This window comes from Streptomyces sp. NPDC033180 (assembly GCF_055577645.1).
Genome location: NZ_JBVIPU010000024.1, coordinates 1 through 57671, shown reverse-complemented (window position 1 = coordinate 57671; position 57671 = coordinate 1). Strand labels below are relative to the sequence as shown.

Annotated in this window: 44 protein-coding genes and 1 pseudogene (1 of these 45 running past the window's edge); 20 read left to right on the top strand and 25 right to left on the bottom strand. The window is 68.4% G+C overall.

Features of this window, described 5'->3' with window-relative positions; all coding sequences use genetic code 11:
* The 7 genes from ACZ5WE_RS37100 to ACZ5WE_RS37070 all read left to right on the top strand — a co-directional run.
* Positions 1-584 carry the 3' portion of a hypothetical protein gene (locus tag ACZ5WE_RS37100; protein WP_467696217.1) on the top strand. The gene continues 199 nt to the left of window position 1, outside the view, so 584 of the gene's 783 nt are visible here — the last part of the coding sequence; the start codon falls outside the window, past its left edge; it ends in the stop codon at positions 582-584.
* 106 nt (positions 585-690) lie between these two features.
* Positions 691-1284, top strand: coding sequence for a histidine phosphatase family protein (locus ACZ5WE_RS37095; protein ID WP_467696215.1), 594 nt, complete (start codon positions 691-693; stop codon positions 1282-1284).
* A gap of 53 nt (positions 1285-1337) precedes the next feature.
* Positions 1338-1922: a TerD family protein gene (locus tag ACZ5WE_RS37090; protein WP_467696214.1), complete on the top strand. Its 585-nt coding sequence runs from the start codon at positions 1338-1340 to the stop codon at positions 1920-1922.
* Positions 1923-2000: 78 nt separating this feature from the next.
* Positions 2001-2906: a TIGR03619 family F420-dependent LLM class oxidoreductase gene (locus ACZ5WE_RS37085; protein WP_467696213.1), complete on the top strand. Its 906-nt coding sequence runs from the start codon at positions 2001-2003 to the stop codon at positions 2904-2906.
* Positions 2907-3018: 112 nt separating this feature from the next.
* On the top strand, positions 3019-3711 hold the full coding sequence (locus ACZ5WE_RS37080) for a hypothetical protein (protein WP_467696211.1): 693 nt from the start codon (positions 3019-3021) through the stop codon (positions 3709-3711).
* Positions 3712-3721: 10 nt separating this feature from the next.
* On the top strand, positions 3722-4144 hold the full coding sequence (locus ACZ5WE_RS37075; RefSeq protein ID WP_467696210.1) for an acyl-CoA thioesterase: 423 nt from the start codon (positions 3722-3724) through the stop codon (positions 4142-4144).
* 92 nt (positions 4145-4236) lie between these two features.
* A complete protein-coding gene (locus tag ACZ5WE_RS37070) occupies positions 4237-5085 on the top strand; it encodes an SAM-dependent methyltransferase (protein ID WP_467696209.1) in 849 nt (282 codons plus the stop codon).
* Between the two features lie 42 nt (positions 5086-5127).
* Here the strand turns inward: ACZ5WE_RS37070 and ACZ5WE_RS37065 are convergent, their stop codons facing one another.
* Positions 5128-5523 carry a winged helix-turn-helix transcriptional regulator gene (locus tag ACZ5WE_RS37065; RefSeq protein ID WP_467696208.1) on the bottom strand — a complete coding sequence of 132 codons (396 nt, stop codon included), beginning with the start codon at positions 5521-5523 and terminating at the stop codon, positions 5128-5130.
* 90 nt (positions 5524-5613) lie between these two features.
* Between ACZ5WE_RS37065 and ACZ5WE_RS37060 the strand changes: the two genes are divergently transcribed.
* Positions 5614-7095: a DHA2 family efflux MFS transporter permease subunit gene (locus ACZ5WE_RS37060; protein ID WP_467696206.1), complete on the top strand. Its 1482-nt coding sequence runs from the start codon at positions 5614-5616 to the stop codon at positions 7093-7095.
* A 114-nt stretch (positions 7096-7209) separates the two neighbouring features.
* Positions 7210-8142: a hypothetical protein gene (locus ACZ5WE_RS37055; protein WP_467696204.1), complete on the top strand. Its 933-nt coding sequence runs from the start codon at positions 7210-7212 to the stop codon at positions 8140-8142.
* Here the strand turns inward: ACZ5WE_RS37055 and ACZ5WE_RS37050 are convergent.
* The 3 genes from ACZ5WE_RS37050 to ACZ5WE_RS37040 all read right to left on the bottom strand — a co-directional run bounded on the left by ACZ5WE_RS37050 (position 8117) and on the right by ACZ5WE_RS37040 (position 12051).
* Positions 8117-8455, bottom strand: coding sequence for a hypothetical protein (locus tag ACZ5WE_RS37050; protein ID WP_467696203.1), 339 nt, complete (start codon positions 8453-8455; stop codon positions 8117-8119). The genes ACZ5WE_RS37055 and ACZ5WE_RS37050 overlap by 26 nt on opposite strands.
* A 32-nt stretch (positions 8456-8487) precedes the next feature.
* Positions 8488-9879, bottom strand: coding sequence for a glycine betaine/L-proline transporter ProP (gene proP / locus ACZ5WE_RS37045; protein ID WP_467696225.1), 1392 nt, complete (start codon positions 9877-9879; stop codon positions 8488-8490).
* Between the two features lie 303 nt (positions 9880-10182).
* Positions 10183-12051 carry an alpha-L-fucosidase gene (locus ACZ5WE_RS37040; RefSeq protein ID WP_467696048.1) on the bottom strand — a complete coding sequence of 623 codons (1869 nt, stop codon included), beginning with the start codon at positions 12049-12051 and terminating at the stop codon, positions 10183-10185.
* 201 nt (positions 12052-12252) lie between these two features.
* Here ACZ5WE_RS37040 and ACZ5WE_RS37035 point away from each other — a divergent pair, with 201 nt between their 5' ends.
* Positions 12253-12657 carry a hypothetical protein gene (locus ACZ5WE_RS37035; protein ID WP_467696047.1) on the top strand — a complete coding sequence of 135 codons (405 nt, stop codon included), beginning with the start codon at positions 12253-12255 and terminating at the stop codon, positions 12655-12657.
* On the opposite strand, the gene ACZ5WE_RS37030 is transcribed toward ACZ5WE_RS37035, so the two are convergent.
* Positions 12626-12922, bottom strand: coding sequence for a winged helix-turn-helix transcriptional regulator (locus ACZ5WE_RS37030; protein ID WP_467696050.1), 297 nt, complete (start codon positions 12920-12922; stop codon positions 12626-12628). The two genes, ACZ5WE_RS37035 and ACZ5WE_RS37030, sit on opposite strands and share 32 nt — an antisense overlap.
* Positions 12923-13108: 186 nt before the next feature.
* On the opposite strand from ACZ5WE_RS37030, the gene ACZ5WE_RS37025 reads away from it, so the two are divergent.
* Positions 13109-15295 (top strand): alpha-N-acetylglucosaminidase, encoded by a 2187-nt coding sequence (locus tag ACZ5WE_RS37025; protein WP_467696045.1) that lies wholly within the window; start codon positions 13109-13111, stop codon positions 15293-15295.
* Between the two features lie 66 nt (positions 15296-15361).
* Here the strand turns inward: ACZ5WE_RS37025 and ACZ5WE_RS37020 are convergent, their stop codons facing one another.
* The gene (locus tag ACZ5WE_RS37020; protein WP_467696043.1) at positions 15362-16009 is read right to left on the bottom strand and encodes a DUF4360 domain-containing protein; all 648 of its coding nucleotides are present in this window, start codon (positions 16007-16009) and stop codon (positions 15362-15364) included.
* Between the two features lie 245 nt (positions 16010-16254).
* On the opposite strand from ACZ5WE_RS37020, the gene ACZ5WE_RS37015 reads away from it, so the two are divergent.
* Together ACZ5WE_RS37015 and ACZ5WE_RS37010 are read left to right on the top strand one after the other, a co-directional pair.
* A complete protein-coding gene (locus ACZ5WE_RS37015; RefSeq protein ID WP_467696041.1) occupies positions 16255-17100 on the top strand; it encodes a chitosanase in 846 nt (281 codons plus the stop codon).
* Positions 17101-17226: 126 nt separating this feature from the next.
* A complete protein-coding gene (locus ACZ5WE_RS37010) occupies positions 17227-17871 on the top strand; it encodes a LysE family translocator (protein ID WP_467696039.1) in 645 nt (214 codons plus the stop codon).
* Between the two features lie 98 nt (positions 17872-17969).
* Here the strand turns inward: ACZ5WE_RS37010 and ACZ5WE_RS37005 are convergent, their stop codons facing one another.
* From ACZ5WE_RS37005 to ACZ5WE_RS36965, 9 genes are all read right to left on the bottom strand, one after another.
* Entirely contained in the window at positions 17970-19352 is a 1383-nt protein-coding gene (locus ACZ5WE_RS37005; RefSeq protein ID WP_467696037.1) for a nucleobase:cation symporter-2 family protein, read from the bottom strand.
* Positions 19353-19489: 137 nt separating this feature from the next.
* Complete coding sequence (locus ACZ5WE_RS37000; RefSeq protein ID WP_467696035.1) at positions 19490-20956, bottom strand: nucleobase:cation symporter-2 family protein; 1467 nt, start codon at positions 20954-20956, stop codon at positions 19490-19492.
* Positions 20957-21213: 257 nt separating this feature from the next.
* On the bottom strand, positions 21214-22602 hold the full coding sequence (locus ACZ5WE_RS36995; protein ID WP_467696034.1) for an 8-oxoguanine deaminase: 1389 nt from the start codon (positions 22600-22602) through the stop codon (positions 21214-21216).
* A 48-nt stretch (positions 22603-22650) separates the two neighbouring features.
* A complete protein-coding gene (locus ACZ5WE_RS36990; RefSeq protein WP_467696032.1) occupies positions 22651-24063 on the bottom strand; it encodes a nucleobase:cation symporter-2 family protein in 1413 nt (470 codons plus the stop codon).
* A 67-nt stretch (positions 24064-24130) separates the two neighbouring features.
* On the bottom strand, positions 24131-25054 hold the full coding sequence (pucL, locus tag ACZ5WE_RS36985) for a factor-independent urate hydroxylase (protein WP_135333754.1): 924 nt from the start codon (positions 25052-25054) through the stop codon (positions 24131-24133).
* 5 nt (positions 25055-25059) lie between these two features.
* Positions 25060-25464 (bottom strand): hydroxyisourate hydrolase, encoded by a 405-nt coding sequence (gene uraH, locus ACZ5WE_RS36980; protein WP_467696030.1) that lies wholly within the window; start codon positions 25462-25464, stop codon positions 25060-25062.
* Positions 25464-25976, bottom strand: a complete 513-nt coding sequence (gene uraD, locus ACZ5WE_RS36975) for a 2-oxo-4-hydroxy-4-carboxy-5-ureidoimidazoline decarboxylase (RefSeq protein ID WP_467696028.1) — start codon at positions 25974-25976, stop codon at positions 25464-25466. Before uraD ends, uraH begins: the two co-directional genes overlap by 1 nt.
* A 166-nt stretch (positions 25977-26142) precedes the next feature.
* Positions 26143-26511, bottom strand: a complete 369-nt coding sequence (locus ACZ5WE_RS36970) for a helix-turn-helix domain-containing protein (RefSeq protein ID WP_467696027.1) — start codon at positions 26509-26511, stop codon at positions 26143-26145.
* A complete protein-coding gene (locus ACZ5WE_RS36965) occupies positions 26508-26768 on the bottom strand; it encodes a YkoF family thiamine-binding protein (RefSeq protein WP_249586930.1) in 261 nt (86 codons plus the stop codon). The genes ACZ5WE_RS36970 and ACZ5WE_RS36965 overlap by 4 nt, the downstream gene beginning before the upstream one ends.
* Before the next feature lie 125 nt (positions 26769-26893).
* Here ACZ5WE_RS36965 and ACZ5WE_RS36960 point away from each other — a divergent pair, with 125 nt between their 5' ends.
* The 3 genes from ACZ5WE_RS36960 (at position 26894) to ACZ5WE_RS36950 (ending at position 30342) form a co-directional block, all read left to right on the top strand.
* Positions 26894-27721: a TIM barrel protein gene (locus tag ACZ5WE_RS36960; protein ID WP_467696025.1), complete on the top strand. Its 828-nt coding sequence runs from the start codon at positions 26894-26896 to the stop codon at positions 27719-27721.
* A 71-nt stretch (positions 27722-27792) separates the two neighbouring features.
* The gene (locus ACZ5WE_RS36955) at positions 27793-28683 is read left to right on the top strand and encodes a 2-hydroxy-3-oxopropionate reductase (protein ID WP_467696024.1); all 891 of its coding nucleotides are present in this window, start codon (positions 27793-27795) and stop codon (positions 28681-28683) included.
* Positions 28684-28884: 201 nt separating this feature from the next.
* Positions 28885-30342, top strand: coding sequence for a catalase (locus tag ACZ5WE_RS36950; RefSeq protein ID WP_467696023.1), 1458 nt, complete (start codon positions 28885-28887; stop codon positions 30340-30342).
* An 813-nt stretch (positions 30343-31155) separates the two neighbouring features.
* Here ACZ5WE_RS36950 and gcl read toward each other — a convergent pair.
* Positions 31156-32943 carry a glyoxylate carboligase gene (gene gcl, locus ACZ5WE_RS36945; protein WP_467696022.1) on the bottom strand — a complete coding sequence of 596 codons (1788 nt, stop codon included), beginning with the start codon at positions 32941-32943 and terminating at the stop codon, positions 31156-31158.
* A 506-nt stretch (positions 32944-33449) separates the two neighbouring features.
* Positions 33450-33629 carry a hypothetical protein gene (locus ACZ5WE_RS36940; protein WP_467696021.1) on the bottom strand — a complete coding sequence of 60 codons (180 nt, stop codon included), beginning with the start codon at positions 33627-33629 and terminating at the stop codon, positions 33450-33452.
* A gap of 139 nt (positions 33630-33768) precedes the next feature.
* On the opposite strand from ACZ5WE_RS36940, the gene ACZ5WE_RS36935 reads away from it, so the two are divergent.
* Positions 33769-34128 (top strand): hypothetical protein, encoded by a 360-nt coding sequence (locus tag ACZ5WE_RS36935; protein ID WP_467696020.1) that lies wholly within the window; start codon positions 33769-33771, stop codon positions 34126-34128.
* A 31-nt stretch (positions 34129-34159) separates the two neighbouring features.
* A complete protein-coding gene (locus tag ACZ5WE_RS36930) occupies positions 34160-34708 on the top strand; it encodes a GNAT family N-acetyltransferase (protein WP_467696018.1) in 549 nt (182 codons plus the stop codon).
* Here ACZ5WE_RS36930 and ACZ5WE_RS36925 read toward each other — a convergent pair.
* Positions 34671-35675: pseudogene (locus ACZ5WE_RS36925) on the bottom strand (AMP-binding protein); the annotation flags it as partial. The gene ACZ5WE_RS36930 and the pseudogene ACZ5WE_RS36925 sit on opposite strands and share 38 nt — an antisense overlap.
* 396 nt (positions 35676-36071) lie before the next feature.
* Positions 36072-37766, bottom strand: a complete 1695-nt coding sequence (locus ACZ5WE_RS36920; protein ID WP_467696017.1) for an AMP-binding protein — start codon at positions 37764-37766, stop codon at positions 36072-36074.
* 298 nt (positions 37767-38064) lie between these two features.
* Here ACZ5WE_RS36920 and ACZ5WE_RS36915 point away from each other — a divergent pair, with 298 nt between their 5' ends.
* Entirely contained in the window at positions 38065-39279 is a 1215-nt protein-coding gene (locus ACZ5WE_RS36915) for a beta-ketoacyl-[acyl-carrier-protein] synthase family protein (RefSeq protein ID WP_467696015.1), read from the top strand.
* 74 nt (positions 39280-39353) lie between these two features.
* Here ACZ5WE_RS36915 and ACZ5WE_RS36910 read toward each other — a convergent pair whose 3' ends face one another.
* The 5 genes from ACZ5WE_RS36910 to ACZ5WE_RS36890 form a co-directional block, all read right to left on the bottom strand.
* Entirely contained in the window at positions 39354-41258 is a 1905-nt protein-coding gene (locus ACZ5WE_RS36910) for a non-ribosomal peptide synthetase (RefSeq protein WP_467696014.1), read from the bottom strand.
* Positions 41242-48066, bottom strand: a complete 6825-nt coding sequence (locus ACZ5WE_RS36905; RefSeq protein WP_467696012.1) for an SDR family NAD(P)-dependent oxidoreductase — start codon at positions 48064-48066, stop codon at positions 41242-41244. The genes ACZ5WE_RS36910 and ACZ5WE_RS36905 overlap by 17 nt, the downstream gene beginning before the upstream one ends.
* On the bottom strand, positions 48059-50152 hold the full coding sequence (locus ACZ5WE_RS36900) for a beta-ketoacyl synthase N-terminal-like domain-containing protein (protein WP_467696010.1): 2094 nt from the start codon (positions 50150-50152) through the stop codon (positions 48059-48061). The genes ACZ5WE_RS36905 and ACZ5WE_RS36900 overlap by 8 nt, the downstream gene beginning before the upstream one ends.
* Before the next feature lie 62 nt (positions 50153-50214).
* On the bottom strand, positions 50215-51489 hold the full coding sequence (locus ACZ5WE_RS36895; RefSeq protein WP_467696008.1) for a cytochrome P450 family protein: 1275 nt from the start codon (positions 51487-51489) through the stop codon (positions 50215-50217).
* A 104-nt stretch (positions 51490-51593) separates the two neighbouring features.
* Positions 51594-52799: a beta-ketoacyl-[acyl-carrier-protein] synthase family protein gene (locus ACZ5WE_RS36890; RefSeq protein ID WP_467696006.1), complete on the bottom strand. Its 1206-nt coding sequence runs from the start codon at positions 52797-52799 to the stop codon at positions 51594-51596.
* 431 nt (positions 52800-53230) lie between these two features.
* On the opposite strand from ACZ5WE_RS36890, the gene ACZ5WE_RS36885 reads away from it, so the two are divergent.
* Positions 53231-55777, top strand: coding sequence for a helix-turn-helix transcriptional regulator (locus tag ACZ5WE_RS36885; RefSeq protein WP_467696004.1), 2547 nt, complete (start codon positions 53231-53233; stop codon positions 55775-55777).
* A 6-nt stretch (positions 55778-55783) separates the two neighbouring features.
* On the opposite strand, the gene ACZ5WE_RS36880 is transcribed toward ACZ5WE_RS36885, so the two are convergent.
* Positions 55784-57550 (bottom strand): 3-hydroxyacyl-CoA dehydrogenase family protein, encoded by a 1767-nt coding sequence (locus tag ACZ5WE_RS36880; RefSeq protein WP_467696002.1) that lies wholly within the window; start codon positions 57548-57550, stop codon positions 55784-55786.
* Positions 57551-57671: the final 121 nt, after the last annotated feature.

The window sequence follows — 57671 nt, the reverse complement described above, 5'->3', positions numbered from 1 at the left end:
ACCTGTACTGGTCGTTCCCCGCGGACATCGGGCAGCGCCCCACCGTGCACGCCACGGTGAAGCTGCCCGAGGCCGCCGCCAGGCACGGCGACTCCACCTGGCGGGTCGATGTGTACGACGGACTGCGGCGCCACCAGGCGTGCCGGTACGGCGCGCAGACCAGGACCGCGGCGCAGGACGCCGCCACGGTCGAGCTGTCCTGCACGCTGCGCACCGTGCGCGGCTGGTCCGAGCCGTGGGCCAACGACCCGCTGCCCGGCACGTACTACGCGCGCCTGACGGTCACCGGCCTCAAGGCCGACGACCTGGGCCTGCCGATGCGGGCCGCGACGAAGGTGACGTCGAGCGACGCGGGCGGTGCGCAGGCGGTGGACGGCGCGCTGGCGGAGCCGCTGGTGCCGGGGGCGGGCACGAGGATGGCGGCGGCCTCCAGTGAGCCGGAGGACGGCTGGGCCTCGGGGTGGTGGTCGTCCCGCTGGCTGTGGACCGCGGGCGGCGGCGTGCTCGGCGCGCTCGCGGGCATCGGGGGCTACCGCCTGACGCGCGGCTCGGGCCGCCCGGCGCGCGTACCTGCGGGGATCTAGTCTCGGTGGTGGTCGGACCGGGCCATTCGCCGGTCCGGTCCGGCCACCACCGACACAGCCGTCGACAGACGCTGCGGATCCATCGACAGACAGGAAGTTCCGCACCATGGGTGACCTGCTCCTCGTCCGGCACGGCGAGACCGAGTGGTCGATGAACGGCCGGCACACCAGTTGGACGGACATCCCGCTCACCGAGAACGGCAGGGAACAGGCGCGGGGGCTCGCGGGTCTGGTGGGACGGTTCCGGATCGGGGCGGCGTTCACGAGCCCCCGGCAGCGGGCCAGGGACACGGCGGAGTTGGCGGGGTTCCCGGACGCCCGGGTGGACCCCGACCTGAGCGAGTGGGACTACGGGGCGTACGAGGGGGTCACGACAGTGGAGATCCACCGCACGCGCCCCGACTGGTATCTGTTCACGGACGGCGTGGCCCCGGGCCCCGCGGAGCACCCCGGTGAGAGCCCGGAGGAGGTCGGCGAGCGGGCCGACCGGATGCTGGCCAGGGTCGATGCGGCGCTCGCCAACTACGAAAGCAGCGTGGTCCTCTTCGCGCACTCCCACTTCCTGCGGGTGCTGACGGCCCGGCGGCTCGGACTGCCGGTGTCGGGCGGGTCGTTGTTCCAGCTGGCGACGGGAACGGTCTGCCGCCTCAGCACGGAGCACGGCCGCCCGGTGGTGGCGAGCTGGAACATTCGTCCGTAAAACCAGGCACACTCTGTCCCATATAGCACTCTCACCACCAAGAAGGATCGCGAATGATCACGCTCAAGAAGGAAGACGGACCTGCGGATCTGGGCGGCGTGACCCGTCTGTCCATAGGGGTGTCCTGGGACCCCACGGTCGGCAGCAGCGGTGGCCTGATGGGCAAGCTCCGCCAGAAGGCCGGCACCGACCTCGACCTGATCGCCATCGCGATGGCCGGGGCGGACCCGGTGCGCCTCGCGGGCCTCGACTCGCTCGACCCGCTGGGCAACGGCTCGCTGGTGCACAGCGGCGACAACCAGACCGGCAAGGGCGACGGCGACGACGAGACGGTGACCGTCGAGTTCGACCGCGTGCCGGACAACATCACGTCCATCGTGTTCGTCGCCGCCGCGTACAAGAAGCGCAGCGCCTTCCAGAACGCGCGCAACATCAGCTTCAAGGTGTACGACGCCACGGGCGGCAGCACCCAGCAGGTCGCCGACATCTGGCCGAGCCTGCTCACGAACGACAACGGCTGCGCCGTGGCCAAGGCGATCCGGGAGGGCGGGAGCTGGAAGCTCCAGGTCATCAACGAGACCGGGAAGATCAAGCAGGGCGACGAGCAGGCCCTGATGCGCTTCGCGATGAGCAAGTAGCCGACGGAGGTCCGGGCCGGCCGGTCCCCGGCCGGCCCGGTTCGACACGCACCCCGAAGATCATCAAGACTTGCCGCCATGCGATACGGCGTGAACCTCCTCAACTTCGGCTCCGGCACCACCCCCGACTCCCTCGTCCGTCAGGCGACCGACGCCCGTGAACTCGGTTTCGGCTTCGCGATGATCTCCGACCACATAACGGTCACCCCCGACGTGCACGCGGTCTATCCGGCCCCGTTCTACGACCAGTTCGTGCTCGCCGCGCATCTCGCGGGCCGCGTCCCTGGGCTGCGGCTCGGCACGACGATCACCGTGATCCCCTACCGCCACCCCCTGCAGACCGCCCGCCTGGCCGCCAACATCGACCAGCTGAACGAAGCGGGCTTCATCCTCGGCGCGGGGGTCGGCTGGTCCCGCGCCGAGTACGAGGCGCTCGGCGTCCCCTTCGAGGAGCGCGGCGCCATCACGGACGAGTACCTCACCGCGATCCGTGCCGCGTGGAGCGAGGAGACAACCTCGTTCCGGGGCCGGTACGTCGCCTACGAGGACATCCGCAACGCCCCCGCCCCCGCGACCCACCTGCCCGTCTGGGTCGGCGGCAACTCCCCCGCGGCCCAGCGCCGCGCGGCCCGCCTCGGCGAGGGCTGGCACCCGTTCATGCCGACGCTCGAAGTGCTGCGGGCGGCGCTGCCCCGGATCGCGGCTCAGGCCGAGGCCGCCGGGCGCCCCGCGCCGGACCTGGTGCCCCGCCTCCAGCTCAAGCTCACCGCCCAGCCGGACACGGAGGACCGCCCCCTGGGGCACGGCGGCGTCGACCAGCTCCGCGCCGACCTGGAGGCCCTTGCCGAGCTCGGCGCCACGGACGTGCTGCTCGACACCTACCCCGGCACGCCCGGCGAGCGGGGCACCGCCGACGACGACCGGCGCACGCTCGAACTCGTCGCCGAGAAGGTGGTCGATCCCGCCACGGGAACGGTTCGCTGAGTCGGCGGACCGCGGAAAGCTGACGTCCCGCGGCCGTGGTCAGTGGCACAAGGCACTATCGGAACCAGGCAGCAGGACCTGGGGAAGACAGGACCTGGGGAAGAGGTGGGCCATGACGAAGCCTCCGACGGCCGCTCAGCGGCGGATCATCGAGGCCGCGGACCCGGCGACGGGCCGTCTTACCGGGAGCGAGGCACAGCTGGCGGGACTCGTGCGCCACCGCCTCGCCTTCCGGCACCCCCGCCCGCCGCACGCCTGTTTCCTGACGCCCGCGGGCCATCGCATACGGGAGGGCACGATCACCCCTCCCGCCGCCGAGGCCTCCGCCTCTCCCCCGGCCGCCCCCGCCGCCTCCGGCCTCTTCGCCGCGCGCACCGGCGCCGAGGCGGCGCCACCGCCGGGCGCGGAGAGACCAAAGGCGCGCGCACGCGACGTACGCAGCGCCTGGGAAGGCCTGCTTGAGATGCGTCGCATGACCAATCCGGACGGCGCGCGGGACCGGCCCTGCGCCTGGGAGCGGACACACCTGGTGCAGGCCGCCGCGCTGGCCCTGGAGGCGGCGGGCTGCCCGCCCGGGCCCGACGGCTATCGGGTGGGCGGGACTCCGCAGCCCGAGGCCGTCGCCGTGCGCGAGGCGGCAGCGGACGGGCTGCGGGCGTGCGCCACGGCGCTGGAGGCCGCGGGCTGGCAGGTCAGCGAGCACACCGAGCGGCCTCGTGGCGCGCGCTATCTCCTCGCCTCGCCCCGAAGAAGCCAGGCGATCGAAGTGACCGTGAAGAACCGAAGTGACCGTGAGAACCGTTGAAGGGAATGTCGTGGCGGAGCCGTTTTCCGTGAGCATCAGCGTCCGTGGGTACGAGACGGACTCGCAGGGCCACCTGAACCAAGCCGTCTATCTGCAGTACGCCGAGCACGCCCGCTGGTCGGTGCTGCGCGCGGCGGGCATCGAGCAGGCCGATCTGCTCGCCAAGGGTGTCGGCCCCGTCGCCCTGGAGAACACCATCCGCTACTTCAGCGAACTGCGCGCGGGTGACGAGGTGGAGGTGACCTGTGCGTTCCTCTGGGGCGAGCGCAAGACCTTCCGCATCGAGCAGTCGATCCGCAAGAAGGACGGCACCACGGCCGCCGAGCTGCACTCCATCGGCGGCCTCCTGGACCTGAACGAACGGCAGATGGTCGCGGACCCGCGCGAGTACTTCAGGGCGCTGGCCGACGACCCGACCGTGATCGGCCTCTGACCGCCTCGGCCGGCCCCGCGGGAACTGGATTGGCGCGTGATCGTTCCTTCAGGTACCAAGCAGGAGCACGCCCGCTCACCCCAGGAGGCCCCGTGTCGGACCGCGACCCCCAAGCCGAAGCCGCCGCGGACATACGCGCGCGCATCGACACCAGCACGCCGCACTCCGCGCGCTTTTGGAACTACTTCGTGGGCGGCAAGGACAACTACGAGAAGGACCGCGAACTCGGCGACCACATCAAGGAGATCCACCCCGGCCTGGTCGACGTGGCACGCCTGAGCCGGCACTTCCTCGGCCGCGCGGTCCGGTATCTGGCGACGGAGCAGGGCATCCGCCAGTTCCTCGACATCGGCACGGGCCTGCCGACCGCCGACAACACGCACGAGGTCGCCCAGCGCGCGGCCCCGGACTCCCGGATCGTGTACGTGGACAACGACCCGCTCGTCCTCGCCCACGCCCGCGCGCTGCTCACCAGCACACCCGAGGGCGAGACCGCGTACATCGACGCCGACCTCCACGCCCCCGAGGCCATCCTGGAGTCCGCGAGCGCGACCCTGGACCTCTCGCGGCCGGTCGCCCTGATGATCCTCAACACCCTTGGCCACGTGGCCGATTACGCGCAGGCACGCGAGCTGGTCTCCCGGCTGATGGCGGGCCTGCCGTCCGGCAGCTATCTGGTGATCAGCGACAGCACCGCCACCAGCGAGGGCATGATCGCGGCATCGGACGCGTACAACAAGAGCGGCGCGATCCCCTACCACGTACGCGGCGTCGAGGAGATCGGCGGCTTCTTCGACGGCTTGGAGCTGGTGGACCCCGGCGTCTCCCAGGTCACCCAGTGGCGCCCGGACTCCGGCTCCGGCTCCGGCTCCGGCTCCGGCTCCGGCTCCGGGGAGTCGACGTCGGTCGACGCGTACGGCGCGGTGGCTCGCAAGCCGTAGCCCGCCCACGCCTTCACCCACACTCGCACGGAGCGACGGGGGTTACGCGCCCACCAGCCCCCGCCGCTCGTCGTAGTCCGCACGCGACTGTGCGATCGTCACCCGGTGCCGCTCGGCCCACCCGGTCAGGCTGAGCAGCGTTTCATACAACTCCTGGGCAACCGCCGTCAGTTCGTACTCAACCTTCGGCGGTACCGTCGGATGCGCCATGCGTGTGAGCAGGCCGTCGCGCTCCAGATTCCGCAGGGTCAGGGTCAGCATGCGGCGGCTGATGCCGTCGATGCTGCGCTCCAACTCGGTGAAGCGGATGGGGCCGTGGGCCGCCGCGATCAGGATCGGGACGCTCCATTTCCCCACCACCCTGTCAAGAACTTCCCGGACGGGGCACGCCTGCGCGTTCACCACCTGGGAGGTAACACCGGTGTTCCTTTGGGACATCGAAGTGCCTCCTTCTGCCGACCTCCATGGTCACGCACGATAAGCCCCGTTACAAGTCGTGCACCTATGCAGTTCATGGAGGTTCTCATCATGTCCGAGGCCAGGGCTCAGGCCCCATCCACCTCACCACACTCCCGCTGGGCGTCGCTCGCCGTGCTGTCCTCCGGCCTCCTGATGACGATCATCGACGGCAACATCGTGACCGTCGCGATGCCAACCATCCAGAGTGATCTCGGCTTCTCGGCGCCGGGCCTCGCCTGGGTCGTGAACGCCTACCTCATCGCCTTCGGCGGTCTGCTCCTCCTCGCCGGACGGCTCGGCGATCTCATCGGCCGCAAGCGGATGTTCGTCTGGGGCCTCGCCGTGTTCACCGCGGCGTCGGTGCTGTGCGGAGTCGCCACCGACCAGGGACTGCTGATCGCGGCACGCGCCGTACAGGGGGTCGGCGGGGCGATGACATCGGCGGTCGTGCTCGGCATGCTGGTGGCGCTCTTCCCCGAGCCACGCGAACAGGCCAAGGCCATCGCGGTGTTCAGTTCGGTCGGTGCGGCGGGCGGTGCGCTCGGCACGTTCCTGGGCGGCGCGCTCACCGAGATCCTCAACTGGCACTGGATCTTCCTGATCAACCTGCCGATCGGGGCCGTCGCGCTCGTCGCCGCGGTACGCATTCTGGCGAACGACCGCGGCACGGGCCTTGCCGGGGGCGCGGACTACCCGGGCGCGGCGCTCATCACCGGCGCGCTGATGCTCACCGTCTACACGATCGTCGGCTCCGCCGAGCACGGGACACCCGCCACACTCGCGCTCGCCACCCTCTCCCTCGTCCTGTACACCGCGTTCGCCATGCGCCAGGCCCGTACGGCCCGCCCCCTGCTGCGCCTGCGCGTCTTCCGCTCGCGCATCCTGACCGGCGCCAACACCGTGCAGATCATGATGATCGCCGGCATGTTCGGCTTCCAGTACATCGGCGCGCTCTACTTCCAACGCGTGCTCGGTTACGGCGAGTTGAAAACCGGCTTCGCGTTCCTGCCCGCGCCCATCACCATCGGCGTCCTGATGGTGGGCCTGTCCGCCAGGGTGATCGGCCGCTTCGGCCCCTACCGTTCGCTGCTCGCGGGCCTGGTCCTCATCACCGCCGGTCTCGCCCTTCTCGGCCGCCTGCCCGCCGACGGTTCCTACGTCGTCGACGTGCTCCCCGCGATGCTGCTGCTCGGCGCCGGGTTCGCGGCGGCGATGCCTGCCGTGACAGGGCTCGCGATGTCCGGGGTGCGCGAGGAGGATGCCGGCCTGGCCTCCGGCCTCTTCAACACCACGCAGGTGGTGGGGGGTTCACTGGGCCTGGCCGTGCTGACCACGCTGGCGGCGAGCCGCACGGAGGGCTTGCTCGCGCAGGGCGCGCAGACCGTGGCGGCCACGGCCGACGGCTACCGTCTCGCCTTCTGGGTGGCCACGGGCATCGCGGCTGCGGGACTCGCCCTGGCGGCGACGCTGCTGCGCCCGGAGCGCGGGACGAGCGCCCCCGACGCCGACGCCACCGCCCCTGCCGAGCACCGCGAGCCCACGACGGCGTGATCCGGCTGTTAGACCGATCCGGGCACTCCCCTTGCCTCACGACAGGCCGGGCCACTACGGTCCGGCCAGCCGTGAATCTACGCGCGTCGCACATCGAACGAGAGGTCCCTGACCATGCGTAAGAGCGTTCTGACCGCAATGACCGCACTGGGTGCGGGAATTGCCATGGTGCTCAGCACCGGGCTGTCCGCGGCGCGGCCGGAGGCAGGCCGATGGCACCAGGTCGGGGACGACGTGAAGTCCGGGATCAGCGGGCTCACCGTCACCTCCCGTTCGGGTGACGATCTTCGCGCCCTCGTCGTACGCGACAACAAGCGGCCCGGCGAGAACCGTATCGCCGAGGTGACCCACCGCCCCGGCCGGCCGGCCGCCGTCGAAGCGATCACCTGGCAGGACAGCATCGAGCCCGTCGACCTGGAGGCGGTCGACGCGGTGCCGGGGACGCCCGACGAGTACGTGGCCGTGGCAAGCCGTGGGCTCGCCTACCACCTCAAGCTGACCGACGCCGGGGAGGCCGTGAAGGTCCTGGACATCGCGCCGCTGCCCTCGATCGGTACGGGCGACGACTTCGAGAGCTTCACGCTGACCTCGCGGAACGGCCGCACGGCGGCGGTCTGGGCGGACCGCGGCGCGGGCGCGGACCGTCCCGCGACGCTGTACGCCGCTCCGTTCTCGGTCGGTTCCCACGGGGAGTCTGAGTTCGGCGCTGTTCAGACGGCGACCCTTCGTGCGCCGTACCCGAACGGGAACGTGCGCCACGCGTCGGACATCGAGGTGACCAAGTCGGGCCGTATCCTCGTTAGTTCGGCCTCCGACCCCGGCGACGACGGACCGTTCGACTCCGCGGTGAGCGACGCGGGCAAGCTGACCGTCACCACCGCCGGAGAGGTGCGCCTTTCCGTCGCCAAGTCGCCGGAGATCCTCGAGAAGTTCGAGGGCTACAAGATCGAGGCGCTGCAGTGTGTCTCCGGCTCCGACCTCGCGGCCCTCGGTACGGACGACGAGAACGCGGGAGGCTCCCTCACCACGCGCCGCCTGTGCGACTGACCTCGGTGCCCTTCACACGCCGGTAGAGGCGGGCGACCGCCGCGCACTGCAGGGCCATGGACACCGCCATGGCCAGGCAGACGCCCGGCAGGCCGAGGTCCGACACGGCGTACGCGAGCGCCAGTTGTACGACTGCCTCGCACGCCGTGATGCGGGCGAGGGCCGGGCTGCCGCCGCTGCCCTCGAAGACTCCCCCCAGACTCCGCCCAGCGCGATGAAACAGGCGAGCCACCCCTGCCACGAGCGGCGCCTGGCGCCCGACGGCCCTCCGTTCGTCGCGTCCCGCGCCCAGGAAGTGGCTGACCGAGGCCATCGAAGCCCTGGAGGCCGGGCGCGGCTGAGGGATCAGGGCCGTTGCGCCGCCACCAGCTCCCGGGCCTCCTCGTCCGTGGCGACCGACGGCGGGGAACCCTCCAGGGGCTTGCGGGCCGTCTCCTGCATCGCGGCCACCGCGATGATGCCGACGAGGCCCGCGAGCATCGTGTAGAAGGCGGGCATCAAGTCGTTGCCGGTCGCGCCGATCAGAGCGGCGACCACCAGCGGGGTCGTACCACCGAAGAGCGAGACCGAGATGTTGAAGCCGATGGACAGCGAGCCGTAACGGACGTCCGTCGGGAACAGGGCCGGCAGCGATGAGGACATGACGCCCAGGTAGCAGACCAGGGCCAGGCCGAGGATGAGCAGGCCGGTGAAGACCGCCACCGTGCCGCCCTGCTTGATGAGGAGGAAGGCCGGGATGGCCAGGACGAAGAAGCCCACCGAGCCCGCCATCAGGACCGGCTTGCGGCCAATGCGGTCGGAGAGGCGGCCGACGGAGTTGATGAGCGCCATCAGGATCAGCATCACGATGACGATGGACATCAGGCCGCCGGTCTCGCCGAAGCCGAGCTGCGTCAGATACGTGGGCATGTACGACAGCAGCATGTAGTCGGTGACGTTGAACGCGGCGACCAGCGCGATGCAGAGCAGCATCGCGCGCCACTGGCCGAAGAAGGAGTCCTTGAGGGACTTCTTCTGGCGCTCGGCGGCCGGTCCGCTCTCCGCCTCCGCCATCTTCTGGAAGGCGGGCGACTCGTCCAGCTTCAGCCGCAGATAGAGACCGATGAGGCCGAGCGGCGCCGCCACCAGGAACGGGATGCGCCAGCCCCAGGACTGCATGGCACCGTCACCGAGTCCCATGGTCAGGGCGGTCACCAGGACCGCCGCGACCGTGTAGCCGATCAGGGTGCCGAACTCCAGGAAGGAGCCCCAGAACCCGCGGCGCTTGTCGGGCGCGTACTCGGCGATGAAGGTCGCGGCGCCGCCGTACTCGCCGCCCGTGGAGAAGCCCTGCACCATGCGGCACAGGACGAGGAGCACCGGGGCCCAGACGCCGATGGTGGCGTAACTGGGGATCAGACCGATCGCCAGGGTCGCCGTCGACATCATGATCATGGTCAGTGCGAGGATCTTCTTGCGGCCCACACGGTCGCCCAGCGGCCCGAAGAACATGCCGCCGATGGGGCGCACCAGGAAGGCGGCGGCGAAGGTGGCCAGGGAGGAGAGGGTCTGCGCGGTGTCGTTGCCGGAGGGGAAGAACTCCTTGCCGATGATCACCGCGAGATAGGCGTAGACGCCGAAGTCGTACCACTCCATGGCGTTGCCCAGGGCGGTGGCCTTGACCGCCCGCTTGACCTGCGCCTCTTCGGTGACGGTGATGTCCGACTGGCGCAGGCGCGGGTTCTTCCTGCGGTGCATCGCGCGGAAGAGCGCGCGGTGCCGGGCTATGGCCTCCGGAGCGGGTACCGGTGATTCAGGGGCTTCGGGCGCGCTCACGGGGCAGTCACTCTCTCGGTCGGCAATGGTCTGTCATCGACCGTCTGACCTGGGAAGTCAAAGATCGACGAACGGTCGTCTGCCCAGCCGGGCGTCGATCAACACTGTCAATTCCGAGGGCCGGAAGGTGCCCGCCATTGGTCCTCACGGCCCGGGCCCCAGGTCCTGACTTCCCAGGACCTGGGGCCCGGGCCCGGTTCGCTCAGCAGAGGAGCCGCGGACCGCTCAGCGCGCGTACAACTGTGCCGCGGGCACGATCTGCTGCTCCTGCCCGGGACTGGACCAGAGCAGCTTCAGGTGGGCCTCGCCGGTCTGCTCCGCGTACTCGACCTTGATCGAGTGGCGCTTCCCGGCGGTGAGGGCGATCCGCGCCTTGTCGATCTTCGGCTCGTGCGGTGTCCACGAGTCGATGACGAGCTTTCCGTCGACCCACACCCGCGCCATGTCGTCCGAGACGGTCGTCAGGGTGTACGTCTCCGAGCGGCGCGGCTGGAGCTTGCCCGTCCAGCGGACGCTGAACTTGTCGGAGGGGATGCTCGCCGCGGGTGAACCCTCGTACTTCCAGGCGTGGTTGAGGGTGGCGTCGGTGCGGGTGATCTTCGGGGTGCCGCTCAAGTCCGCGTTGTCGAAGATCTCCTGCTTCAGGCCCTTGCCCTTGCCGGGGCGGTCTGTCGGCCCCGCGTCCACCTTCAGCTCGATGACCGTGGCGGTGGCGTTGGTCGCGGCACCGGAGGGTTTCAGGTCGATGCCGTCGCCGGACCGGGTGACCGTCACCTTCTGATCGCTGCCGAGCACCCGCGCCGAGGTGACCTCGAAGTCCGTACGCGCCTTCAGATGCAGGGCGGCGCCGGACGCGGGCCACTGGGTGACCGCCGCGTACAGCTTGTCGCCCTTGCGACTGACCGAACCCCACGACGGCTCATCGACGAGTCCGCCGAAGCGGGCGCCGAACACCGCGTTGCCCTGGCCCGACGTACGCAGCCAGTCGCCCATCTGCCGCAGACGGTCGACGGAGGGCTGCGGGACGCGGCCGCGGGCGTCGGGGCCGACGTTCAGGAGGTAGTTGCCGCTGCGGGACGTCGTGGAGAGGAGGTTGCGCACCAGGGTGGCGGACGACTTCCAGTTGGTGTCGTAGCGGGCGAAGCCCCAGTGGCCGTTGAGGGTCATGCAGGACTCCCAGAGCTGGCCGTCGACCGGGGCGCCGGGGATCTCCTGCTCGGGGGTGCCGTAGTCGCCGTCGACGACGCGGCGCTTGCCGACGCGGTTGTTGATGATCAGGTCCGGGTCGAGGTCACGGAGGTAGGCCTCCAGCTTCTCGCCGTCCTTCGCCGTCCAGGGGTTGTTGGGCTTGTCCGTGTCCCACTCGCCGTCGAACCAGAGGAGTGCTGGGTCGTAGTTGTCGACCAGTTCCTTGAGCTGGGCGCGCATCCGCTTCTCGTACTTCGGGAAGGTGGCCGGGTCGGGGAAGTCCGGATCGTGCCAGTCCCAGATCGAGTAGTAGAAGCCGAGCTTGATGCCCGCGTCGTCGGAGGCCTTCTTCAGCTCGGCGAGGATGTCGCGGTTCTTGTCGAAGGACGAGTGGTCGCGCAGGTTGAAGTCGTTGACCTTCGTGGGCCACATCGCGTAACCCTCGTGGTGCTTCGAGGTGATGACGATGTAGCGCATTCCGGCGTCCTTGGCCGCCTTGACCACCGCCTTGGCGTCGAAGTCGGCGGGGTTGAACGTCGCGGCCTGCTTCTCGTACTCGGCCTTCGGGATGTCGCACTGGCGCTGGATCCACTCGGCGTCCCGGCAGAGGGAGCCGTCAGCCTTCTTGTACTCGCCCTCCAGGTTGGAGTACGCGCCGAAGTGGATGAACATGCCGAAGCGGTCCTGCCGGAACCAACTGGTGCGGTCCGCGGTGAAGGGGTCGTCGGTGGCGTGGTCGGTTCCGGGACCGGCGGCCGCGGGCCGCTCGGCGGCGGGGGACTTGGCGGCGGGGGGTTCCGTCGGGGCGGCGACCGCCGCGGGGACGGCGGTCGCGGCGAGGGCCGAGGCGAGGAGCAGGGCGATCCCGGCGACTCTTCGCCGGGTGCGGCTGAGCTGTGTGCGCATGGGGCGGCTCCCTGAGGTTGACGGGTCGCTCGGGAACGTAGGGTCGAATACATCGGATGTCAATGCGCTCAACTGATCCTGGCAGAACATGTGTTGGCGTAATTGCACGGCATCCATCCGATGACTGCTCCAGTTTTCCGTGGCCGGGCTATGCTCCGAGGAGCGCTTCGGAAACCGAAGCAGTCAGGAGAAGTGACACCGATGAGCCTCGACGTACGTGACGTACTGGCACCCGGCGCACCCGACCGGACCCGGCTCCTGCTCGCGCGGGACGTCGTCTTCCACAGCCCGGTCGCCGACTACAGCGGGCGGGACGATGTGGCGCACCTGTTCCCGAAGATCGGGCAGTGCCTGACGGCGGTGGAACCGCAGCGGGAGTTCACCACCCCCGAAACGGGCAAGGAGGAGGGGGAACAGCACAGCGTGACGACCTTCACCGCCAAGGTCGGCGAGGAGGACGCGTTCGGCGTCCTCGTCCGACAGATCGACGAAAACGGTCAGTTGACAGAAGCAACGCTGCTGATCCGACCCCTCGGCGCGCTGACGGCAGCCGTCTCCCGGATGCGCGACGCGCTCATCGCCGACCCTCTGCCGAGTCGGCGCTGACTTCCGTCGCCCAGCGCTCGGCCCACGCGTCCAAGGGGCGCAGGGCTTGGTGGGCCTCGCGGCCGAGCGCGGTCAGGGCGTAGGAGCTGTCGGGCAACTGCCGCACCAGACGGGCTTCGAGCAGCTCGGTCAGGCGCTGACGCAGCACACTGGACGACATCGCGTCACACCGCTCCTGCAACGCGCGAAACCCCAACGGCTCCGCCCGCAGCTCCCAGACGATCCGCAGACTCCAACGCCGCCCGAACAGATCAAGGGCGGCCATCAGGGGCCGCCCGGTGGTGGAGGCGCGGGTAGGCCTGCCGGGCAGAGGTACGGTCACCCACCGACGCTAACACCACCCCCGTCTTGACCATGTTTCGCCCGCGGTTCATCGTGGGGCGCCGTCACCGTCCTGCATTGTTCGGGTGTCCGCCCGAGCTTCGCCGAACCGGGAGGGTATCCCTACGTCATGCCCCTTGCCCGCCGCACCTTCCTCGCCACCCTCGCCGGGACGACCGGCGCCGCCGTCGCCTGTTCCGGCTCCTCCGCCGACGGCGTCCCGGCCTCCGAGACGCCCGCGGTCAAAGCCGCCCGGCGGCTGCTGCCCGGTCACTGGAAGCAGCTGACGTTCACGACCGCCGGGCCCGCCGACGCCTTCCGGGTATCCGGGCGGCGCGGGCAGATCGAGGTCGCCGGGCCGACACCCGGCGTGCAACTCACCGGCCTGCGTCACTACTTGAAGCACACCGCCCGGGCGAACATCACCTGGGCCGGCGACCAGCTTGACCTGCCCGACCGGCTCCCCGGGCTCGACAAGCCCTTGACCGGGAGCGCCAACGCCCCGCACCGCTTCGTCCTCAACGACACGAACGACGGCTACACGGGGGCGTATCACGACTGGTCGTACTGGGAGCGGGAGATCGACGTTCTCGCGCTGCACGGCTACAACGAGGTGCTCGTGTACGTCGGCGCCGACGCCCTCTATCACCGCGTGTTCCAGGAGTTCGGCTACTCCGACCAGGAGATGCGCGAGTGGATCCCCGCCCCGGCCCATCAGCCGTGGTGGCTGCTCCAGAACATGGCCGCCTTCCCGTATCCCGTGTCGCGCCAACTCCTCAACCAACGCGCCGCGTTGGGGCGCCGCATCACGGACCGGCTGCGCGAGCTCGGCATGACCCCCGTCCTGCCGGGCTACTTCGGCACCGTACCGCCCGGCTTCGCCGCGAAGAATCCCGGCGCCAAGACCGTGCCGCAGGGCGACTGGGTCGGCTTCAGGCGCCCCGACTGGCTCGATCCGCGCACCGAGCACTTCGGCCGGGTGGCCGCCGTCTTCTACCGCGCCCAGGACGAGCTGTTCGGCACGTCCACGATGTACAAGATGGACCTCCTCCACGAGGGCGGGAAGCCGGGCGACGTACCGGTCCCGGCCGCGGCGAAGGCCGTCGAAAAGGCCCTCCAGGCCGCGCACCCCGGCGCCACCTGGGTGATCCTCGGCTGGCAGAGCAACCCTCCCAAGGCCATCGTCGACGCCGTCGACAAGTCGAGGATGCTGGTGGTCGACGGCCTCTCCGACCGCTTCCCGAAGGTCACAGACCGCGAGTCCGACTGGAACTCGACCCCGTACACCTTCGGCTCGATCTGGAACTTCGGCGGACACACGACCCTCGGCGCCAACACCCCCGACTGGGCCGAGCTCTACGAGAAGTGGCGCACCAAGGAAGGCAGCAAGCAGCGCGGCATCTCCCTCATGCCAGAGGCGGCCGACAACAATCCCGCCGCCTTCGAGCTGTTCTCCGAACTTGCCTGGCGGACAGGCGACTTGGATCTCAAAGCCTGGTTCGCTGATTGGTCCGTCTCCCGCTACGGCGCCGCCGACCCGCACGCGTCCGCGGCCTGGGACATCCTGCGCCGCACCGCGTACGGCACGACCCGTGCCGACGAGTGGTCCGAGGGCGCGGACGGCCTCTTCGGCGCGCGCCCCGACCTGGCGGCGAAGTCGGCGGCAGCCTGGTCACCGAAGGCGATGCGGTACAAGCCCGCGGACTTCGAGCCCGCACTGTCCGAACTTCTCTCCGTACGCCGCCCGTTGAGACGCTCCTCCGCATACCACCGCGACCTCCTGGATGTGGCACGCCAGGCACTGTCCAACCGCAGCCGCATACTCCTCCCCCAGATCAAGCAGGCGTACGACGACCGGGACACCGCCCGCTTCGACCGGCTGACCCGGACCTGGCTCGGCCTCATGGAGCTGCTCGACCAACTGGTGGCCACCGACTCCCGCCATCTCCTGGGCCGTTGGGTCGCCGACGCACGCTCATGGGGCGCCGACGCGACGGAGCGCACACACCTCACATACGACCAACTGTCGCTGCTCACCGTGTGGGGCACCCGATCCGGAGCCGACGCGGGACTGCGGGACTACGCCAACCGGGAGTGGGCCGGCCTCGTCGGCGGTCTCTACCGGCTGCGCTGGGAAACGTACTTCAAGGAACTGCGGGCAGCACTCGAAGAAGGACGGGCGCCGAAGCCGATCGACTGGTTCACGATCGAGGACGGCTGGATTCGTGATCCGGGGCCGCTCGCGACCCGGCCGGCCGGCGACACCCACGAGATCGCCGGACAGGTGCACGCCCAACTGGCCGCCGCCCGGGCCTGATGCACTCGCAGACGGACCCAACGACCGTGCCCCCGAAGGGAGGACAGGGGGCACGGCCGAAACGGCTCAGGACTTCGGGCACTCCTTCCACGCCATGCGGTAGATCGTGCTGATGTCCCCGTCTGTCGAGTCCATCGTCATGAAGCTGGCCTTCGCGGGGTCCGATGTGCCCGCGTCGACGCGCAGTTCGGTGTTGATGTTGAAGTTCCGCTGCACGCCGCAGGGCGCCCAGACGAGCTGACCCCACTCCGTGGTGTCACTGGCCTGCCAGTTGTCGTTGTACGCGCCCTTGAACTCATGGCTGATCGAGGCCGTGTCCGGCGAGCCCTGGAAGTAGTACGACGCCTTCTCGGTGCCCTTGGCGCCCGCCTGTAGCGAGGCGTAGCCGCGGTAGTCGGCGCTGGCGATCGCGTACGTGAAGCCGTGCGGGACATGCACGACGAGGTTGAGCTGGCAGTTCTTGCGGAACGCGGTGGGGTCCGCGCCGCCGCCCGCCCGAGCGAGGTAGTCGCTGTAGGTGACCGTGAAGGCCGTGTTGTCCTCGGAAACGGCGACGGCCGCGGTGCCGAGGGGGCAGCCCGAGCCATTCACCGTGGCGACCTCGATCACGATCTTGTCCGGGGGCGGGTCCAGGATCCCGCTCGTGTCCTGTGCGGGGAGCGTCGAGCCGAGCAGCGCCGCGACGGCGCCGCTCAGCAGCAGTGCACCAGCCATGGTTCTCCATTCCATAACAGAGGAGGGGGGTCGGAGAAGTGCCTGTGGTGCGTGGAGCGGATTGCGTGAGCGAGGGGGATCGTACGAACCAACGAGGGCGGCGGCCAGATCGATGTCCGGCCATTCACGCCACCGCACCCCATCGAGCTTGACGGGTATACGTCACCCGCAATCTCTGGTAGGAAACCTTCCTAACAGTACGCGGAACAACGAACTCCCCCTGGATTCCCCCTCTGGAGGTCCTCGTGCAGTCCCCCCACACACGCCCGCGCTCACGCCCCCTCACCTCACGCCGCACCCTGCTCGCCTTCCTGGGCGCCTCGCTCGCAGCAGGCCCGGTCATCGCCTCCCAGGCGGCAGGCGCCGCCCCCGCCCCCGAGGCGGGCGGACTCGACGATCCGGCGAAGAAGGAGATCGCCATGAAGATCGTGTGCAGCGCCGAGAACTCCGACCTCAACTGGAAGGAGTACTACCGCTATTGCGAGGACATAGGCGACGGCCGCGGCTACACCGCCGGGATCATCGGCTTCTGCTCGGGCACGGGCGACATGCTCGACCTGGTAGAGCTCTACACCCGACGCAAGCCGGGCAACGTACTCGCCAAGTACCTCCCCGCACTGCGCGAGGTGGACGGCACCGACTCCCACGAGGGCCTCGACCCCCACTACAAGAGCGACTGGGAGAGGGCCGCCGAGGACCCCGAGTTCCAGAGGGCGCAGAACGACGAGCGTGACCGCGTCTACTTCAACCCGGCCGTCAGGCAAGGCAAGGCGGACGGCATCGGCGTCCTCGGGCAGTTCGCGTACTACGACGCGATCGTCATGCACGGCGACGGCGGCGACAACACCAGCTTCTCCAACATCCGCGAGCGCGCCCTGCGTTCGGCCGAGCCGCCGGCTCAGGGCGGCGACGAGGTGACGTACCTCCACGCCTTCCTGGACGCACGCGTCTGGGCGATGAAGCAGGAGGAGGCACACGAGGACACCAGCCGCGTCGACACGGCACAGCGGGTGTTCCTGAACAAGCGCAACCTGAACCTGGACCCGCCACTGGAGTGGAAGGTCTACGGCGACCCGTACCGCATCCGCTGAGCCGTCCGCATCGGCGCGGGGCTCGGCTTTCGCCACCGGCACCCCGCGCCGATGTAGCAGCGCTTACGTGTTGCGTGAAGCATTCTTCGCTGGTGCTGGACGGCACCGCCGTCCGATCCTTGCCGAATGATCGGAATGAACGCGGTCCTCGGTGTGGCAGTGGTCTCGCTCGGCATGGTGCTCACGCCCGGGCCCAACATGATGTACCTCGTCTCGCGGAGCATCACCCAGGGCAGGCGGGCCGGAGCGATCTCGCTGGCCGGGGTCGCCGTCGGCTTCATCGTCTATCTGACGGCCGCCAACCTGGGCCTGTCCCTCGTCTTCCTGGCGGTCCCCCAGCTGTACCTGGCCGTGAAGCTGGCGGGGGCCGCTTACTTGGCATGGCTGGCCTGGAAGGCGCTCAAGCCGGGCGGCGTCTCGGTCTTCGCCCACCAGGAGCTGAGCCCCGACTCCCCCCGGCGACTGTTCTCCATGGGAGTACTCACCAACCTCCTGAACCCGAAGGTCGCCATCATGTACGTCTCCCTCATCCCCCAGTTCATCGACCCGACGGCGGGCCACACCCTCCTCCAGGGCTTCGCGCTCGGCGGCATCCAGATCTCCATCAGCCTGGGGGTGAACCTCGCCATCGTCATGGCGGCGGGCACGATCGCGGTGTTCCTGGCCCGCCGCCCGACGTGGCTCCGGGCCCAGCGTTACGTCATGGGAACGGTGCTGGGCGCCCTGGCAGTAAAGCTCGCAACGGACAAGTCCCCCGCCACGGCAACGTGAGCGCGCCCCACCGCCCAGCCCCCTCCCCCACAGAACATTCCCACCGCGCCACCCACGACGACGTGAACAGCACGGACGCCGCCTCGGGCGCGTGCGGCTCAGTGCGTGATCGCAGGCCCCGGATCAGTCGAACTCGCCTTGCTGCCCAGGTGGTTGAAGACCAGGTTCAGCGTCACCGCCAGCAGGCACCCCGTGGAGATCCCCGATCCCAGGACGATCTGCGCCCACGCGGGGAACGCGTCGTAGAAGCCGTCCGAGAGTGCGGGGGCCAGGCCCGCGCCGAGGGTGACCACGACGATCAGGGCGTTGTCACCCCGGTGCAGGTCCGCCTGGAGCAGTGTCTGGATGCCGCTGACCGCGATGGAGCCGAAGAGGAAGAGGCTGACGGCGGCCAGGACCGGCATGGGGACGACCGAGATCAGCGCGGCAGCCGCCGGGCTCAGGCCGATCAGGACCAGGATGGCTCCGCTCAGCGCCACCACGAAGCGGCTGCGCACCTTGGAGATGACGACCAGGCCGATGTTCTGCGCGAACGCGCTCGCGTGGAAGGCGTTGAAGAGCGGACTGAGAGCCGAGCCGAGCGCGTCGGCGCGCAGGCCGCGGGCGATGGTCTTCTCGTCGACCTCCTTGTCGACGATCTTCCCCAGGGCGATCATGTCGGCCGTCGACTCCGTCAGGATCACCAGCATCACCACGCACATCGAGATGATGGCCGGGATGTTGAACTCCGGTGCCCCGAAGTGGAGTGGGGAGGGGATGCCGATCAGTGCGGCGTCGTCCAGCTTGGAGAAGTCGGCGAGGCCCATCGGGATCGCGAGCAGCGTTCCGAAGATCATCGCGAAGAGCATGCTGATCTGCTTGAGGAAGCCCCGCGTGAAGCGCTGGAGCAGCAGCATGACCAGGACCGTCGCGCCGGCGAGGCCGATGCTGCCCGGCTCCGGGGTGCCCGTCGACGAGTCGTCCACGATCCAGTCGTACGCGACCGGGATGAGCGAGACGCCGATCAAGGTGATGACCGATCCCGTCACCACCGGCGGGAAGAAGCGGACCAGGCGTGAGAAGTACGAACTCACCAGGAAGCCGAAAACACTCGACACGATGATCGCGCCGAAGACGACCGGCATCCCCGCCTCGACGCCGCCCTGGGTCGTGATGATCGTCAGCATCACGCCTACGCCCGCGAACGAGACGCCGTTGACGAAGGGCAGCCGGGAGCCGATGAAGTTGCCTATGCCGAGCGTCTGGAGCAGCGTCGCGATGCCCGCCATCAGGAGGCTGCCGCCCATCAGTACGGCCGTGTCCCCCGGCGACATCTTGGCGGCGACGGCCACCACCAGCGGGACCGAGACGGCGCCCGCGTACATGGAGGCGACGTGCTGGAGGCTTGCGACGAGCATCCGGCCCGGCGGCAGGATCTCGTCGACGGGGTGCACCCCGGGAGCCGGTGCGGCCTTGTCGGCAGGGGGAAGCTGAGAACTCATGGGTGGCGCTTCTTCCGTGTGCGTGACGCCGGAAGTCGGTCCCGTCCCACGGGAGTTCACGAGGCATGGGACAGGGCCGACTGCTATTCCGACTGGAAAGTAACTTCCGCGATGCGGGCGGCGTCACGCACGTTACGTCAGTGCGCCCCCGCCGGGGAAGACCCTTCGTGCACCCTCTGTTCAGCGATTTCTCCCCCGGGCTCCATCGGATTGGTCACGTCGTCATCGTCGCCCCGCTTGCCGATGTGGTTGAAGACCAGGTTCAAGAGCACCGCCGCGACACAGCCCGTGGAGATGCCCGAGTCGAGGATGATCTTCGCGGTCTCCGGGAACGCGTGGTAGAACTCCGGCGCCGCGATCGGGATGAGGCCGACGGCCAGCGAGACGGCCACGATCAGGACGTTGTTGTCACGCTCCAGGTTCGCCTTGACCAGCGTCTGGATGCCGCTCGCCGCGACCGAGCCGAAGAGGACGACACCCGCGCCGCCGAGCACCGGACGCGGTACGACGGCGATGAGCGAGGCGGCCATCGGGCACAGGCCCATCAGGACCAGGAAGCCGCCGCCCACGGCGACGACGTACCTGCTGCGGATCTTCGTCATCGCGACCAGGCCGATGTTCTGCGCGAACGCGCTGCACATGAAGCCGTTGAAGAGCGGGCTGACCGCCGAGCCGAGGCAGTCGGCGCGCAGACCGGCCGCGATGGTCTTCTCGTCGGCGGGACGGTCCACGATCTCGCCGAGTGCCAGCATGTCGGCCGTGGACTCGGTCATCGAGACGACCATGACCACACACAGGGAGACGATCGCCGCCGCCGCGAACTGCGGTGCGCCGAAGTGGAACGGCGTCGGGAAGCCGACGATGTCCGCGTCGCCGACGGGGCTGAAGTCCGTGACGCCGAACGGAATCGCGATGACGGTGCCGACAACGAGGCCCAGGAGCACGGCGATCTGCTTGACGAAGCCGGTGGTGAAGCGGCGAAGGAGAAGCACGATCACGAGGGTGATGCCCGCGAGGCCGAGGTTCTTCATGGAGCCGTAGTCATCGGCGCCCGGCACAGGCCCCTGCGCCCAGCCGAAGGCGACGGGCATGAGCGAGATGCCGATGAGCGTGATGACCGTGCCGGTCACCACCGGCGGGAAGAAGCGGACCAGCTTCGAGAAGAACGGCGCCGCGATGAAGCCGAGTACGCCCGCGACGATGACCGCTCCGAAGATGATCGGGAGCGCGTCGTCCTTGTTGTCGGTCGATTCGACGACCGCGATCATGGGGGCGACGCCCGCGAAGGTGACACCGTTGACGAAGGGCAGACGGGCGCCGATCTTCCAGATGCCGAGCGTCTGGAGGAAGGTGGCGAGGCCCGCGGTGAACAGACAGGCGCCGGTCAGGAAGGTGAGTTCCTTGGCCGAGAGGCCGATCGCCGCGCCCACGATGAGCGGAGGGGCGACGACGCCCGCGTACATGGCGGCCACGTGCTGGAGGCCGGTGGTCGCCATCTTGAGCGGCGGAAGCTTCTGGTCGACGGGGTGTATGGCGCCTTCGCCATCACCCTCGGATGGGTCTGGGGTGGTGCCTTGCTTGGTGAACCTGGGCTGAGTGGCCACTGTGGCTCCTCCGGTTGTTTTCCAGTACGGGCGGGCTCTCCGCCGGCACATCGCTTCTGGGAGGTGGTGCGTCGTGCAAGGACTTGCTCGGTATGAAGTTGTGGGGGTGCGCCCAGGTAGTCAGGTAGTGCTGACAGGTAGTACTGACCGCCCCGGGAACGTGAAGCTTTGGGCCACGTTCCGGGGCGGCACTTGAGCAGCCCGCTCGGCTGCTCAAGTCCGGTCAGGGGCCGTCCCCCCTGACCGGAGTTCTTGGATCAGGCCTCGGCGGCGATCCGCGCGAGGCGCTGCGCCTCCTCCCGCGTGGAGCGGGCGATGGCGTCCTCGTCGACGTGCAGCAGACGATCGTTCTCGACGATCGGGCGGCCGTTGACGAGGGAGAGCGTGACCGGGGCCGCCGCGCCGAAGACGATGGCGGTCACCGGGTCGGCGATCGAGGAGTGCCCGATGCCGTCGATCTTCCAGAGCACCAGGTCGGCGAGCTTGCCCGGCTCGAGCGACCCGATCTGCGTGGAGCGGCCGAGGACCTGGGCGCCGCCGAAGGTGCCGAGGCGCAGTGCCTGACGTGCGTTCAGGGCGGCTTCGCGGTGCGCGCCGAGGCGGTTGATGAGCAGCGCGTTGCGCAGCTCGGTGTGGAGTTCGCCGGACTCGTTGGACGCGGTGCCGTCGACACCGAGGCCGACCGGGACGCCCGCCTTGAGCATGTCGGGTACGCGGGCGATGCCCGCGGCCAGACGCGCGTTGGAGGACGGGCAGTGCGCGACGCCCGTGCCGGTACGGGCGAACGCGGCGATGTCGGAGTCGTTCATGTGGACGCAGTGCGCCATCCACACGTCGTCACCGAGCCAGCCCGTCGACTCGAAGTAGTCGGTCGGGCCCATGCCGAACAGCTCCTTGCAGAACTGCTCCTCCTCCACGGTCTCGCTGCCGTGGGTGTGCAGGCGTACGCCCTTGGCGCGCGCCAACTCCGCGCCCTGCTTCATGAGTTCGGTCGAGACCGAGAACGGGGAGCAGGGAGCGACGGCAACCTGGGTCATCGCGTCGAAGGAGGCGTCGTGGTGCTTGTCGACGGTCTCGGCGGTCGCGGCGAGCGCGCCTTCGAGCGTCTCGACGGCGAAGTCCGGCGGCAGGCCGCCGTCCTTCTCACTGCGGTCCATGGAGCCGCGGGCGAGGGTGAAGCGCACCCCCATGTCGCTCGCGGCACCGATGATGGCGCCGGAGAGGTCACCCGAGTTCTTCGGGAAGACGTAGTGGTGGTCCATCGCGGTGGTGACACCGCCGCGGGCCATCATGCCGAGCGAGCCCTGGGCCGCCGCCTTCACCATCTGCTCGTCGATGCGCGCCCACGTCGGGTAGAGCGCCGTCAGCCACTGGAACAGGTTGTGGTCGGTGGCAAGGCCGCGGGTGATCCACTGGTAGAAGTGGTGGTGGGTGTTGACCAGGCCGGGGGTCACCAGGTGACCGGTCCCGTCCACGCGGCGTACGACGTTCTGAAGGCCCTCGGGTGCCTTCCCCGCGCCGATGGACTCAATCTTGTTGCCCGCGACGACGACGTATCCCGATGCGTACTCGGTGTCGTTCGCGTCGACGGTCGCGATCGCGCAGTTCTCGATGACGATGCGCTGCAGGTCTGCCGGTGCTGCCATGGTGCTTCTTCCTTCTCTTACGTGTGGCGATGTGGGCACGGCATGACCCTAGGAAGATTTGAGTGCCGCGGCCGCGGGGCCACGGGTGCCGAGATGGTTGAAGAACAGGTTGAGCAGGACCGCGGTCAGCGCTCCCGCACTGATTCCGGAGCCGAGGACGGTCTGCGCCCAGGCCGGGAATTCGGCGTAGAAGGTGGGCGCGGCGAGCGGGATGATGCCTGCCCCGAGCGCTACCGCCACCAGGATGATGTTGGAGCTGTCGTCGAGGCCCGCCTCGGAGAGCGTACGGATGCCGCTCACCGCGATGGAGCCGAAGAGGACGATGCCCGCGCCGCCGAGGACCGGCATCGGTACGAGGCTGACGACCGCGCCGAGCATCGGGAAGGCGCCGAGGACGATGAGGGCGCCGCCCGCGACGGCCACGACATAGCGGCTGCGGACACGTGTCAGGGAGACGACGCCGACGTTCTGCGCGAAGGCCGAGGTCGGGAAGCCGCCGAAGACCGGGCCGACCAGGGTCGCGATGCCGTCGGTGCGCAGGCCGCGGGTGATCGTCTTTCCGTCGCTCTTGCGTTCGCAGATCTCGCCGAGGGCGAGCATGCCGGCCGACGACTCGGTCATCAGGACCAGCATCACGATGCAGAGCGAGAGGATCGCGGCGGGCTGGAACTCCGGGGCGCCGAAGGCGAAGGGTGTCGGGAGCGCAGCCACGGGCGCGGACTTGATGGCGCTGAAGTCGGCCATTCCGAACGGGATCGCGGCGAGCGTGCCGATGAACAGGCCCAGGAGCAGGGCGACTTGCTTGAGGAAGCCGCGTCCGAACCGCTGGAAGACGAGGATCACGGCGAGCGTGAAGGCGGCGAGCGCGAGGTACTTCATGGCGCCGAAGTCGGCGGCGGTCTTGTCGCCGCCCTGCGCCCAGGTGACGGGCACGGGCATCAGCGTCACGCCGATGAGGGTGATGACGACGCCGGTGACGAGCGGCGGGAAGAAGCGAAGGAGGCGCCCGAAGAACGGGCCGACCGCGAGGCAGAAGACGCCGGCGACCATCACCGCACCGTAGATAGCGGGGAGTTGATGCCCGGGGGCGCTGTTCTCGGCGATGGCGAGGATGGGTGCGATGCCCGCGGAGGACGCGGCGTTCACGAAGGGGAGCCGGTTGCCGACGAAGCCCTTGACGCCGAGCGTCTGGAGGATCGTGGCGAGTCCGGCGATCAGCAGGCTCGCGGCGATGAGGCGCGTCTGCGCGACCGTGTCCAGACCGACGGCCTGGCCGATGATCAGCGGCGGAGTGACGACGCCCGCGTACATGGCGGCGATGTGCTGGAGCGCGGCGGGGACCAGCCGCGAGGGGTGGAGCTTCTCATCCACCGGATGACAGGCGGGAGTTGACTCTCCGCCGGCTATCTCCGATGGGGTGGAACACGGGCCTTTCGCCGGCCCCGTTGCAGGCTGTGCCATTGCTGCTGTTCCCTCCGGTGTGGCACGCCCCCGTCCGCTGCGGACGGGCGGGGGCGCGCGTCCCGCGTCAGAGGTTGGTCATGTCGACCGGGATCTTCGGCTGGACCCCGTCCCTGAGAACCGTGGCCTCGATCAGGCCGTAGGGGCGGTCCGCCGCGAAGTAGACCTCGTTGTCGTTCTTCAGCCCGAAGGGCTCGAGGTCCACCAGGAAGTGGTGGTTGTTCGGCAGCGAGAAGCGGATCTCGTCGATCTCGCTCCGGCTGTTGATGACGCGCGAACCCATTTGGTAGAGGGTCTGCTGCAGCGAGAGGGAGTACGTCTCGGCGAAGGCCTGCAGGATGTGCTTCTTGGCCTGCTCGTACGACTTCTCCCAGTTGGGCATCCGGTCGGCGTCGCTGGTCCAGTTGTAACGCCAGGCGGCGGAGACGTCGGTGCACAGGATGCGGTCGTACGCCTCCTTCAGCGTCGTGTACTTGTCCTTGACGTAGCCCCAGAACTCCGAGTTGGTGGAGTTCATGACCGTGAGGTCCTTGAGCCCGGAGATGATCTCCCAGTTCTCACCGTCGAAGGTGATCTGGCTGGTGCGCAGCTCCTGGCCCTTGCGGGCGAAGGAGTGGTTGACCTCGTCCGAGCCGATGAACTTGGAGTTGTTGTCCGAGGTCGCGATGCGCTCCCAGGAGTACTCCTCGATCCGGATCCGAGCGCGGTGGATCGGCTCCTGCGACGTCACGAAGTGACGAGCGAGGTGGATGCCGAACTGCTCGGCGGACTCGATGCCGTGCTCCTTGGCGAACGCGAACACCGTGTTCTTGGTGGTGTCGGTCGGCAGGACGTTGGCGTTCGAGCCGGAGTAGTGGACGTCGTCCATGTCGCCGGAGAGGGCGACCGAGACGTTCAGGTCCTTGATGTGGTGGGTGTCGCCGTCCCGCGTGATCTTGACGACGCGGTTCTCTGCTTTGCCGTACTGGTTCTGGCCGAGAATCGTGGGCATGTCTGCTAGCTCCCTCGGTAAACGGAGTAGCCGAACGGGTTGAGCAGCAGCGGTACGTGGTAGTGCTCGCCCGGCGTGACGGCGAAAGTGATCGCCACCTCCGGGAAGAACGCACCGCTGTCCCTTACGCGGGGGGCGTCCTGCTGCGCCTCGGCTTGCTTCACTGTCTTGATCGAACGCGTGAAGTACGCCTCGACCTCGAAGTCGAGTCGTACGTGTGTGGTGCCCTCCGGCAGCGCCGGCAGGTCCTTGCAGCGCCCGTCCGCGTCGGTCGCGGAGCCACCGAGCGCCACCCACTCGGCGTCGCGGCCGCTGCGGGCCGTGAGCGAGATGGCGACGCCCTCTGCGGGGCGTCCGACGCTGGTGTCCAGGATGTGCGTGGACACCGAGGCGGTGGTGTCAGTGCTCATCAGTCCTTGTCCTCTTCTACGAGACGGGTCAGCCGGATTCGGTTGATCTTCCCGAGTTCGGTGCGCACGTTCTCGCGCTCCTGCTCGGCGGTGTTGCCGATCCGGGTCTTCACCGCATCGCGCATCTGCTCACCGGTCGCGCCGGTGGCGCAGATCAGAAAGACATGACCGAACTTCTCCTGGTAGGCCAGGTTCAGTTCGAGCATCTCGTCCTTGAGCTCCTCGGAGGCCCCCGCCATGCCGCGCTGTTCGCGGGACGACGTGGGGTCCCCGGGCTTCGGGCGGCCGATCGGCGGGTGCCCGGCCATCGCCTCGGCCAGATCCCCGGCGCTCAGCTCGGCCATGGCGGCGTCACTGGCGGCGAAGAGTGCTTCGACGGTGGGGAAAGGGCGCTGGGAGAGCAGTGTGCTTCCCCAGGCCGATGAGGCGCAGGCCTCGTGGAGAGCGGCGGTGGCCGCACTCTCCTGCAAGGCGTTGAACCGGGCAAGGCCCGGCGTCGAGCTCGAAGTCACGGGTGCCTCCGTGGCCTTACGGCCTTGTGCTGGACGGGCTGCGGATAGCTAACGCCAGCCGAAACACCACGTCAACACTTTGTTGAAAACTTCGAGAAACAAAGACCGCCGTCCGGTTAACGGACGGCGGCCTTCCGCAGCGCTCTGACCTGGGAGGTTCGGCAGGTCAGGTGGAACGGTTGAGGTAGTTGTAAACGGTGAAGCGCGATACGCCGAGCGCGCCGGCGACCGTCTCCACCCCGTGCCGCACGGCGAAGGCGCCTCGCGCCTCGAGTATCCGTACAACCTCCTGCTTGGCCTTGCGGTCGAGGTCCGACAGGGGCATCCCGCGCTTGCGCTCCAGGGCCAGCAGGATGTGGTCGAGGGAGTCCGCGAGCTGCGGAAGGCGTACGGCGACCACGTCCTCGCCCTGCCAGGCGAGGACGACGTCATCCGTGCCCGCCTCGTCGGGGGGCACGATTTCGCCGCCCATGGCGTCCACGAGCGGCTTGACGGCTGCCACGAAGGGGCCGTGGTCGTCTCTCACACCGGTCATTCGATGGCCTCCCCCGACTCTCCGAGCACGTTCACCTGGAGCGAGACGCGCGTCGCGCCCGCCTCCAGGGCCTTGCGCAGCAGCGCGTCGACGGCGGTCAGTACCTCGTCGGCGCCGCCTTCCGCGGTGTTGCCGAAGGGGCCGACGTCCACGGCGTCGAGCTCGGCCCCCTGGATGACGTCACGGGCCACCACCGCATGGGCGGGCGCCTCGTCCAGGTCGAAGGGTTCGGTCGTGAACTCCACTCTCAATCGCACGCGCACAACCTACTGCCGCGCGGTGATTTTCCGGCAGCCCCCTCTTGACAAGGGCGGATGCTCGACGGCAATCTTCCATCAGACAGAAATTAACTTCCGCAATACGGAAGGAGCGCGGAAGCCCCATGGGATACTCCGACCAGCGCTTCGTTGTGAACCTGTCGATCCTCTTCACGGAACTCCCGCTCCTGGAGCGCCCCGCGGCTGCCGCTGCGGCGGGCTTCAAGGCGGTCGAGCTGTGGTGGCCCTGGGTCGACGCCCCCACCCCCGAGCAGTCCGAGCTCGACGCCCTTCGGGCCGCGATCACGGACGCCGACGTACAGCTGGTGGGCCTGAACTTCTACGCCGGGCAGCTGCCGGGACCGGACCGCGGCGCCCTGTCGATTCCGGGCGAGGAGAGCGAGAAGTTCCGCGCGAACCTCTCGGTGGCCGCGGACTTCGCCGAATCCCTCGGCTGCAAGGCGCTCAACGCGCTGTACGGCAACCGGGTGGAGGGCGTGGACCCCGCGGTCCAGGACGAACTCGCCCTGGAGAACCTGGCGCTCGCGGCCCGCGAGGCCGACCGCGTGGGTGCGGTGCTGCTGATCGAGGCCCTGAACAAGCCGGAGTCGCCGCGCTGCCCGATCGTCAGTGCGGACGCGGCGATCGCCGTGGTGGACAAGGTGAACTCGGCCACCGGCCTCGGCAACGCCAAGTTCCTCATGGACCTGTACCACCTGTCCATGAACGGTGAGGACCTGCCGGCCGTCATCGATCGGTACGTCGCCCAGACCGCGCACGTGCAGATCGCCGACAATCCTGGCCGTGGGGCCCCGGGGACGGGGTCGCTTCCGCTGGAGGAGCTGCTGGATCAGCTCCGCAAGGCCGGATACGAGGGCTGGGTCGGCCTGGAGTACAAGCCGGGCGACCGGCCCAGCTCCGAGGCGTTCGGCTGGCTGCCCGGCTCGGACTAGGCGCCGCTTCGCGGCGGATCTTTCCGCCCACCCACCCGTTACTCCGCAGTCAGTTCAGAAAGGCTCTCACCATGAGCAACCTTCCCAAGATCGCGTGGATCGGACTCGGCATCATGGGGTCCCCCATGTCCGAGAACCTGATCAAGGCTGGTTACTCCGTCACCGGCTTCACCCTCGAGCAGGACAAGCTGGACCGCCTCGCGGCCGCCGGCGGCACCGTCGCCAAGTCCATCGCCGAGGCCGTCAAGGACGCCGATGTCGTGATCACGATGGTGCCCGCCTCCCCGCAGGTCGAGGCCATCGCGTACGGTGCGGACGGCATCCTGGAGAACGCGAAGTCCGGCGCGCTGATCGTCGACATGTCGTCGATCACCCCGCAGACCTCCGTGGACCTGGCCAAGGCCGCCAAGGACAAGGGCATCCGCGTCCTGGACGCCCCCGTCTCGGGTGGCGAAGCCGGTGCCATCGAGGCCGTGCTCTCCATCATGGTCGGCGGCGAGAAGGCCGACTTCGACGAGGCCAAGCCGATCCTGGACGCCCTCGGCAAGACCATCGTGCTGTGCGGTCCGCACGGCTCGGGTCAGACCGTGAAGGCCGCCAACCAGCTCATCGTCGCCGTGAACATCCAGGCGTGCGCCGAGGCCGTTGTCTTCCTGGAGAAGTCCGGGGTGGACCTGACCGCCGCCCTCGACGTCCTGAACGGGGGGCTTGCGGGCTCGACCGTCCTGACCCGCAAGAAGGACAACTTCCTCAAGCGCGACTTCAAGCCCGGTTTCCGGATCGACCTGCACCACAAGGACATGGGCATCGTCACCGACGCCGCCCGCAATGTCGGTGCCTCGCTTCCGGTCGGCGCCGTGGTCGCGCAGCTCGTCGCCTCGCTGCGCACGCAGGGTGACGGCGGCCTCGACCACTCCGCGCTGCTGCGCGGTGTGGAGCGCCTCTCGGGCGCCGAGCTCTAAGAAACCGGAAGGCTTCAAGAGCTCAACCGAACTTCCGGGCCGTGGCGGCGCTGACACCTGTCCTGTCGCGCCCAGGCGTCGCCGCGGCCCGGAACCCTAACCTCAACTTCAACAAACTGTTGACGTAGCTGTTCAAGCGTACTTACGCTCACGTCACTTCAGCAGTTTCAGCAGTCCGTACGGAAGGTCAATCCCGCCACCATGTCGAAGCGTGTGCTCACGACCGAGTCCGGCGCCCCCGTCGCCGACAATCAGAACTCAGCCACCGCCGGCGTCGGTGGCCCGCTTCTTCTCCAGGACCAGCACCTCCTCGAGAAGCTCGCCCGCTTCAACCGCGAGCGCATCCCGGAGCGTGTGGTCCACGCCCGCGGTTCCGGCGCGTACGGCTACTTCGAGGTGACCGACGACGTCACCGCGTACACCTCGGCCGACTTCCTGAACACCGTCGGCAAGCGCACCGAGACCTTCCTGCGCTTCTCCACGGTGGCCGACAGCCTCGGTGGCGCGGACGCGGTCCGTGACCCGCGCGGCTTCGCGCTGAAGTTCTACACCGAAGAGGGCAACTACGACCTCGTCGGCAACAACACCCCGGTGTTCTTCATCAAGGACCCGATCAAGTTCCCCGACTTCATCCACTCGCAGAAGCGCGACCCCTTCACGGGCAAGCAGGAGCCGGACAACGTCTGGGACTTCTGGGCGCACGCCCCCGAGGCGACGCACCAGGTGACGTGGCTGATGGGTGACCGCGGCATTCCCGCGTCGTACCGCCACATGAACGGCTACGGCTCGCACACCTACCAGTGGACGAACGAGGCGGGCGAGGCCTTCTTCGTGAAGTACCACTTCAAGACGAACCAGGGCGTACGCAGCCTTTCGTCGGACCAGGCCGCCGAGCTCGCGGGCAAGGACGCCAACTCGCACCAGACGGACCTGCTCCAGGCCATCGAGCGGGGCGTGAACCCGTCCTGGACGCTGCACGTGCAGATCATGCCGGCGGCGGACGCGGCCGACTACCGCTTCAACCCCTTCGACCTGACGAAGGTGTGGCCGCACAGCGACTACCCGCTGCAGCGCGTGGGCCGTCTGGTCCTGGACCGCAACCCCGACAACGTCTTCGCCGAGGTCGAGCAGGCCGCCTTCTCCCCGAACAACTTCGTTCCGGGCATCGGCCCTTCGCCCGACAAGATGCTCCAGGGCCGCCTGTTCGCCTACGCGGACGCGCACCGCTACCGCCTGGGCGTCAACCACACGCTGCTCGCGGTGAACGCGCCGAAGGCGACCACGGCCGACAACTACGGCCGTGACGGCCTGATGGCGTCCAACGCGTACGGCCGTGACCGCAAGAACTACGAGCCCAACTCGTACGAGGGCCCGGTCGAGACCGGCAAGCCGCTTGCCGCTCCGCTGGCCGTCAACGGCCACACGGGCACGCACGAGGCTCCCCTGCACACCAAGGACGACCACTTCTTCCAGGCGGGCGAGCTGTACCGCCTGATGTCGGCCGAGGAGCAGGCACGCCTGGTGGCGAACATCGCGGGAGGCCTCTCGCAGGTCACCCGTGACGACGTCATCGAGAAGAACCTGGCCCATTTCCACGCCGCCGACGCCGAGTACGGCAGGCGCGTGGAGGAGGCTGTCCGCGCCCTGCGCGAGGACTAGAACCCCCTGACTGCGCCGGGGAATTGACGGGAGGTCAGTTTTCCGGCGCTGCGCCCGCACCATCACGGACCCGGATGAGGGGTGGTCCCGTGGTGAACGGGCCGGACGAGGACCGCGGCGGCTCTGCGAGCCAGTGCGGTGGTTAAGGTCAGGCGGCTCTCCTCTCGACCTGAGGGAGGAGAACCCCGCCGGTCCATTCGCAGCCGCCGCGGTCCCAGCCGCTTTCGGGCCCCTGGGCCTTGAACCCATATGACTCCGTCCGGCAGCGCGTATGCATGTTCCGCCAGTCGCGCGCGGTCGGACGGCTACAACTTCACACGGCAGTACGGCAGTACGGCATTTCGAAGCCAGAGCGCCGAGTACGGACGGTCCCGTACTCGGCGCTCTTTCGCGTGCGCTTGGCTTGGGCGGGTCTCTTCTGGTCCGCCTGCTGCTGCGGGCGCCGGGGGGTTGGCCTGCTGCTGCGGGCGCGTGGGGGCTGGTCGCGCAGTTGCCCGCGCCCCTTACGGGGCGCCCTCCGCCAGTTGCGTAACCATCCGTTCGAGCCTGCCGCTGGGGCTCGTAGGCGGCCGCCTCCTTCGACCAGAGACCGTGGACGGGACCGCCCGAGGCTTCCTGGCGACCTTCAGCCACAGGCCCCGTGCCGCGCCGTGGTGCGCGGCCAGCCAGGCGTCCAGCTCCACGGCGTCCCCACCAGGTCATGACGTGCAGGCCCTCCAGACGCGCAGGCCCTCCAGCGATTCCATCCGCACACACCAAAGGGGCGGCCCACCCCCCACGGGTGGACCGCCCCTGTCAGTGTTCCCTGCCGCGTCAGACCTTCAGCGGCCGGATGGCCGTGGGCGCGTGGCCCGGCTCCGTGGCGAGCTCCTCGAACTCGCTCACGTCGCTGATGTCGGCGGTCTTACTCATCGCGATGTTCGTGATGCGCTCCAGGATCGCCTCGACGACGACCGGGACCTGGTGCTCCTGGGCCAGCTTCTTGGCCTGCTCGAAGGCCGCGCCCAACTCGTTCGGGTCCGTGACGCGGATGGCCTTGCAGCCCAGGCCCTCGGCGACCTTGACGTGGTCGACGCCGTAGACGCCGAGCTCGGGGCTGTTCTGGTTCTCGAACTCCAGGTTGACCTGGAAGTTGATGTCCAGGCCGATCTGGGCCTGGCGGATGAGGCCCAGGTAGGCGTTGTTGACCAGGACGTGGACGTACGGGATGCGGTGCTGCGCGCCGACCGCCAGCTCCTCGATCATGAACTGGAAGTCGTAGTCACCGGAGAGCGCGACGACCGGGGTGTCGCGGTCCGCGGTGGCGACACCCAGGGCGGCCGGGATCGTCCAGCCCAGGGGGCCCGCCTGGCCGCAGTTGATCCAGTGGCGCGGCTTGTAGACGTGCAGCATCTGGGCGCCCGCGATCTGCGAGAGACCGATCGTGGTGACGTAGCGCGTGTCCGGGCCGAAGGCCTTGTTCATCTCCTCGTAGACGCGCTGCGGCTTCATGGGGATGTTGTCGAAGTGCGTGCGGCGCTGGAGGGTCTCCTTGCGCTCCAGGTGGGAGGCGACCCACGCGGAACGGTCGGGGAGCTTGCCGGCGGCCTTGAGCTCCTTGGCGACCTCGACGAAGAGCTCCAAGGCGACCTTGGCGTCGGAGGCGATCCCGTAGTCCGGCGCGAAGATCTTGCCGATCTGGGTGGGCTCGATGTCGACGTGCACGAACTTGCGGCCCTCGGTGTACACGTCCAGCTTGTAGCCGGTGTGACGGTTGGCCCAGCGGTTGCCGATGCCGAGGACGAAGTCCGACTCCAGGAACGTGGCGTTGCCGTAGCGGTGGCCGGTCTGCTGGCCGACCATGCCCGCGTTCAGGTCGTGGTCGTCGGGGATCGTGCCCCAGCCCATCAGGGTCGGCACGACCGGCGTGTTGGTGATCTCGGCGAACTCGACCAGGAGGTCGGAGGCGTCGGCGTTGATGATGCCGCCGCCGGCCACGATCAGCGGACGCTCGGACTCGACCAGGTACGTGATCGCCTTCTCGATCTGGGCGCGGGTCGCGGTCGGCTTGTAGACCGGCAGCGGCTCGTACGTGTCGATGTCGAACTCGATCTCGGTCTGCTGGACATCGATCGGCAGGTCGATGAGGACCGGCCCCGGGCGGCCCGAGCGCATCAGGTGGAACGCCTGCTGGAAGATGCCGGGGACCTGGGCGGCCTCCAGGACCGTGACGGCCATCTTGGTGACCGGCTTGGCGATCGTCGCGATGTCGACGGCCTGGAAGTCCTCCTTGTGGAGCAGGTGCGTCGGCGCCTGGCCCGTGATGCACAGGATCGGGATCGAGTCACCCGTCGCGGAGTACAGACCGGTGATCATGTCGGTGCCCGCCGGGCCCGACGTACCGATGCAGACGCCGATGTTGCCGGGGTTGGCGCGGGTGTAGCCCTCGGCCATGTGCGAGGCACCCTCGACGTGCCGGGCGAGCGTGTGGTCGATGCCACCGCCCTCCTGGAGCGCCTTGTAGAACGGGTTGATCGCCGCGCCGGGCACACCGAACGCGTTGGTGACGCCCTCGCGCTTGAGGATCTCAACTGCCGCGCGGACAGCGGTCATACGGGCCATGGGGTTCTCCTGCTTCGACAACAGCTTCGACAGCTTGATCAGCTATTCGGCTGACGGATACGGCTGGCGGATCCGGCTCCCGTCGCGCCCCGCGGTGAGCTTCTGTTTCCGCATTGTGGAAATTATGTTCTGCTATATGGAAGCAATGTAGGGGGGCGCGATGGAGACCGTCAAGAGATGTCCGGGAAGCGGGCAACCCGAAGGTCGCGTCCCGGTGGGCGAATTCGGGCCACACCGTCGGGGGCGGGCGCGGCCGGTGCACCGGGACGCACCGTCCGCCCGACAGGGCCCGCCGAGCTGCGGCGGCGCGCTCCTCACCCCTGGCGGGCCCCCTGCTCTTGGCTCAACTGGCCCCCGTAGCCAGCCCACTTGGGGGACGATGGAGGCCACGAACCGTCGAGCGGTGACGGCGAGCAGTGACGGTGACGGGTGAGGTTGATGACGGAGAGCGACGTCCCGGTACGGTGCCCGGTCTGCCGGCGCGATCATGTGTACGCCCCGCCGTCCTACCCCTGCGCGTGCGGCGCCCCCGTGGTGCCGCCGGTGGCGCGCGGCGCGACGGTGACGCCGGTGACGGACCGGACGTGGGCGGACGAGTGGGTGACCGTGCGGTGCCGGACGTGCGGCCGCAGGGACCGGTGGCCCCAGCCCGAGCTGGGGTGCGCGTGCGGGGCGGTGCTGCGCATTCCGGTGCGGGCGGTACAGGCACCTTCGGGCGCTCCCCCCGCTCCCACCGCTCCCACCGCTCCGGCTCGCCCTCCCGTCCCCCCGGCGCACATCTCGCTCCCCCGGACGGCCCCGACGCCTCGGCCCGCCTTCAAGCCGGTGCCGGTGCGCACGGCGCGGGACGCGGTGACGGTGGCGGGGCTGTATCTGCGGTGGCTCGGGTACGGGGACATCCGGGGCGCGGTCAAGCGGGCGCCTTCCGGGGTGCGGGTGTCGGCGCGGGGCGTGCTCGCCCTGATCGAACCGTCCGTACAGCCGACGTCACTGCGTGACGTGGAGTGCGTCTGGCTCAGCGCGATGTCCGACGCCGTCAGCTGCGTCTGCTTCTCCCTGGCGGGCTACGAGGAACCGGCCCGCGCCCGGGCGGACGCCCTGTCCATCCCCTTGTTCGTCATCGACCTGACGGGGACCCCTCAGCCGGTGAACGGCGCGGCGGACGAGCTGGTGGCCGCGGGGTGATCGGTGGGTGGGCGGACGGCATACTCGACGGATGCTCATCCGCCCAGCCACGACAGCCGAGCTCCCCGCGCTCCAGGACATCGAGCGCGCCGGGGGCGAGCCCTTCCGGGCCCTCGGCATGGCGGCGATCGCCGACGACGAACCCCCCGGCATCGAGACCCTGGAACGCTTCCGCGCCGCGGGCCGGGCCTGGGTGGCCACCGAGGCGGACGGCACCGACCTCCCGCCACTGGCCTACCTCATCAGCGAGCCCGTGGACACAGCGGAGCACATCGAGCAGATCACCGTGCACCCCCGAGCGGCACGCCGCCGCATCGGCCAGGCCCTGATCGAGCACGCCGCCGACCGCGCCCGCGAAGAGGGCAGGGGAGCCCTCACCCTGACGACGTTCGCGGACGTCCCCTGGAACGCCCCGTACTACGCCCGCATCGGCTTCCGCGTGCTCGGTGAGGCCGAACTCACCCCGGGACTGCGGAAGATCCGCGCCCACGAGGCCGAGCTCGGCCTCGACCGCTGGCCGCGCGTGGCCATGCGCCGCGAGCTCACCCCGGGTGGGACTGCGCCCCGTACCGCTCCCTGAGTTCGATCTTCCGCACCTTCCCGGAGGCCGTCATGGGAAAGCTCTCCAGGATGCGCAGACCGGCCGGGACCTTGTAGTGCGCCAGCTGCCCTCCGCAGTAGGCCCGCAGCTCATCCAGGGTCAGCGGCACCTCCGGGTCCCGAAGGATCACGCAGGCCAGCGGCACCTCCCCGTAGCGCTCGTGGGGGACGCCCACCACCTGGACATCGGCGATCTTGGGATGGCCGTACAGAAACTCCTCGATCTCCCGCGGGGAGATGTTCTCGCCGCCTCGGATGATCATGTCCTTGGTGCGGCCGACGATCTGGACGTAGCCGTCCTCGCGCATGACCGCCAGGTCGCCAGCGTGCATCCAGCGCCCGGCGTCGATCACCTCCGTGGTCCGCGACGGCTCGTTCCAGTAGCAGAGCATCACGCTGTACCCCCGCGTGCACAGCTCGCCGGGTGAGCCCCGCGGCAGCGTCACGCCGCTGCCCGGGTCGACCACCTTCACCTCGATGTGCGGCAGCACGCGGCCCACCGTGCCGGTCCGCCGCTCCAGGTCGTCCGTGCGGCGCGTCTGCGTCGAGACCGGGGATGTCTCCGTCATGCCGTAACAGATGGAGACCTCCTCCATGTGCATCTCGGCGACCACTCGTTTCATCACCTCGACCGGACAGGGCGAGCCCGCCATGATGCCGGTGCGCAGCGAACTCAGGTCGTACGCGGCGAAGTCGGGGAGGTTCAGCTCGGCGATGAACATCGTCGGCACCCCGTACAGCGACGTACAGCGCTCGCGCTCCACCGCGTGCAGCGTGGCGACGGGGTCGAAGGACGGGGCGGGGATGACGATGCACGCACCATGCGACGTAGCACCCAGATGCCCCATCACCATGCCGAAGCAGTGGTAGAACGGCACAGGAAGGCACACCCGGTCCTGTTCCGTGTAGCCGACGGTCCGGCCCACCCAGTAGCCGTTGTTGAGGATGCGTCCCGCTCCGGCCAGGCCTCGACCGCCCGGTCGAGATTGCGCCCGATGGTGTCCCCGAGCAGTGGCGTCGCGCTGACACCGTGGGCATACGACAGTTCGCCCGGTTCAGTCAGCCCACTCAGCTCATTCAGTCCACTCACCGGCAGCCCTCCCTTGTGCACCACGGCGCCAAGTGTGGCCCGGGGGTCTGTACCGCGTCGGCCCTTCGCCTGATGCCGCCCCTGCGCAAGTCAACGGCGAGTTCCACGACAAGGCCGACAGCGGCAAGCGCCCCATGGTGGAAAGTCCAGCGGTGACTTTCCACCATGGAAGGAGACGGAGCGGCGCCGCTCAGTAGCCCACTCGCACCCGTCGGCCCCACCAACTCCCCGACCTCCCCTGGATGCCGCTGACTCAGCTCTTGCCGCGCTCCATCCACTCGTCCAGCGACCCCCGCGCCGTACGCTCCCGCAGATCGACCCGCCGGATCTTGCCGGAGATCGTCTTGGGCAGTTCCTCCGTGAACTCGATCCGCCTGAGGCGCTTGTAGGGCGCCAGCACCGACCGGGTGTACTCGAAGATCGCCTGCGCCGTCTCCTCGCTCGGCGACCAGCCCTTCGCCAGTACGACGTACGCCTTCGGGACGGCGAGCCGCAGCTCGTCCGGAGCGGGGACGACCGCGGCCTCGGCCACTGCCTCGTGCTCCAGCAGCGCGCTCTCCAGCTCGAACGGCGAAACCTTGTAGTCGGAAGACTTGAAGACGTCATCACTGCGGCCGACGTAGGTGAGGTAGCCGTCGGCGTCGAGCGAGCCGATGTCCCCTGTGCGGTAGTAGCCGTCCGCCATCGCCTCAGCGGTACGCTCCGAGTCCCCGTGGTAGCCGGTCATCAGGCCGACGGGCCTCGCCGACAGATCCAGGGAGATTTCGCCCTCCGCCGCTCCCGGTTCGCCGGTGACCGGGTCGAGGAGCGTGACGCGGTAGCCAGGGCTCGGGCGCCCCATGGAGCCGGGGATCAGGTGTTGGCCAGGGGAGTTGGACACCTGAACCGCGGTCTCCGTCTGGCCGAAGCCGTCCCGGATCGTCACGCCCCAGGCGCGGTTCACCGCCTCGATCACCTCGGGGTTCAGCGGCTCGCCGGCTGCCACGATCTCCCTTGGCGGCGCGTGTAGTTGGGACAGGTCGGCCTGGATCAGCATCCGCCACACCGTGGGAGGCGCGCAGAAGCTGGTGACGCCCACCCTGTCCATCTCCGCCATCAGGCTGCCCGCTTCGAAGCGCGTGTAGTTGTAGATGAAGACCGTCGCCTCGGCGTTCCACGGGGCGAAGAGGTTCGACCAGGCGTGCTTGGCCCAGCCCGGTGAGGAGATGTTGAGATGTACGTCGCCGGGCTTCAACCCGATCCAGTACATCGTCGCCAAGTGGCCTACGGGGTACGAGACATGGGTGTGCTCCACCAGCTTGGGCTGTGAGGTCGTGCCCGAGGTGAAGTAGAGCATCAGCGGGTCGTCGGCGCGGGTGACGCCGTCCGGCTCGAAGGTCTGCGGGGCCGATGCCGTATCCGCATAGGACAGCCAGCCTTCGCCCGCGCCCTCGCTCGGGGAGTGTCCGACCGCGATCCTCGTGTACGAGCCGGGTACCCCATCGAACTTGTCGACGTCCTGGCCACGGGTGATCACATGCCGCGCCCTCCCCCGCTCGATCCGGTCCCGCAGATCAACCGTCCCGAGCAGCGGGGTCGCCGGAATCATCACGGCGCGCAGCTTCATCGCGGCGAGCGCGGTCTCCCACAGCTCCACCTGGTTGCCGAGCATCACCAGGATCCGGTCGCCGGCCGCGACGCCCTGCTCCCGGAGCCAGTTGGCGACCTGGTTCGAGCGCGCCGACAACTCCGCGTAGCTGCAACGCTGTTCGCCCCCGCCCTCCTCGGAGATGTGGAGCGCCGTGCGGTCATTGCCATCGGCGATCGCGTCGAACCAGTCAAGCGCCCAGTTGAACCGCTCGAACCGGGGCCAGCTGAACCCTTCGTACGCGGCGTCGTAGTCCTCTCGGTGCCGCAGCAAGAAGTCTCTCGCGGCCCGGAACTCCTCCGTCACGCTCTTGTCCGCCATCTGTCACCGGCCGCCCTTCTCGCTTCTCCCGCGCCGGCCTCCCGACCGATGCGTCGCCCTGCCCTGCCCGAGCATGATCGCCCACAAGCGGCTCGCCCCTCACGCCACGAGCCAAATTGGAAACCGGATCGGCATGGATCGGCGGCTCACCCCTCTGAGGTACACATTGTGAGGATGGAACAATCTCGCACCCCCCAATCGGTCGACTCCCACCCTGATTCTCCCCATCAACGTTGACATGATCCCCGAGTAGGCAAGTAGCCGCTATGTATCATCCAAACAATCCGAGGAGGCTCGTGTGACCCGTTGTGGTCGTGTGCAGGTGACGGGTATCGGCGCGATGACCCCGCTGGGCGCCGATGCGCCGTCGTCGTGGTCGGGACTGCTGGACGGCAAGTCGGGGGTCCGCTTTCTGGAGGAGGAGTGGGCCGCGGATCTGCCCGTGCGCGTCGCGTCCGGACTTACGGTGGACCCCGCCTCCCTGCTCCCGAGGGCCGAGGCCAGGAAGCTGGACCGTGGTGAGCAGATGGCCCTTCTCAGCGCGCGTGAGGCCTGGCAGGACGCCGGCGCTCCCCAGGTCGAGCCGGAACGGTGCGCCGTCGTCATCGGTACCGGGACCGGTGGGGTTCTCACCACGCTGGGGCAGGACGACGCCTTCGAACGCGCGGGCATTCGCCGACTGTCGCCGTTCGCCGTCCCCATGCTGATGCCCAACGGGCCTGCTGCCTGGGTGAGCATGGACCTGGGCGCGAAGGGAGGCGCCAGGACGCCGGTGAGTGCTTGCGCATCGGGGGCGGAGGCTCTCGCCGTAGGGCAGGAGCTGATCCGTGGCGGACGGGTGGACGTGGTCGTCGCGGGTGGCGTGGAGGCATGCCTGCACCCGTTCACCATCGCGGCATTCGCCCAGATGAAGGCCCTGTCGACGCAGGCCGTGGCCCCAGAGACCGTGTCCCGCCCGTTCGACGTCAAGCGGTCCGGGTTCGTCATGGGCGAGGGCGCGGGGATGATGGTGCTGGAACGCACCGAGTTCGCCCGGGCCCGTGGAGCACGCACTTACGGCACGTTGGCAGGCAGCGCCGTGAGTTCCAGCGCGAACCACATCACGGCCTCCGACGCGGAAGGCCAGGCCTCCGCCATGCAACTGGCGTTGCGCGATGCCGACTTGACTCCGGCGGACATCGGGGTCGTACACGCCCACGCCACATCGACGGAGTCCGGTGACGTGGCCGAGGCCGAGGCGATCGGCCAAGTGATCGGCGGCCACGCCGCGGTGACGGCGACGAAGTCGATGACAGGCCACATGATCGGCGCGTCCGGAACAGTTGGCGCCATGGCCGCGCTGCTCGCGCTCAGGGACGGCACGGTGCCGGCCACGCGTAACCTCGACGAACTCGACCCTCGCGTGGAACTGGATGTGGTGCGCGGTGAGCGGCGTACCGGTCAGTGGTCCGCTGCGCTGGCCAACGCGTTCGGGTTCGGCGGACACAACGTCAGTCTCGTGCTCACCAGGTGACGACGAGACCGTGACCGTCGACGCCCACAGCCGGTCCGGCTGGTACTGACAGCACCAGCCGGACACATATGCAGCTACGCGGCCGCGCGCGACTCCTGCACCCGGCCCGCCAGTGACCGGATCGTCGGGGCGGAGAAGAGTGCTGAAACGGGCAGCGAGACGTCCAGTTCCTTCCTCACCTCTGCCATCAAACGTACTGCCCGCAGGGAGTCGCCGCCCAGTTCGAAGAAGTTGTCAAGGACGGAGAGCGAGGACGCTTGGAAGAATTCCTTCCACAGGGTGAGCAGGGCATGTTCCCCCTCCGTGGCAGGGCGAACGTCCTCAACCTCCGTATCCTGCCCCTTCTCGTGCCGGGCCAGTGTGGCGCGATCCACCTTTCCGTTCGCCGTCAGGGGCAGCGCGTCCCACACGGTCACCACGGCCGGAAGCATGTACGGCGGCAGGAACTCTTCTGCGGCCTTCCTGATTTCGGCGCCCGTTCGCAGGGCACCCACCTCCAGCACGACGTGCGCTACGAGTCGCCTCCGGCTCCGCTCGCCCGGGGCGGTGACGACAGCGCCCGCCACCTCTGGACATCGCAGCAGCGCGGCTTCCACGTCGCCCAGCTCGATCCGGTAGCCGCCGACCTTGACCTGCATGTCGTCGCGACCGAGGAACTCGATCTCACCGTTGGGCAGGAGACGTCCCCAGTCCCCTGTCCTGTAGACGCGTTCGCCGGTGAGCGGTGAGACCGTGAAGCTCTTCTCGGTCTTCTCCGTATCGCCGAGGTACCCACGGGCCAGACCGGCTCCGGCGATGCAGATTTCGCCAACGACCCAATTGGGGCGTGGCTGTAGGAGCGTGTTGGCAACAAAGACCTTTTGGTTCCGCATGGACGTGCCGTAGGGGATGGACGGCAATGCCGTGTCCTCGGGCACGATCTGATGCCAGATCGACCAGATCGACGCCTCGGTCGCTCCCCCGAGGCTCCACAGCGTCGCCTGAGGGAAGCAGCGCTGGATCTCGCCGGGCAAGGCCACGGGAATCCAGTCCCCGCTCATGAGGACGGCGCGGAGTGAGGACGGAGCGTCCGGGGACCGAAGAGCTGTGTCCTTTGCCGGCGTCAGATGCTCGCACATCATGGCCATCAAGGCGGGAACGCTGTTCCACACCGTGACATTCCACTCGGCCATCAGACAGTGCCAATTGGCGGGTTCCCGTGCATCTCCCGGGTCGGGCAGCACAACTGCGCCACCGGCGGAGAGAGGGCCGAAAATGTCGTAGACCGACAGGTCGAAGTTGAGAGCCGAGAGGCCGAGGACGCGGTCATCCGCCGTGAGCGACAGCTCGTCGTTGACGTCCAGGATCGTGTTGACCGCTGGTCCGTGCTCGATGACCACCCCCTTGGGGGAGCCCGTGGAGCCAGAGGTGTAGATCACGTATGCGACGTCACTAGGGGTCACCGAGACGTCCGGCGCCGTATGGACCGCGGTGCTCTCGAACGTGGCGGGCGCCTCAACATCCAGCACGGTGAGGCCATCGGGCCAGTTGACCGCGTTGCGGAGCGCGGGTTGGGTGAGGACCGTGTCCAGCCCCGCAGCAGCGATCACCGCGGCGAAGCGCTGGGCCGGCCAGTGCGGGTCGATGGGCACGTATGCACCTCCCGACCGCAACACGCCCATGCTGCCGACCACTTGCTCCCAGCCCTTGTCCATCACCACGCCGACCAGTGTTCCCGTCGTGGTGCCATGTTCTGCCAGGAGAGAGGCCACACGGGCCGATTCCGCGTCGACGTCGGCGTAGCTGAGCCGCCGGTCTCGGGTGATCACGGCGACAGCGTCGGGAGTGCGCGACGCTCGTTCGACGAAACGGAAATGGAGGGTGTGGTCCGAGGGGAACTTGAGCTCCGCGGCCCGCTGCGGGACGTCGGCGCCGGGCGCAAGCTCGGGAACGTTCGTCCAGGCGGGCGCGAGCCATGCGGAGTTAGCGACAGAGTTCACGAATCAGCCTTTCGTATGCCGTGAACATTGAGTCCACGACGCCCTCCGGGAACACTTCCTCGACCACGTCCCAGTTGAGGATCAGACCGCCGTTCTCCTCAAACGCTGTGTGGTCAAGGATGACTTGTGGTGTGCGGACCCCGCTCCATACCGGCGTGCCGCTCTCGCCCATGCGGCACAGCGAACCCACGGGCCCGGCCTCCTGCCCGTGGCCGGCGGCCCCACCGATAGTGCTGTTGAAGACAACCGGCATGCGCGCCCGCCCTGCGTTCGCGTCCATGCGCCCGAGATCCCTGAGTACATCGAGGCCGGAGTAGCCGGTGTGTTCCATGTCCTGCATCAGTTGCCGTTGGATGCGGCGGGCCGTGTCCCGGAAGGGCGCGGCCTGGTCGACCCGCACTTCGAGCAGACTTGTGGAGGAGAAGTTGCCGATGACGTTCGCGGTGTCCACACCTGCTATCGCGTCCCGTTGCGACACGAGGCATGTGATCGTGAAGTCCGGCGCTTTGGACCACGCGGCAAGCACATGGCAGTACGCGCCCAGCACGGCGCCTGACGCCGTCAGACCGGCTGCCGCGGCATTGCGCTTGAACTCCTCCCACTCCGGTGCGTCGACTCGCACGAAGCGGTTGGTGAACACGGGACGCCGCACCTCGGCAAGGCGGACTGCGAGCGGCAGTTGTGGAGCGGGGGGCAGGTCCTGGAGCCGACTGCTCCAGTACAACCTGCTCTCGTCGCTCGCTGCCGCCACGGCCTGCTCGCGCATCGTGAGCGTGAACTCATCGAACCCACACCGGAGCTCCGGAAGTTCCAGGTCCGGAGCGTTGTAGAGCTGCGCCCACTCCTTGAAGAGGACAGAGGTGCTGCCGCCGTCCGAGACGAGTACGTCGATGCCGAAGTGCAGCCGTGTCACGGTCGAGCTGACCGTGGCCCGAACCATGAACAACGGCCAACTCGTGACGTCGAACTCCTTTGCCTTCAGCTCCGCGTGTATCGCGACGAGTCGCTCGTCGCGCTCGTCCTCCCTGAGCCGGGTCAGGTTCTCCGTGGGGATCGATACGCGAGGCACGGTGCCCAGCACCCGCTGACTCCCGGTCTCCGGGTCGAAGACGGCCCGCAGCATCGGGTGACGCCGTACGAGCCGATCGAGCGCGTACTCGGCTGCCGCCACATCGAAGTCGATCAGGTCGACCTCCACGTACAAATACGTGGACACATTGCCCAGTTCGAAGTCGTCGGCGCGTCCCGCGAGATACGCCTCCTGCAGTTTGGTCAGGGGAAACGGGGCAGAGTCGGGCATGGAGGGCTCCCCTGTCCTCGGCTCGGCGATGTCCGCGCACTGTTGCGGCTGCTGCCTTGCGGGCGCGGCGATCGGGGCCGGAGCGGAGCTTGTCTCAGTGACCTGGCCTGGTCCGGGCTCCTCGGCCTCGTCTGACTCCTGCCCGTCACCGGGCTGGAACAGAGCCACGACGTGTGAGACGAGTGCCTCCGGAGTCGGGTGGTCGAAGACCACGGTGGCGCCCAGCCGCATGTCGATCTTGCGGCCGAGGCGAACGCGCAGCTCCATGGAGGTGAGGGAGTCGAAGCCCATCTCGTAGAAGGACTGCTGGGCGTCCACGCGCCGGGGCTCGGTGCCGAGCAGTTCGGCCACGCTTTCCTTGACCACCGTGAGCAGGCCGGCGATGCGTTGGTCGTGGGGCGCGTCCGTCGAGTTCAGGAGGTCGAGGACTGTGGCCGCCTCTTGCGGACGGGCGGGCAGGTCCGCCTCGACGCGTTGCTGAGCGGAAGCGACAGACGTCTCCCGCATCTCCCGTCGTGGAGCCGAGACGGGCGGGTCAGCGGCGACAGTGGGTGCAGATGTCCGCACTCCCTCGGCCCGGTCCACATGGCGCCCTGCGAGGCGGGAGAACAGGAACGGGCTGTCCGTCGTCGCGTCGGCGGTCTCATCGGACACCACGAGACGCGCCGCGATAACGGCAGTGGTGCCGCTGCTGAGTGCGGCGTCGAACAAGGCAAGTCCCTCCGGCACCGTGAAGGGCGCCACTCCGTTGCGCCGCAGTCGCAGCAGATCTGCCTCGTCGAGGTGCCCCGTCATGCCCGTCGCCTCGTCCCACAGGCCCCAGGCGACGGAGTTGGCCGGCCGGCCCCGTGCCCGACGCCATTGTGCGAAGTGGTCCAAGAAGGTGTTCGCCGCCGCGTAGTTGGCCTGCCCCGGGCCGCCGAGAACGCCGTACAGGGAGGAGAAGACGGTGAAGAAGCGCAGGTCGTCCTCGCGCGTCGCGGCGTCCAGATGGAGCGCCGAGTCGACCTTGCTCGCCAGGACGCGGTGCAGTTGCTCGGGCGTCATGTTCGGCACGATGGCGTCGTCAAGGAGGCCCGCGGCATGGACGACGCCGACCAGGGGATGTTCCGTGCGCAGTTGCGCCAGGGCCGTGCGAAGGCGTTCAGCGTCGGTGGCGTCGACCTCGAGCACGCGAACTGAGGCGCCCAGACGCTCCAGGTCGGAGGTAAGGGCCGTGATGCCGGGCGCCTTGCGACCACTGCGGCTGAGCAGCGCCACAGACCTCACGGACTTCTGGGTGACGAGGTGGCGGGCCAGGGCACGGCCGATTGTGCCAGTGCCGCCGGTGATCACGACTGTGCCGTCGCCGCAGTCCGGGAACGAGTCGTTGACAGCTGCGTGAGGCCACAGATGCGGGCGCAGCACACGGCCGGCACGCACGGCCAGCTGGGCCTCGGAGCGTCGCAACGCCGCCTTGACCAGGGCCGGTTCGGCGGCTGCTGCGTCGTCGATGTCGATGACGCGGATATGCCCGGGGTTCTCGGTCTGCGCGGTGCGCGCCATCCCCCACAACGCGCTCAAGGCCAAGTCGTGCGCGTCATCGCCGGGCACAGCCACAGCGTTCCGGGTGACGAACGTGAGCAGGGCGCGCTCGGAAAGGTCCTCGGCGAGCATCCACTGCTGGACGGCCTCCAGCGCCCACGCTGCCGTGTCATGGACGTGAGCGGCGGTCACGGTTCCGGGGCCGGTCGGCGGGGTTGAAAGGATGACCTGCCAGTCTCCGGGCAGAGCCCTGACGACCATGATGGCTTCGTCGAGCGTGGCCACGGTTATCCCGCCGTGCGCGGCGTCCCGCAGAGGCGAAGCGAGCGGACCGTCAGCGCCCACGACGCACAGGCGGCGTTCCACACCGAGTTCCTCCTCGGCCTCCGCCCAGTCGGTCGTGTAGAGCGTGGGCTCCTCGTGGGCCGGTTGCTGAGCGGTGCGCTCAAGGCCCCTGACCACCATGCGGTCGACGCTCAGCAACACGCGTCCGTCATCGTCGGCCAGGGTGAGAGCGATCGCGTCGGGAGCCACGCGGCGGGCAACGGCCCAGCACTGGCCGGCGTCATCGATGTCACCGACATGTACGCCGTTGAACACGAAGGGGACGGCGATGTCCCCTGCCGCCGACGTTTCGATCAGGCCACAGGCCACGGCGGCGTGCAGCGCCGCGTCGGACAACGCCGGGTGCAACGCGAAGCCGCTGTGGTTGACGCGAGCGCTGTCCGGCAGGACCACCCGGGAGCGGGCCCAGCCGTCGCCGTGCTCTCCACCGCGTACGCCTTGGAACGCGTCGCCGTAGCCGTACCCTCTCTCGCGCAGCCGCGAGTACAGCGTCTCGGCTTCCAGGCGTCCGGCAGCAGGCTCGGTCGTGAGACCGGCGCGAGCCGGTCGACCGGTCTCGGGGGACACCAGGCCCTCCGCGTGATGCCGCCACTCGGCGTCGGCGGCCGAGCGCGAGTACACCGCCACGGCCCGTTTCCCCTGCGCGTCGGCGCGTCGCGCGGTCACTTGTACATCGACCTGAGCCCCGTCCACCGGCAGGAGCAGTGGATCCCGGAGCACCATCTCGTCGAGGGCGGGACAGTCGAGTTCGCGCCCCGCAGACAGCAGCAGCTCCGCGAAGGCGGTGCCTGGCAGCAAAGGCGTGTCATCGACCCGGTGATCCAGCAGCCACGGATGGCTTCGGATGGACAGACGCCCGCTGTTCACCATGGTGCCGTCGACCGTCTCGACCATGGAAGTCAGGAACGGGTGGCCGCCGGCTGCGATCCGTGTCCTGTTCGCACTCGATCGCACGGCAGCGGTGGAGACGGCCGTGGTCTCCATCTGCGACGGAAGCCAGAACCTGCGTCCCTCGAAGGGGTAGGTGGGGAGTCCGACCGGAGCCGGCGTCCCGGACCACACACCGGTGTGCAGGGCAGCCCAGTCGACGTCATGTCCCTGTACGTGGGCCTCGGCGGCGGCTGTCAGGAACCGCTCGTAAGAACCTTGGTCCCGACGAAGCGTCGCGCATACCGGGGCGTCGCTGTCGACCTGCTCCAGAATCTGACGCAGCGAGCTGAGGAGCACCGGGTGCGGACTGATCTCGATGAAGGCGTCGTAACCGTGCGACACCATGGCCGTGACCGTCTCGGCGAACCGGACCTGCTCGCGCAGGTTCCGGTACCAGTACGCGGCGGTCAGATCCTGCCCCTGTACGCGGTCGCCTTCGACGGTGGAGAAGAAGGTCACGTCCTCCGCGGAAGCCTGGAGGCCGTCGAGATCTGTCAGGATGCGGCCTTCGAGTTCGGCCATGACGGGCGAGTGCGAGGCGCACTTGGCCGGGACCCGACGGGCGTACACGCCCCGCTCCTCGCACTGGTCCAGCAGACGCTGAATACCGGGTTCGTCGTCACCGGACAAGATGGTGAAAGCGGGGCCGTTGGTCGCCGCGACAGTGATATGTGCGCCCACTTCACCTGTGGCGGTCACCGCCTCCTCGACTCCCAGCGCCACGGCCACCATGCCGCCGCGTCCCTCGTCCTCCAGAAGTCGGCTGCGGCAGGCGACGACACGGGCCGCCTCATCGAGACTGAGGGCACCAGCGAGGCAGGCGGCGGCGACCTCGCCCTGAGAGTGTCCGATCACCGCGGCAGGGCGGACACCGGCCAGTCCCCACATCGATGCGAGGCCCAGCATCATGGTGAAGATGAGTGGCTGGACGACATCCGTACGCTCTCGGTCCGTCTCCTGGTCCTCGCCGGACAGCACCGCCAGCAAGTCGTAGTCGAGGTAGGGCTTGAAGGCTCCTGCGACCTCCTCGACCCTCAGCCGGAAGACGTCGGACTCCTTGAGGAGCCGCACGGCCATGGCATCCCACTGGGACCCCTGCCCGGGGAACACGAAGACCGGGCGCCGAATGCGCCGCGCCTCATCGTGCACGACTGCCGGGGAGTCGGCGTCGTTGGCGAACGCCTGGAGCGCAGCGGCCAGACGCTCTCGTCCTCCTTCTATGGCGACGGCACGGTGGGCGTAGTGCTCGCGCTGTGTTGCGAGCGCCTCAGCGGTTGCCGCCACGGATGTGGTACCGGAGGTGAGGTGTTCGGCGACTCTCGCGGCGTGAGAACGCAGAGCCGCCGGTGTCCTGGCAGACAGGGTGAGGCCATGCGTGGCGTCGTCGGAGGCGACCGCCGTGGACACGGAAAATTCTGGGCCCTCCTCCCAACTCTCAAGAATCACATGTGAGTTGGTGCCACTTACGCCGAACGAGGAGACAGCGCACCGGCGTACGCCGTCCGGTGCCGCAGGCCAGGGCCTGCTCTCTCGCAGGACGTTCACCGAGGAGGACCAGTCCACGTGGGAGTTGAGGCTCTCGACGTGCAGCGTCTTGGGCATGCTGCCGGCGCGCATCGCGCTCAGGCACTTGATGACACCACCGACTCCTGCAGCGGCCATGGAGTGGCCGATGTTCGACTTGAACGAACCGATCCACACGGGTTCGTTGTCGCGGTCCGCTCCGTAGGTGGCCTGAATGGCGTTGGCCTCGATGGGGTCGCCGAGCTTGGTGGCCGTGCCGTGCGCCTCGACGAGCTGCACCTTGCCGGGAGCGAGCCTGGCGTCGGCGAGCGCCTGTTGGATCACCTTGACCTGAGCCTTGCCGCTCGGTGCGGTGAGGCCGTTGCTCGCGCCGTCCTGATTGACGGCGGTTCCCTTGATGACACCGAGGATGCGGCGCCGGTTGCGCCGGGCCGCCGAGAGGCGTTCAAGGACGAGGACGCCCGCGCCTTCGGCCCAGACGGTTCCGTTGGCGGTGTCGGAGAAGGTACGACAGCGTCCGTCCGGCGAAAGGGCGCCCTTCTTCGCGTAGTCCACGAACATGCCGGGCCCCGTGAGCACGGTGCAACCGCCCGCGAGCGCCAGATCCGTCTCACCGCTGCGCAAGGACCGGACGGCAGTGTGAATCGATACGCCGGACGACGAACAAGCGGTGTCGATCGTCAGGGCAGGGCCTTCCAGGCCCAAGAGGTAGGCGATCCGCCCGGACGCCACGCTGGGCGAGGTGCCGGTGCCCATGAAACCGGCGGTCTCGTCCTGCCACTTCCACAGCGGCATCCCATACTCGTTCGGCATCAACCCGACGAATACGCCGGTCTGTGAACCCTTGAGGCTCGACGGGACGATGCCCGCCCGCTCGATCGCCTCCCAGGCGACCTGCAGGAGCACCCGCTGCTGCGGGTCCATGGAGATCGCCTCAGCGGGCCTGATCCCGAAGAAGTCGGCGTCGAAGAGGTCCGCGTCATGGAGGAAGCCGCCCTGCCGCACAAAGCTCGGGTCGTAGAGCTCCTCTGTGTGCCACTCGCGGTTGTCGGGAAAGTCGGTGATGGTGTCCCGGCCCTCGTCGACCATGGCCCATAGGCGCTCCGGAGTGTTCATACCGCCTGGGTAGCGGCAGGCCATACCTACGACGGCTATGTCTTCGGGCTCCGTTGTGTTCTCAGCCACGGAGTGCCTCCAGTTCGGTGTTCAGGTGTGCCGCGAGGTCGCTGATCGTCGGGTGGTCGAAGAGAGCGGAATCCGGGAGCTCCACGGTGGTAGCAGCCGTGAGACGGTCTTGCAGCTCGAGCAGGGACATGGAGTCGACGCCCAGGTCCTTGAAAGTGCTGTCGGGGTCCACACGAAGGCGCTCGTCGCCTGTTTCGCCCAGCACGTCGAGGAGTTCGCGCTCCAAGAACGACCCGATGAGCCAGAGCCGTTCCGACGGGCCGCCTGCCTGCTCCCAGCCGGACACCAGGGGGCTTGTGAGGGCTTCTTCCGGTACTGCGGGGGCCGGCTCGGGGGCGGGGGTATCGGCGCGGGGCGAGGTGGGTCCGTGGAAGGTGTCGCGTTCGAAGGGGTACGTGGGCAGTCCAGGCACCTTGCGCAGCCCTGTCCCCAACCGGTCTGCGACCGTGGCGATGCCTCCGTGGGCGGCATACGTACCGGCGGCGGTGACCCAAGCGACCCGCTCAGCTCCTCCGTTGTGCCCGTTGTGCAGCCAGTCCGCCGGTATGGCCAGGTCGTGGCCTGCCGCGATCTTCAGCAATCCGTCGCGCATCTGATCCCAGTGACCGCCGACCACTGCGACCCGGTGCTCGCCCTCGTCACGCTGGGCGAGGGACCACGCCACATCGCGCACGGTGTAGCAGTCCATGGGGAAGGAGTGTTCAACAAGAGCGCGGGCCAGCGAGCGGACCGCCTCGCGGGTCCGGCCGGAGAGACACCACACGGTGTCCGCAGTGGGTCGCTCGGACGGAGCCCGGGACACGAGTCGACCGGAGGGGCTCGTTGTGCGGGGTGAACTCGCCAGGACCACATGGACGTTGGTGCCGCCCATGCCGAACGAGCTGACGCCGACGAGCTCGTCGGTGTCCAGGCTCTCGTCCTGGCCCGCACCGACGACTCTGAGGTTGAGATCGGCCAACGGCAGTTCCTCGGGACTGCGTTGATGGTGCAGCGTCGGGGGCAGCTGCCCGTGATGCAGCACCAGGCACGCCTTGATGAACCCGGCGATGCCCGCCGCCGACTCCAAGTGCCCGATGTTCGACTTGACCGAGCCAACGAGCAGCGGCGTTTCCCGCGAGCGCCGCGTTCCGATGGCCTCGCCGAGGGCCTCGGCCTCGACCGGGTCACCCACGGGTGTGCCCGTGCCGTGCAATTCGACGTAGCCGACCGATGCACCCGTGACCCCCGCGGCGCGGTGGGCGGCTTCGATCACCTCGCGCTGGCCGTCCGGGCTGGGGACTCCGAGACCGGCTCTGCCCCCGTCGTTGTTGGTGGCGCTGCCGCGCACCACGCAGTAGACGTGATCGCCGTCGCGTACGGCAGCGTCGAGCGGTTTGACTACGACAACGCCGCCCCCTTCGGCTCGGACGTACCCATTGGCTTTCTCGTCGAAGGTGCGACAGCGCCCGTCGGGCGACAGGCCGCCCCACAGTTGCACCTGGTCGGTGACGTCCGGCAGGAGGTTGAGGTTGATGCCGGCGACGAGCGCCGCATCGCATTCGCCCAGCCGCAGGCTCGCGATCGCCCGGTGCAGTGCGCTCAGGGACGACGACTGACCGGTGTCGATGACTTCGCTGGGGCCGCGCAAACCGAGATGGTGGGAGATGCGCCCCGCCAGAAGCGAGCGACTTGAGCCCATGTGCCCGAACCTGTCGAGACGCCCGGAGGCGAAGTACTGCGTCTTGAAGTCGTCGGCGCATGCCCCCACGTAGACACCCCAGCGCGTCGCCCGCAGGCCGGGTGTGGGAACGGCAGCGTCCTCCAATGCCTGCCATGCGAGCTCGAGCAGGATCCGCTGCTGCGGATCCATGTGCTCGGCCTCGCGTCGGACGATGCCGAAGAATCTGGCGTCGAACTTGTCAATGCCCTGGATGAAGCCGCCGTGCCGTATGGGAGTCCGGGGTTCGGCGGACTCGGGCCCGGCACGCTCCTCCCAACGGCCGGACGGAACGCTGCCCACGCTGTCCGCCGCGGACATGAGGTTGCCCCAGAATTCTCCGGGATTGGATGAGCCGGGAAAGCGGCACGCCAAACCGATGACAGCCACGAGGGCTGTCCCTGGTTCCGCGGTCGTCCGGGTCGTTTGTGGCTGGTGTGTCCGTGCGGTCATCAGGCTGCTTCACCTGTTTCTGCCGTACCCGAGCGTGATTGTCGTGGCCCGGGGCCGACGATGAGATTCCTCAGTCCCCGGAAGGTGGGGCTGGCCTTCCACTCCATGTGCTGGGGCCTGGTGCGGACGGAGAGTTCTGGACAGCGTCGGACAAGCACATCGAACGCGACTTCCGCCTCCAGACGCGCGAGGTGCTTGCCGATGCAGTTGTGGATGCCGCCGCCGAAAGCCAGATGTTCACGGCGCGACTTATCGACCGTGAAGTGATCGGGATCCTCGAAACGCGCGTCGTCGCGGTTGGCCGCGGCAAAGGCCAGGAAGACGATGGATCCTGCCGGGATGGTCACCCCGCCCACGTCGACCGACTCGGTGGCGTACCGGTACAGAGACAGATTGAAGGGAGACTGATGGCGCAGCATCTCTTCTACGGCGGTCGGCACGAGCGACCGGTCGCTCCAAACGCGCGCCTTCTGATCCGGGTCCGACTCCAGCACCAGAAGCCCCGTGACGATCAGGTTCGCCGAGGTTTCGTACCCGGCGGCGAGCAACGCGTACGCCTGGGCGACCGCCTGTGACTCGCTGAGTGAGAGAGCGAGTTGCGTCAGAATATCGTCGCCGCCCGTCTCACGTCGCTGCGCGATGAGGCCGCGCAGATAGTCGACCATCCGCTGCGCATCGCGACGGAGCACCTCGGGTTCCGCGTCACTGGTGATCGTCTGTACCCATTGGTGGAACGTCTGGCGATCCTCGCGCGGAACGCCGAGTGTGTCGCAGATGACTCCGATCGAGTAGGGAAAAGCGAAGTCCTGGACGAGGTCGAACGACTCTTGCCCTACGACGGCGTCCAGGACCGATTCGGCCAGTTCCTGCATGGCCTGGCGCTTGGGAGCCACCGCCCGCGCGGTGAACGAGCTGTTGAGTGGTTTGCGTAGGGTGGTATGGATCGGCGGGTCGTTGTTCGCCATGTTGTCGTAGAGCAGCGAGCTTCGGTCCTGCTCTTCTCCGCTCTCTCGCGCATTGGCCGTGAACAACGGCATCGCCTTGTCTATGTCTTTTCGGAACCGGGAGTCCCGCAGCACGAACTCGACATCCTTGTAAGACGTCACCATCCAGGCACGCAAGTTCGGCGGCAGGTAGGCCATACCCGTTTCGAGTACAATTTCAGTGGGTTTGTTTCCGCGTTCTTTTAGCGCCCTGTAGACAGAATGGGGATCTCTGTAGAAATCCACGTCGAGATGGATCGGGCACCTGTTTTCACGTATCTCGGATGTCATGGACTTCTTTCAATGGAAGAGTTGAAGCAGTGCCGCTCCGCGTAAAGCCACGCTGTGATCGCAACCACCGTGCCAGATCTGGCAGTTGAGAGGTCCCGCAAAAGTCAGGCGTGGCCGAAGACGAGGGCGACGTTGTGCCCGCCAAAGCCGAAGGAATTGGCCAATGCGGCCCTGAACTGTCCCGTCCGTGGCTCGTCCGTCACCACATCCAGATCGATCCGCTCATCTACTTCTCGCAGATTGCGGGTCGCGGGCACGACGCCGTCTCGAAGCGCCAGGATCGCCGCGGCCGCACCCATGGCCCCGGACGCCCCCAGCATGTGGCCGGTCATGGATTTGGTCGCGGTGACCACGGCATGCGTACCGATGGTCTGGGAAATGGCATCGGATTCACACACGTCGCCTTGAGGCGTCGACGTCGCGTGGGCATGGACGTGCCCCACGTCCTTCCCTGTGATCCGCGCGTCGCGCAGCGACAGGGTCATGGCGCGCACCTGTCCCGCCACGTCCGAGGCCGTGATGTGAGCGGCACTCGAACCGATGCCCGCCCCCAGGGCCGTCGCGTAGACGCGAGCAGCACGCGCACGCGCGTGGTCTGCTCGCTCCAGGACGACGACCGCTCCCCCCTCGGCGAGGACGAACCCATTGCGCCGGGCGTCGAAGGGACGGCTGGCGTGCGCCGGATCATCGTTGGATGTGGACAGAGCCATCATCTGCGCGAAACCGGTGAGCGGCAGGGGCAACACACTCGCTTCCACCCCGCCGGCCACGACGACATCGGCCCGGCCTGCCCGGATGAGGTCCAAACCTAGCGCGATGGCCTCGGCCCCCGACGCACAAGCACTGACGGGAGCATGTGCACCGCCTTGTGCGCCCAGGTCCATGCTGACCCACGCAGCGGGGCCGTTGGCCATCAGCATCGGCACGGTGTGGGGCGAGACCCGCCGCGGCCCCTTGTCCTCAAGCGTGTTGCTCTGGGCCAGCAGGGACGTGATGCCACCGATACCGGTGCCCATGACCACCGCGAGGCGCTCAGGGTGGAGTTGCGGGGAGCCGGCGTCCAGCCAAGCCTCCCGGGACGCGACGAGGGCGATCTGCTCCGCACGGTCGAGCCGACGAGCTTCGGTCCGTGCCAGAAAGTCGGCGGGGTTCACCGCAAGGCGACCGGCGATCCGGACGGGCAGCCCTTGGGCCCATTCGTCCTCCAGATATCCAATTCCGTTGGCACCGCTCAGCATTGCGGCCCACGTACTCGGCATATCTCCACCGAGCGGCGTCATGGCACCCAGACCGGTAACCCATACGTCCACTGTTCCATCTTCCCTTCACTGCTGCCGGTCGGGCTCCAGGCCCACAAAGCCGGCGTAGGCCCTGGCATTTCTCACACAGTTCCCACCTGGGGAATGAAAAGAGCGGTTAAAGAAGCGTCGACGAGTAACGCGCATACCGCACTGCCAGGGAGAGGGGCTCCGTAAGGCTTCGCACGCTAGCCAATGCCCAGACGTGTCGCAAGAAGCCCTGACCGAAAGGGGTGTTGGCGATTAGGGGGGGTGCACCCCCCTAATTCTCTGCCCAATGAGTGCGACCGATCCGGCCGCAGTCCCACCGGGCGCAGCGGCGGGTGGTCACCCACAGCGCGAAGGTCACCGGGGTAGGGGGGGTGTCACCGGGCATGCTTTGATTGCGTGAGTAGTACACGCGGCGGCCGAAACCAGGCGCCCGGGAAGGAGCGATGTCCGTCATGGAGTTGGCAGAGCGATGCCGAGCGCAACAACTTCTTGACAGACTTTTTAAAGAGGCCCATGACGGTAGGGGGCAAGCTGCTCTGGTTCTCGGTCCCCCCGGGGCCGGTAAGACCGGAGTGGTCGACTATGTGAGAGGGCAAGCGGAGCGGGCAGGCGCGACCGTGCTCGGCGCCACGGCGTCGGCGGCGGAGCACTCGATCCCATGGGGCGTCGTCGCCCAACTCTTGTCCTGTCTGGGGTACTCCACGGACGAGATCGCGGCCGTGTGCGATGCGCCGGCCAAGGTCGCCGCCGCGATGTACGACGCCGTCTGTCTGGTCGCCGAGCGCACACCCCTGATCATCACGGTCGATGATGCCCACGACATCGACGGTGAGTCCCTGCGGTGCCTGCTCTACGTCATTCACCGCGTGGCCCCCATGCGCGTCCTCATCCTGCTCACGGGGAGTTCCGACCTCACCCAGCAGAGTCCGGTACTGACCGCTGAGTACATGCGCAATCCCAGTTGCTCGCTGCTGCGTCTTGCCTCGTTGTGCGCTGAGTGCGTCAGAGGAGTACTCGTCGAGCACCTGGGAAGCAACGTCTGCGACCGGACTGTGTCCCTGTGGCGGCGGGCGTCCGGGGGCAGCCTTCTCCTGCTGCACGCGCTGCTGAAGGACTGGTCAAGTTCCGGTGCACCACGTGAAGCGGGCCAGGGCACGGCCCCAACTCCCCTAGGTGGTGACGCGGTCCGGTTTGCCGTTCAGTACATCCACGGTCTGATGACCGAGGACGGCTTGCGGACCGCTCGGGCTCTCGCCGTCCTGGGAGAGTCGGCCACCGCGGAGCGGGTGGAGCGCCTGCTGCACCACCTGGGGATGTCCGCGGGTGAGGCCGCACGTTCGCGCAATGCCCTGGAGGCAGCCGGCCTGACCGACGGTCTCTGCTACCGCCTGGAGGCAGCCCGTGACGTGGTGCTGGACAGGACCCCGGGCGACGAACGGACACGGCTGCATCGAAACGCCGCGCTGGCTCTGCGCGAGGGCAACGCCGAACTGAGTGAAGTGGCAGGCCATTTGGTGCACGCGCGGCCCGCGCAGGAGCCTTGGGCGGTTATCGCCTTGCGGGAAGCGGCGGCGCAGGCACTGCATGAGCACGATGCCGAACAGGCCATCGTCTTCCTTCGAGCCGCGTACGACGCGTCCGCCGACAGCTCGACGCAAGCGCTGATCCGGGCCGAGCTGGCCCAGGCCGAGTGGGAGGTGGACCCGGGGGCAGTTCGCTGGCATCTGACCGAACTACTCGATGAGCATCGGGCCGGCCGACTGAGCCGGGAGCACAGCTTGCTGCTGGGCATGTATCTGTTGTGGTCGGGGCGAACCCAGGAGGTCAGCGCTCTCCTCACCTACCTCGATGCCATGCGGGAGGAGTTTTCCCAGGACGCACGGGCCCGCCTGGACGCATTGCGGATCTGGTTCGCGTACTTCTTTCCCACCTACGGCGCGCGATACCGAAACGGCCCTCTGGATTCCCCGCACGATCCGGGCCAGTGCATCGTTTCGGTCGATCCCCAGTGGGACGGAGCGCTGGTGCTCGCGTCGCTGCTGGCCGAGGGACCCACCGACGACGCGTGTGGAGCCGCCGAGCAGCTCCTGCAGGCGCAGGTGCCGCATCAACCGCTCCTGGCACCGACGATGGCCGCGTTGATCTCGCTGATTCGCGCCGCGCGCCTCGAACGAGCCGCGGACTGGTGCGACCGGTTGCTCGTGGGCTGCTCGGAGCGCACGACCACCTGTCAGGCGATCCTGCTGGCCGCCAGCGCAATCCTTGAGAGCTGGCTGGGCAATTTCACGACCGCGAGGAGTCGCGCGGAGCGGGCCCTGACGCTTCTGCCTCCATCGGCTTGGGGCGTGGCCGTCGGTCTGCCGCTCTCCGCCAAGGTTCTCGCCTGCGTCGGTCTCGGGGACCTCGAGGCGGCGGCCGAGTGCTTCCGTGCCCCAGTACCCCAGTTGATGTTCCAGTCCCTGCCCGGACTGCACTACTTGCAGGCGCGCGGCCGACTCCACCTGGCTGCGGGGCGTCACCAAGCAGCGCTCGGTGACTTCTACGCGTGTCGGGATCTGATGGCTGCATGGGAGCTCAAGGTGTCCGTCTTCACAGCCTGGCGAGTCCATGCCGCCGAAGCACTCGCCGAGCTTGGTGACCGGGATGAGGCTGCGCGCCTCCTGGAGGAGGAGCTGGCACAATCGGACCGGGGCAGCCCGTGGCTACGCAAGCAGGCACAGGTGCTGTACGACCGGTTGTGCAGCACCGGCGCCGGGGCGGGGCCCAACGCAAGGCCATCGGTGACGGAAGAGCCCCACGCTCTCAGCAGGGCCGAACACCGGGTGGCCCACCTCGCGAGAGAGAGTCTCACCAATCGGTCGATCGCCGAGCAGCTTGGTGTCACCCCCAGCACCGTCGAACAGCATCTGACGCGCATCTACCGAAAGCTGGGGGTGCGAGGCCGTGCAGAGCTCTCCGTGGTGCTGGACTCGGCCGACCTCCTCGTGGGGGATGGTTGAACGAGACTACACCCTGCGCAGTCCGCGGCCCGCCTTGCGTCCGAGATACCCCTCGCCCACCAACTCCCTGAGAATGCTCCGTGGTTCGCAGCCTGCCTCGGGAAACTCGGCGTGCAGCCGTTCCAGGATCGCCAGGGAGACGTCCAGGCCGATGGCGTCGAGCAAAGTGAACGGTCCCATCGGGTATCCGAATCCCCGTTCCACCGCAGTGTCGATCGCCCCGATGTCGAGAGCGGCGTCGTCCAACAACCGCACCGCGTCCGCGAGGTAGGGGAAGAGGAGGCGGTTGACGATGAAACCGGATCGGTCGGGGCAGGCTACGGAGACCTTGCCGAGGGCGGCACAGAAATCGTGGCCCAGATCCATCACGTGTTCGGCCGTGTCCGGTGTCCGCACCAACTCCACCAGCTTCATCGCAGGAGCGGGGTTGAAGAAGTGCAGGCCGATCGCCTCCCCGGGACGGCCGGCCGGAGCAGTACAGGCCGCGACGGACAGGCTGGAGGTAGTAGTGGCCAAGGTCGCACCGGGCCGGCAGACCTCCCCGAGTTGTGCGAAAACGCCGCGCTTGATCTGGAGATCCTCCGCGACAGCCTCGATGACCAGGTCGCAGCCGGAGAGCGCGGCGACTCCGTCGACGGCGTCGAGCGCCGCGACCGCCTGCTCCTTCCGTGCCGGGGTGATCCTGCCCCGACGTACCGACCTGACCAACGACGCTTCGATGGCTGTCGCGGCGCTCCGGGCCTTGTCCGTGCTACGAGCCACCAAGGTGACGCGGAGCCCGGACGCGGCGCATACCTCCGCGATACCGCGTGCCATCGTGCCGGAGCCGAACACCCCGACGTGGCGTATGGACTCTCCGGCCGGTAGGGAGTCCATACGGTCCCCCTCGTCGGAAGTCTTGGCGACCGGCAGATCCTGGCCGTCGTAGTGGTGGAAGCCCTGGCCGGTTTTCCTCCCCAGGGTGCCCCTTCGAAGCATCGAGGTCAGGAGCGGCACCGGGCGGAACGCTTCCTCACCGGTGTGATTCCAGTGAGACTCCAGGTAGCCGTGGACCTCGTCCACGCCCAGTTCGTCGATCAGTTCCAACGGACCGGACGGCAACCCGCAACCGAGTCGCATCGCGGCATCGACGTCACGGGCGGAAGCGAACTTCTCCGCGACCATGGCAGCAGCACGGTTGAGGTACGGGTAGACGAGCCGAGCGGCGGAAGCGCTCGCACGTTGCCCGAGAACGACGCATTCGACGCCGATGGCTGCCACGAGGCGTTCCGCCACATCAAACGCTTCGTCGGACGTGAGCGAAGTGCGTACGACTTCGGCGCGCTTGCCGATGGCCGGCGGGCGCAACAATCGCAGGCCGGCGATCCGGTCGGGGCATCCCGAGGCAGTGGCGAGAGGGAAGAGAGGCAGCGAGGAGGCCGTGGTGACGATCGCCGTCTCGGGTGGGCAGACCCGACGCAGCCGACGAAGCACGTCGCGCTTGGCGGCCAGATCCTCAGGCACCGCCTCCACCACGACACCGACATCGGCCAACGCGGTGATCTCGGTGGTCAGTGAGCAGGGGGCAGGCTCTCCGGTCTTGTCGGTGTCCTTGCGCTTGAGGCGTTGCTCGACCCTGGCGATGACATCGGGGTCATGGTCCACGCCAACCACCGCGCACCCAGCGGCGGCCATCAGGCTCAACAATGCTTCACCGACTGTCCCGAGTCCCACGATTCCGACGGCACGCCGGGGTCCCACTATGTCCTGCACGTCTGTTCCTCTGGTCTTCATCGGCTTCAGTCCCGGATGCTCAGGGCCGGAAGCGGTTGATCGCGTCGATGTGCCTGGCTCGCATCTGCGGGTCGCGCACGCCGAGGCCTTCTTGGGGTGCGAGGGCGAGGACGCCGACCTT

Excerpts from the sequence above, each read along its gene's own strand:
- ACZ5WE_RS37095 (WP_467696215.1), top strand. The coding sequence starts at position 691 with ATGGGTGACCTGCTCCTCGTCCGGCACGGCGAGACCGAGTGGTCGATG.
- ACZ5WE_RS37090 (WP_467696214.1), top strand. The coding sequence starts at position 1,338 with ATGATCACGCTCAAGAAGGAAGACGGACCTGCGGATCTGGGCGGCGTG.
- ACZ5WE_RS37085 (WP_467696213.1), top strand. The coding sequence starts at position 2,001 with ATGCGATACGGCGTGAACCTCCTCAACTTCGGCTCCGGCACCACCCCC.
- ACZ5WE_RS37080 (WP_467696211.1), top strand. The coding sequence starts at position 3,019 with ATGACGAAGCCTCCGACGGCCGCTCAGCGGCGGATCATCGAGGCCGCG.
- ACZ5WE_RS37065 (WP_467696208.1), bottom strand. The coding sequence starts at position 5,523 with ATGTCCCAAAGGAACACCGGTGTTACCTCCCAGGTGGTGAACGCGCAG.
- ACZ5WE_RS37060 (WP_467696206.1), top strand. The coding sequence starts at position 5,614 with ATGTCCGAGGCCAGGGCTCAGGCCCCATCCACCTCACCACACTCCCGC.
- ACZ5WE_RS37055 (WP_467696204.1), top strand. The coding sequence starts at position 7,210 with ATGCGTAAGAGCGTTCTGACCGCAATGACCGCACTGGGTGCGGGAATT.
- ACZ5WE_RS37050 (WP_467696203.1), bottom strand. The coding sequence starts at position 8,455 with ATGGCCTCGGTCAGCCACTTCCTGGGCGCGGGACGCGACGAACGGAGG.
- proP (WP_467696225.1), bottom strand. The coding sequence starts at position 9,879 with ATGCACCGCAGGAAGAACCCGCGCCTGCGCCAGTCGGACATCACCGTC.
- ACZ5WE_RS37040 (WP_467696048.1), bottom strand. The coding sequence starts at position 12,051 with ATGCGCACACAGCTCAGCCGCACCCGGCGAAGAGTCGCCGGGATCGCC.
- ACZ5WE_RS37035 (WP_467696047.1), top strand. The coding sequence starts at position 12,253 with ATGAGCCTCGACGTACGTGACGTACTGGCACCCGGCGCACCCGACCGG.
- ACZ5WE_RS37030 (WP_467696050.1), bottom strand. The coding sequence starts at position 12,922 with ATGGCCGCCCTTGATCTGTTCGGGCGGCGTTGGAGTCTGCGGATCGTC.
- ACZ5WE_RS37025 (WP_467696045.1), top strand. The coding sequence starts at position 13,109 with ATGCCCCTTGCCCGCCGCACCTTCCTCGCCACCCTCGCCGGGACGACC.
- ACZ5WE_RS37020 (WP_467696043.1), bottom strand. The coding sequence starts at position 16,009 with ATGGCTGGTGCACTGCTGCTGAGCGGCGCCGTCGCGGCGCTGCTCGGC.
- ACZ5WE_RS37010 (WP_467696039.1), top strand. The coding sequence starts at position 17,227 with ATGATCGGAATGAACGCGGTCCTCGGTGTGGCAGTGGTCTCGCTCGGC.
- ACZ5WE_RS37005 (WP_467696037.1), bottom strand. The coding sequence starts at position 19,352 with ATGAGTTCTCAGCTTCCCCCTGCCGACAAGGCCGCACCGGCTCCCGGG.
- ACZ5WE_RS36995 (WP_467696034.1), bottom strand. The coding sequence starts at position 22,602 with ATGGCAGCACCGGCAGACCTGCAGCGCATCGTCATCGAGAACTGCGCG.
- ACZ5WE_RS36990 (WP_467696032.1), bottom strand. The coding sequence starts at position 24,063 with ATGGCACAGCCTGCAACGGGGCCGGCGAAAGGCCCGTGTTCCACCCCA.
- pucL (WP_135333754.1), bottom strand. The coding sequence starts at position 25,054 with ATGCCCACGATTCTCGGCCAGAACCAGTACGGCAAAGCAGAGAACCGC.
- uraH (WP_467696030.1), bottom strand. The coding sequence starts at position 25,464 with ATGAGCACTGACACCACCGCCTCGGTGTCCACGCACATCCTGGACACC.
- ACZ5WE_RS36970 (WP_467696027.1), bottom strand. The coding sequence starts at position 26,511 with ATGACCGGTGTGAGAGACGACCACGGCCCCTTCGTGGCAGCCGTCAAG.
- ACZ5WE_RS36960 (WP_467696025.1), top strand. The coding sequence starts at position 26,894 with ATGGGATACTCCGACCAGCGCTTCGTTGTGAACCTGTCGATCCTCTTC.
- ACZ5WE_RS36955 (WP_467696024.1), top strand. The coding sequence starts at position 27,793 with ATGAGCAACCTTCCCAAGATCGCGTGGATCGGACTCGGCATCATGGGG.
- ACZ5WE_RS36950 (WP_467696023.1), top strand. The coding sequence starts at position 28,885 with ATGTCGAAGCGTGTGCTCACGACCGAGTCCGGCGCCCCCGTCGCCGAC.
- gcl (WP_467696022.1), bottom strand. The coding sequence starts at position 32,943 with ATGGCCCGTATGACCGCTGTCCGCGCGGCAGTTGAGATCCTCAAGCGC.
- ACZ5WE_RS36940 (WP_467696021.1), bottom strand. The coding sequence starts at position 33,629 with ATGCGCAGCACCGCCCCGCACGCGCACCCCAGCTCGGGCTGGGGCCAC.
- ACZ5WE_RS36930 (WP_467696018.1), top strand. The coding sequence starts at position 34,160 with ATGCTCATCCGCCCAGCCACGACAGCCGAGCTCCCCGCGCTCCAGGAC.
- ACZ5WE_RS36920 (WP_467696017.1), bottom strand. The coding sequence starts at position 37,766 with ATGGCGGACAAGAGCGTGACGGAGGAGTTCCGGGCCGCGAGAGACTTC.
- ACZ5WE_RS36895 (WP_467696008.1), bottom strand. The coding sequence starts at position 51,489 with ATGACATCCGAGATACGTGAAAACAGGTGCCCGATCCATCTCGACGTG.
- ACZ5WE_RS36885 (WP_467696004.1), top strand. The coding sequence starts at position 53,231 with ATGGAGTTGGCAGAGCGATGCCGAGCGCAACAACTTCTTGACAGACTT.
- ACZ5WE_RS36880 (WP_467696002.1), bottom strand. The coding sequence starts at position 57,550 with ATGAAGACCAGAGGAACAGACGTGCAGGACATAGTGGGACCCCGGCGT.